The 57671-nt window shown below is 73.1% G+C and carries 48 protein-coding genes and 1 CRISPR repeat array (2 of these 49 running past the window's edge); of the genes, 28 read left to right on the top strand and 20 right to left on the bottom strand.

Features of this window, described 5'->3' with window-relative positions:
- Positions 1 to 723 carry the 3' portion of a flavin monoamine oxidase family protein gene (locus G443_RS06975; protein ID WP_026420515.1) on the top strand. 873 nt of this gene lie to the left of the window's left edge, so only the last 723 of its 1596 coding nucleotides appear in the window; the start codon falls outside the window, past its left edge; the stop codon is at positions 721 to 723.
- 291 nt (positions 724 to 1014) lie between these two features.
- Here the strand turns inward: G443_RS06975 and G443_RS06970 are convergent, their stop codons facing one another.
- The 3 genes from G443_RS06970 to G443_RS06960 form a co-directional block, all read right to left on the bottom strand.
- A complete protein-coding gene (locus G443_RS06970; protein ID WP_026420514.1) occupies positions 1015 to 2046 on the bottom strand; it encodes an Acg family FMN-binding oxidoreductase in 1032 nt (343 codons plus the stop codon).
- Positions 2047 to 2405: 359 nt separating this feature from the next.
- The gene (locus G443_RS06965) at positions 2406 to 3065 is read right to left on the bottom strand and encodes a response regulator (RefSeq protein ID WP_026420513.1); all 660 of its coding nucleotides are present in this window, start codon (positions 3063 to 3065) and stop codon (positions 2406 to 2408) included.
- A 725-nt stretch (positions 3066 to 3790) separates the two neighbouring features.
- The gene (locus G443_RS06960; protein WP_026420512.1) at positions 3791 to 4063 is read right to left on the bottom strand and encodes a DUF1876 domain-containing protein; all 273 of its coding nucleotides are present in this window, start codon (positions 4061 to 4063) and stop codon (positions 3791 to 3793) included.
- 511 nt (positions 4064 to 4574) lie between these two features.
- On the opposite strand from G443_RS06960, the gene G443_RS06955 reads away from it, so the two are divergent.
- Positions 4575 to 5486, top strand: a complete 912-nt coding sequence (locus G443_RS06955) for a universal stress protein (RefSeq protein ID WP_026420511.1) — start codon at positions 4575 to 4577, stop codon at positions 5484 to 5486.
- A gap of 543 nt (positions 5487 to 6029) precedes the next feature.
- Here the strand turns inward: G443_RS06955 and G443_RS06950 are convergent.
- Positions 6030 to 6308 carry an SHOCT domain-containing protein gene (locus G443_RS06950; RefSeq protein ID WP_026420510.1) on the bottom strand — a complete coding sequence of 93 codons (279 nt, stop codon included), beginning with the start codon at positions 6306 to 6308 and terminating at the stop codon, positions 6030 to 6032.
- A 49-nt stretch (positions 6309 to 6357) separates the two neighbouring features.
- A complete protein-coding gene (locus tag G443_RS06945) occupies positions 6358 to 7356 on the bottom strand; it encodes an Acg family FMN-binding oxidoreductase (protein WP_026420509.1) in 999 nt (332 codons plus the stop codon).
- Positions 7357 to 8345: 989 nt separating this feature from the next.
- On the opposite strand from G443_RS06945, the gene G443_RS06940 reads away from it, so the two are divergent.
- The 8 genes from G443_RS06940 to G443_RS06905 all read left to right on the top strand — a co-directional run bounded on the left by G443_RS06940 (position 8346) and on the right by G443_RS06905 (position 22064).
- Positions 8346 to 10754 carry an HAD-IC family P-type ATPase gene (locus G443_RS06940; RefSeq protein WP_051314345.1) on the top strand — a complete coding sequence of 803 codons (2409 nt, stop codon included), beginning with the start codon at positions 8346 to 8348 and terminating at the stop codon, positions 10752 to 10754.
- A 411-nt stretch (positions 10755 to 11165) separates the two neighbouring features.
- A complete protein-coding gene (locus G443_RS06935; protein ID WP_245588958.1) occupies positions 11166 to 12239 on the top strand; it encodes a hypothetical protein in 1074 nt (357 codons plus the stop codon).
- Positions 12240 to 12759: 520 nt separating this feature from the next.
- Complete coding sequence (locus tag G443_RS06930; protein WP_211237619.1) at positions 12760 to 14235, top strand: sugar ABC transporter ATP-binding protein; 1476 nt, start codon at positions 12760 to 12762, stop codon at positions 14233 to 14235.
- Positions 14232 to 15248 (top strand): ABC transporter permease, encoded by a 1017-nt coding sequence (locus tag G443_RS06925; RefSeq protein WP_026420506.1) that lies wholly within the window; start codon positions 14232 to 14234, stop codon positions 15246 to 15248. Before G443_RS06930 ends, G443_RS06925 begins: the two co-directional genes overlap by 4 nt.
- Positions 15245 to 16273 (top strand): ABC transporter permease, encoded by a 1029-nt coding sequence (locus tag G443_RS06920; protein WP_026420505.1) that lies wholly within the window; start codon positions 15245 to 15247, stop codon positions 16271 to 16273. Before G443_RS06925 ends, G443_RS06920 begins: the two co-directional genes overlap by 4 nt.
- The gene (locus G443_RS06915) at positions 16270 to 17457 is read left to right on the top strand and encodes a substrate-binding domain-containing protein (RefSeq protein ID WP_026420504.1); all 1188 of its coding nucleotides are present in this window, start codon (positions 16270 to 16272) and stop codon (positions 17455 to 17457) included. The genes G443_RS06920 and G443_RS06915 overlap by 4 nt, the downstream gene beginning before the upstream one ends.
- A gap of 66 nt (positions 17458 to 17523) precedes the next feature.
- Positions 17524 to 18387, top strand: a complete 864-nt coding sequence (locus G443_RS06910) for a sugar phosphate isomerase/epimerase family protein (RefSeq protein ID WP_026420503.1) — start codon at positions 17524 to 17526, stop codon at positions 18385 to 18387.
- Positions 18388 to 18935: 548 nt separating this feature from the next.
- Positions 18936 to 22064, top strand: a complete 3129-nt coding sequence (locus G443_RS06905; RefSeq protein WP_035293044.1) for a ThuA domain-containing protein — start codon at positions 18936 to 18938, stop codon at positions 22062 to 22064.
- A gap of 351 nt (positions 22065 to 22415) precedes the next feature.
- On the opposite strand, the gene G443_RS06900 is transcribed toward G443_RS06905, so the two are convergent.
- From G443_RS06900 to G443_RS06890, 3 genes are all read right to left on the bottom strand, one after another.
- Positions 22416 to 22760 carry a hypothetical protein gene (locus tag G443_RS06900; RefSeq protein WP_026420502.1) on the bottom strand — a complete coding sequence of 115 codons (345 nt, stop codon included), beginning with the start codon at positions 22758 to 22760 and terminating at the stop codon, positions 22416 to 22418.
- Between the two features lie 452 nt (positions 22761 to 23212).
- Complete coding sequence (locus G443_RS06895; RefSeq protein ID WP_051314344.1) at positions 23213 to 25981, bottom strand: DEAD/DEAH box helicase; 2769 nt, start codon at positions 25979 to 25981, stop codon at positions 23213 to 23215.
- 537 nt (positions 25982 to 26518) lie between these two features.
- Positions 26519 to 27520, bottom strand: a complete 1002-nt coding sequence (locus G443_RS06890; protein WP_081715706.1) for a DMT family transporter — start codon at positions 27518 to 27520, stop codon at positions 26519 to 26521.
- On the opposite strand from G443_RS06890, the gene G443_RS06885 reads away from it, so the two are divergent.
- Positions 27519 to 28928, top strand: coding sequence for an aminotransferase-like domain-containing protein (locus G443_RS06885; protein WP_026420500.1), 1410 nt, complete (start codon positions 27519 to 27521; stop codon positions 28926 to 28928). The genes G443_RS06890 and G443_RS06885 overlap by 2 nt on opposite strands.
- Positions 28929 to 29324: 396 nt before the next feature.
- Positions 29325 to 30347: a hydroxymethylbilane synthase gene (gene hemC, locus G443_RS06880; RefSeq protein ID WP_211237618.1), complete on the top strand. Its 1023-nt coding sequence runs from the start codon at positions 29325 to 29327 to the stop codon at positions 30345 to 30347.
- 65 nt (positions 30348 to 30412) lie between these two features.
- On the opposite strand, the gene G443_RS06875 is transcribed toward hemC, so the two are convergent.
- Positions 30413 to 31294, bottom strand: coding sequence for an alpha/beta fold hydrolase (locus G443_RS06875; protein ID WP_026420498.1), 882 nt, complete (start codon positions 31292 to 31294; stop codon positions 30413 to 30415).
- A 223-nt stretch (positions 31295 to 31517) separates the two neighbouring features.
- Here G443_RS06875 and G443_RS06870 point away from each other — a divergent pair, with 223 nt between their 5' ends.
- Positions 31518 to 32732, top strand: a complete 1215-nt coding sequence (locus tag G443_RS06870) for a site-2 protease family protein (protein ID WP_026420497.1) — start codon at positions 31518 to 31520, stop codon at positions 32730 to 32732.
- Between the two features lie 1004 nt (positions 32733 to 33736).
- On the top strand, positions 33737 to 34270 hold the full coding sequence (locus G443_RS06865; protein WP_051314370.1) for a nitroreductase family protein: 534 nt from the start codon (positions 33737 to 33739) through the stop codon (positions 34268 to 34270).
- Positions 34271 to 34469: 199 nt separating this feature from the next.
- Here the strand turns inward: G443_RS06865 and G443_RS06860 are convergent, their stop codons facing one another.
- Positions 34470 to 35708 (bottom strand): endonuclease/exonuclease/phosphatase family protein, encoded by a 1239-nt coding sequence (locus tag G443_RS06860; protein WP_026420496.1) that lies wholly within the window; start codon positions 35706 to 35708, stop codon positions 34470 to 34472.
- A gap of 146 nt (positions 35709 to 35854) precedes the next feature.
- On the opposite strand from G443_RS06860, the gene G443_RS06855 reads away from it, so the two are divergent.
- The gene (locus tag G443_RS06855) at positions 35855 to 36550 is read left to right on the top strand and encodes a hypothetical protein (RefSeq protein WP_051314368.1); all 696 of its coding nucleotides are present in this window, start codon (positions 35855 to 35857) and stop codon (positions 36548 to 36550) included.
- Between the two features lie 162 nt (positions 36551 to 36712).
- On the opposite strand, the gene G443_RS06850 is transcribed toward G443_RS06855, so the two are convergent.
- The 9 genes from G443_RS06850 to G443_RS06810 all read right to left on the bottom strand — a co-directional run bounded on the left by G443_RS06850 (position 36713) and on the right by G443_RS06810 (position 44716).
- Complete coding sequence (locus tag G443_RS06850) at positions 36713 to 37261, bottom strand: NADPH-dependent FMN reductase (RefSeq protein WP_026420495.1); 549 nt, start codon at positions 37259 to 37261, stop codon at positions 36713 to 36715.
- A 443-nt stretch (positions 37262 to 37704) separates the two neighbouring features.
- Positions 37705 to 38952 carry a dihydroorotase gene (locus tag G443_RS06845; protein WP_253860164.1) on the bottom strand — a complete coding sequence of 416 codons (1248 nt, stop codon included), beginning with the start codon at positions 38950 to 38952 and terminating at the stop codon, positions 37705 to 37707.
- 46 nt (positions 38953 to 38998) lie between these two features.
- Positions 38999 to 39862: an iron-sulfur cluster-binding protein gene (locus G443_RS06840; RefSeq protein ID WP_026420493.1), complete on the bottom strand. Its 864-nt coding sequence runs from the start codon at positions 39860 to 39862 to the stop codon at positions 38999 to 39001.
- The gene (locus tag G443_RS06835; RefSeq protein ID WP_035293042.1) at positions 39859 to 41148 is read right to left on the bottom strand and encodes a Zn-dependent hydrolase; all 1290 of its coding nucleotides are present in this window, start codon (positions 41146 to 41148) and stop codon (positions 39859 to 39861) included. Before G443_RS06835 ends, G443_RS06840 begins: the two co-directional genes overlap by 4 nt.
- Positions 41145 to 41597, bottom strand: a complete 453-nt coding sequence (locus G443_RS06830; protein ID WP_026420491.1) for a hypothetical protein — start codon at positions 41595 to 41597, stop codon at positions 41145 to 41147. Before G443_RS06830 ends, G443_RS06835 begins: the two co-directional genes overlap by 4 nt.
- 47 nt (positions 41598 to 41644) lie before the next feature.
- Positions 41645 to 42130, bottom strand: a complete 486-nt coding sequence (locus tag G443_RS06825) for a hypothetical protein (RefSeq protein WP_026420490.1) — start codon at positions 42128 to 42130, stop codon at positions 41645 to 41647.
- Positions 42130 to 42933 (bottom strand): IclR family transcriptional regulator, encoded by an 804-nt coding sequence (locus G443_RS06820; protein WP_026420489.1) that lies wholly within the window; start codon positions 42931 to 42933, stop codon positions 42130 to 42132. Before G443_RS06820 ends, G443_RS06825 begins: the two co-directional genes overlap by 1 nt.
- Entirely contained in the window at positions 42930 to 43940 is a 1011-nt protein-coding gene (locus G443_RS06815) for a dihydroorotate dehydrogenase (RefSeq protein WP_026420488.1), read from the bottom strand. The genes G443_RS06820 and G443_RS06815 overlap by 4 nt, the downstream gene beginning before the upstream one ends.
- Positions 43937 to 44716, bottom strand: a complete 780-nt coding sequence (locus G443_RS06810; RefSeq protein ID WP_030106581.1) for a phosphorylase family protein — start codon at positions 44714 to 44716, stop codon at positions 43937 to 43939. Before G443_RS06810 ends, G443_RS06815 begins: the two co-directional genes overlap by 4 nt.
- Before the next feature lie 296 nt (positions 44717 to 45012).
- On the opposite strand from G443_RS06810, the gene G443_RS06805 reads away from it, so the two are divergent.
- The 5 genes from G443_RS06805 (at position 45013) to G443_RS06785 (ending at position 49969) form a co-directional block, all read left to right on the top strand.
- Entirely contained in the window at positions 45013 to 45816 is an 804-nt protein-coding gene (locus tag G443_RS06805) for an ABC transporter ATP-binding protein (protein WP_245588957.1), read from the top strand.
- Positions 45813 to 46652 carry an ABC transporter permease gene (locus G443_RS06800; RefSeq protein WP_026420485.1) on the top strand — a complete coding sequence of 280 codons (840 nt, stop codon included), beginning with the start codon at positions 45813 to 45815 and terminating at the stop codon, positions 46650 to 46652. The genes G443_RS06805 and G443_RS06800 overlap by 4 nt, the downstream gene beginning before the upstream one ends.
- Before the next feature lie 41 nt (positions 46653 to 46693).
- Entirely contained in the window at positions 46694 to 47734 is a 1041-nt protein-coding gene (locus tag G443_RS06795; protein ID WP_026420484.1) for an ABC transporter substrate-binding protein, read from the top strand.
- Positions 47718 to 48494, top strand: coding sequence for an ABC transporter permease (locus G443_RS06790; protein WP_026420483.1), 777 nt, complete (start codon positions 47718 to 47720; stop codon positions 48492 to 48494). Before G443_RS06795 ends, G443_RS06790 begins: the two co-directional genes overlap by 17 nt.
- Before the next feature lie 158 nt (positions 48495 to 48652).
- Entirely contained in the window at positions 48653 to 49969 is a 1317-nt protein-coding gene (locus tag G443_RS06785; RefSeq protein ID WP_026420482.1) for a hemolysin family protein, read from the top strand.
- A 23-nt stretch (positions 49970 to 49992) separates the two neighbouring features.
- Here the strand turns inward: G443_RS06785 and G443_RS06780 are convergent, their stop codons facing one another.
- Positions 49993 to 50853 (bottom strand): nucleotidyltransferase domain-containing protein, encoded by an 861-nt coding sequence (locus G443_RS06780; RefSeq protein ID WP_035293040.1) that lies wholly within the window; start codon positions 50851 to 50853, stop codon positions 49993 to 49995.
- A 392-nt stretch (positions 50854 to 51245) separates the two neighbouring features.
- Positions 51246 to 51735: direct repeats of the CRISPR family, unit length 30 nt; unit sequence GTCCTCATCGCTCCTACGAGGAGTTCCAAC.
- An 83-nt stretch (positions 51736 to 51818) separates the two neighbouring features.
- On the opposite strand from G443_RS06780, the gene G443_RS06775 reads away from it, so the two are divergent.
- The 8 genes from G443_RS06775 to G443_RS06740 all read left to right on the top strand — a co-directional run.
- Positions 51819 to 52139, top strand: coding sequence for a hypothetical protein (locus tag G443_RS06775; protein WP_026420481.1), 321 nt, complete (start codon positions 51819 to 51821; stop codon positions 52137 to 52139).
- A 63-nt stretch (positions 52140 to 52202) separates the two neighbouring features.
- Positions 52203 to 52760, top strand: coding sequence for a TetR family transcriptional regulator (locus tag G443_RS06770; RefSeq protein ID WP_162147339.1), 558 nt, complete (start codon positions 52203 to 52205; stop codon positions 52758 to 52760).
- Positions 52757 to 53491 carry an ABC transporter ATP-binding protein gene (locus G443_RS06765; protein WP_026420479.1) on the top strand — a complete coding sequence of 245 codons (735 nt, stop codon included), beginning with the start codon at positions 52757 to 52759 and terminating at the stop codon, positions 53489 to 53491. Before G443_RS06770 ends, G443_RS06765 begins: the two co-directional genes overlap by 4 nt.
- 95 nt (positions 53492 to 53586) lie before the next feature.
- Positions 53587 to 54261 carry an ABC transporter permease gene (locus G443_RS06760; RefSeq protein ID WP_051314343.1) on the top strand — a complete coding sequence of 225 codons (675 nt, stop codon included), beginning with the start codon at positions 53587 to 53589 and terminating at the stop codon, positions 54259 to 54261.
- 169 nt (positions 54262 to 54430) lie between these two features.
- A complete protein-coding gene (locus tag G443_RS06755; RefSeq protein WP_245588956.1) occupies positions 54431 to 54886 on the top strand; it encodes an exonuclease/endonuclease/phosphatase family protein in 456 nt (151 codons plus the stop codon).
- A 125-nt stretch (positions 54887 to 55011) separates the two neighbouring features.
- Positions 55012 to 55509: an NUDIX hydrolase gene (locus tag G443_RS06750; RefSeq protein WP_026420478.1), complete on the top strand. Its 498-nt coding sequence runs from the start codon at positions 55012 to 55014 to the stop codon at positions 55507 to 55509.
- A 375-nt stretch (positions 55510 to 55884) separates the two neighbouring features.
- Positions 55885 to 56721 (top strand): nitroreductase/quinone reductase family protein, encoded by an 837-nt coding sequence (locus tag G443_RS06745; RefSeq protein ID WP_155886267.1) that lies wholly within the window; start codon positions 55885 to 55887, stop codon positions 56719 to 56721.
- A 409-nt stretch (positions 56722 to 57130) separates the two neighbouring features.
- Positions 57131 to 57671, top strand: the 5' portion of a protein-coding gene (locus G443_RS06740; protein ID WP_026420476.1) for a ThuA domain-containing protein. The gene runs 293 nt beyond the window's last position; only the first 541 of its 834 coding nucleotides appear in the window; it begins with the start codon at positions 57131 to 57133; the stop codon falls past the right edge of the window.

Here is a 57671-nt window from a genome sequence, read left to right as displayed (position 1 = left end):
ACCGCCCTCGAACGGGCCGTGGGCGTCCACCGCGTCACCCACCACGCGGAAGTGCGCGCGCTGACCACCGGCGCCGACGGGGTGCGGGTGGTCTACCGGGACGCCCGGGGACGTGACCAGGTCGCGACCGCCGACTACTGCGTGGCCACCCTGCCGCCCCGACTGCTGGCCCGGCTCGACCACAACCTCGGCCCCGAGGTGTCCGCCGCGCTCGCCCAGCCCCGGCCCACCGCCTCGGGCAAGATCGGCCTGGAGTACCAGGGCCGGTGGTGGGAGCAGGAGGAGCGCCTCTACGGCGGCATCACCCAGACCGACCTCGACATCACCCAGATCTGGTATCCGTCGCATGGCCACCACGAGGCTCGGGGGGTGCTCATCGGCTACTACGTGAGCGGGCAGCGCGCCGTCGAGTTCGGGCGGCTCTCCCCGGCAGAACGCCTGTCCCGGGCGGTGCGGGCCGGCTCGCGCATCCACGGCGCCCGCTACCGGCGCGGCCTGACCTCCTCGTTCTCCATCGCATGGGAACGCACCCCCCACATCGAGGAGGGCTGGGCGTCCTGGCCCTCGCGGTCCTCCGGGCACTACGCGCTGCTCACCCGACCCGCCGGCCGTGTCCACTTCGCCGGAGACTGGTTGAGCTACCTCGTCGCCTGGCAGGCCGGGGCGTTCCTCTCCGCACGGGACGCGGTGACGAACCTGCACCAGCAGGTCCGCGCCACGTGAGCCCGGCCGGCCCGGGAGCGCAGGGGACCCGGATGGTGGGTGAGCGCGCCAGGCAGGAGGTGCGGGGTGAGCCGAAGCCGTCCCGTCCTCCACCGGCCCGGGGCTGGCGCGGTGCGTGCGGTCGCCGAACCCCGCGCTCACCCCGCCCACGTGGTCGACCCCTACCCACCCGACACCGCGAGGAAGCCGAACCCGGCACCACGAAGCCGACTAGCGCCGGGCCGGGCCGGGGGCGCAACCCTCGGACACCGGCGGCCGACGCGCACCCCGGGCGCCTACCGACCGACGGCCTCAGCCGGGCTCCGCCACGGGGGGCAGACCGGTCGTGACCTCCCGCGCGGGCCGGCGGGGCGTGGGCAGCGCCGGGTAGCCGTACCCGATCCGCAGCACGGTCTGTGGGTGCCCCTGCGAGCCGACCAACCGGTCCAGCTCCCGTTTGACCGAGGGCACCTCCATCGGCTGGGAGACGAAGGAGGTGCTCAACCCGGCCGCTGTCGCGGCCAACAGCACCCGCTGCATGACGTGGCCCCCCACGAGCTGGGCGTGCTGGTCGTCCTCGTTGGTCAGCACCACACCCAGTAGCGGGACCTGCTCGTAGGGGCGCGGGGGCCGGCGACCGCGACCATAGCGCCGGAGAGTGACCAGACCCTCCTCCAGGGGCGGCGGGCCGCTCGAACGGGCCGGCACTCCGTCCCTGACACTGGCCACCCCCGTCGTCCAGCACCGCAGCTCCGCCATGAACGCGTCATCGTCGCGCTGCGCCGCCTCGGCGCTCCTGATCAACCGGGCGAGGTCGGCGAACCGCGTCGGCTCGTCGAGGAAGTCCAGCAGACCGCTCTCCAACTGGGCTGCCCTGCGCAGCCCGTGCCGCAGCGGCTCAGGTGGCTGCTCCTCGGCGAAGGGCCGTCGGTTGGTATGCCGACGGGGAATCGCCGACGCCAGCGTCCGTTCCTCCCCAGTGGGGCGGTGTGTGCCCGCGAGCCTGACCACTCCGAGCAGGTCCGGGACATTCCGGTCGGGCAGCAGCTCGGTGGCGGCCGCGATGCCCCGTGCTCGCGCCTCCAACCGCAGGTTGAACAGGGCCGCCCCGCAGGCCAGCCGCGCCTCCCTGCCGTCCGGGTCGGCCACCCCGAGCAGCCGGGTGCGGTCCAGGTGCAGCGCGATGCCGTCTCCGCGCGCCTCGAACCGCCATGGTTGCGTGTTGTGGGGTGATGGTGCCCGCGTCGCGGCCGTGACCAGGACCTCGGCGAGAGCCTTCACCTCGTCCGCGTCCCGGATCCGCTCCGACGTGCCGGTGGCCGTCGTCGTTCTCGTCGTGCTCATCAGTCTGTCCTCGCGCCCAGCCCACGCGGTGGTCGGACACCGCCCTTGTGCACATCCTCTGCTGGCCGGCCTCCCCGAGACAGGGACCCGTGGTCCGGTCCCGGCGGGTCCTAGGGCCCGAGACGGACACGAGCCGGGAGAGGGGCGGCTGGCCGTCCGCTCCCCACCGGGGCGCCGGTCGTATCATCGCCGGAAGGCCGGTGCCGAGGTGCGGGCCCCGGACTCCACCGGGGGCTGGTGCCTGCATCGCTCCGTCGGTGCGTGCGCGGGCCCCACCACGTCCCACACCCATGGGGGCGGGCGCACCTCGGCGTCGTCGCGGGTCTTCCCGGTCGGGCCGTCGACGGTGGCGGCGGGTGTCAACGGTGCGGGCGGCGGGTTGTGGCCTGCTTCGTCGCGTAGACGGCGGCCTCGGTCCGGCGGGCGAACCCCAGCTTGTGCAGCAACGACGACACGTAGTTCTTCACCGTCTTCTCCGCCAGGTTCAACCGACGACCGATCTGCCGGTTGGTCAGCCCGGTGGCCACCAGGTCCAGGATCCGTTCCTCCTGCGGGCTCAGATCGGGGTACCGGGGGTCGCGCCGTTCCTCGCCCTGCCGCAACCGGGCCAACACCAGGTTGGTGACCTTGGCGTCGAGAAGGGACTCCCCGGCCGCGACCGCCCGCACCGCGTCGACCAGGCCGCTCCCGCTGATGCGTTTGAGCAGGTACCCGGCCGCGCCCGCCATGATCGCGGCGAACACCGCCTCGTCGTCCGCGTCGTCGGAGGCCAGCATCAGGCAGGCCGGCGGCGGGTCCACCGTCCGGCGGATCTCCCGGCACACCGACACGCCGTCCCCGTCGGGGAGCTGGACGTCCAGGATCGCCACGTCGGGCCGGAGCGCCGGGATCCGCGCGAGGGCGTGCGCGGCGTCGGCCGCCTCGCCCACCACGTCCATGTCGGGCTCGGCGTCCAGGAGCTGGGTGATGCCCCGTCGCACGATCTCGTGGTCGTCGACGATGAACACGGAGACCGCCACCGTGACCTCCCGGCGTGACCACGACGCCCGCCCCTCGGCGGACGACGTCGACTCCGGACCGGTGCCCCGGACTCGTCAGGGCCCCTGTCCCTGCCCCTTCTACGGTAGTCCTTCCGGGGGACCTTCGCCGGTCGCGCACCCGGGCCGTTCGGCGGCGACCCCGAGGGGCCGACGGGACCTCGTGCCCGGGCCGGAGTGGGCGGGGCGTCCGGATCTCGTGGGCGCTTCGCGGTGGCCGTGCGGTGCGGTTGGAGCTGGGGTACGGCGGCCGGGCGACCTGCGGGCTGCCGGCCGCGCGTGGCCGGCAGCCCGGGGCGGGATCCGCCCCGGAAGCGCCCTCGCGTGCCCCTGAGGCCAGGCTCCACTGGCGATCCCGAGGGGAACGACAACCACCGTTCCCCGCGCCGACGAGAACGCCAGTCGTGACACGGCGGACGCGGTGTCGCCAGTGGGGCACCCCAGCCGTTGACCTCCCAGCAGCGGAGACCGCCCTCGAACGCCATCCCCGACCGGGGTCGCGCTCAAGGGTGAACGAAAACAGGAGGTGGTGGCCCGCCGCCGTTCCGTTCGGGGCGGGTCCACCCGCCGATGTTCCTCCTCGGGTCGCTTCTTCTCGTCGGCCGCGACGGCCGCGAGGAGGCGGACGGGCCCTGCCCGCCGGTCGGGCAACGCCCCGGGAATCCCCGGGGTTCACACCCGTGCCTGGCCCGCCCTCGCGGCACTCGTCACACCCGCACGAAGGCGGGCTCACGCGTCATCGACTCGATGTCGGTCGCCGTGATCCGGGCCAACTGGCGGGACAGGTCGGCCAGCGCGCGGGCTACCGCCAGCTCGTCGCCGATCTGGGGCACGTTGTCGTCCGACACGTTGCAGCGCGCCCGTCCCGCACCGATGAGCGGCGGCTGCGCTTCCGTGGTGTACAGGCGTGCCTCGGCGTGCGTCTCCCGCCCCTCCTCGACCACGGAGACTTCGATGTTCCAGCGCTTGACGTACTCCATGACGGCCTCCTCTCCCCGCTGGGATGCCGCCAGCATCCCGCCGCCGGCAGGCGCGGAGCAGGGTCGAAGGTCCCGCCGACCGCCCGCCGGGCAACCGGGTCGCGGAGGGCCCCGCGCCTCGGCACGAGGACAACCCCGGAGGCAGGCGGCGGGAGGCCGGCCGAACGCTCGGCCTCCCGCCGCCCCCAGGGCGCCGCGCGACGCCCCCGACCCGCCGACCGGAGGTGGGCCGGCGGCCCGCGGCGCAGCGGACCCGGCCCGCCTCGGACCGGCCCGTCGAGCCTGGCAGGCCCCGAGGCTGCTCCTTCGGAGGGGAGACGGAGGTCCCCTCCTCACGGGTCGGAAGTCCCGAGCGAGCGGACCGCCCGCCTCGTACCGTCGAACCCGGAGACGGTGGCACGGACGCGGGCGGGGCGATACCGCCGGCACGGGCAGCCCGCCGGTGGGCTCGGCGAGCTCACCCCCGATCCCGCCTCCGACGTGGAACCCGGCGGACCCTGGGGAGGACGCGATGACCACCACAGTCGGCCACCACATCGTGGTCGGGGTTGACGGCTCCGACGCGGCGCTGAACGCGACCCGGTGGGCGGCGGAGGAGGCGCGGGAACGCCGGGTCCCCCTGGTGCTCGCGCACGCCTACCTCCCGCTGTTCGTCACCTACCCCGGAGTGGTCACCACCCCCGAGTCGGTGGACGCGATCATCCAGTCCCAACGCGACGATGTCGCCCAGTACCTGAACCGGGCCACTGAGGTCGCCACCGAGGTCGCCCCGAACGTCGACATCCGGCCGGAGACCCGGATGGAGGGTCCAGTGCCAGCCTTGATCGAGTTGTCCCGACAGGCCCGACTGATCGTCCTCGGCTCTCGAGGCCGGGGCGGCTTCTCCAGCCTGCTGGTGGGCTCGGCCGCCACCGGACTCGCCGCCCACGGGCACAGCCCGGTCGCCGTGATCCGTGGCAGGACCCCCACCGGGCCGCCTCCGGAGACCGGGCCGATCGTCGTCGGGGTCGACGGGTCCCCCACCAGCGAACGCGCCATCGCCTTCGCCTTTGACGAGGCCGCGTTCCGGGACGCCGACCTGCTCGCGGTGCACACCTGGGTCGATGCGGCCTTCGAGAGCGATTTCGAACTCACCAGGAACATGGTCGACTGGCAGGCGGTGGAGGCCACCGAGGAGCGGGTACTGGCCGAACGCCTCGCCGGCTGGCAGGAGCGGTACCCGGACGTTCGGGTGCGACGCATAGTGGTGCGAGACCGCCCCGCGCCGGGCCTGTTGAGCCAGGCCGAACGGGCCAGGATGATCATCGTGGGCAGCCGGGGCCGTGGAGGCTTCACCGGCATGTTGTTGGGGTCCACCAGCCGCACCCTGCTGCACCACGCGTCCTGCCCGGTCATCATCGCGCGGCCGGAGGACCAGTCCTGACCCACCCGCGCCCGCCCAGGAGGAGGCCGACAAGCTGGGGAAGCGCGCGGAGGCATCGTGCGGGTCCGTCGCTCTCGGGGGCGGGCGAACCTCAACGCCACCGGCGCGGCCGCGACGCCACCCAGCTCCCGGGAGGCCCCCGCGTCCTCGGTACACGGGCAGTGAGGCCGGGTGCGGGGACCGCGGCTCACGAACGAGCTCAGGCCCCATGAAGCGCCGCTTCGTGGCCTCCAGCTCTCGCGGACCCCCTGTGCTCTCGCGGACTCCCTGGGGGAGCGGCGGCATTCCTGGGGCAGCGACCGGTGATCATGATCAGCTTCCACCCAACGAGGTCCAGCCAGCGATGCCCCACTTCCCCCGGGGTGCCTGGGACGGCCTTCCCCTGGTGTGTGGGACGGCAGGGGGGCACCACCCCTCGTCGGTGGTGTCGGGCGAACCGGGGTGCCCCCGCCACGGTGTCCGGCCCGGGCACCTCCCCCAACCCGAACCCCGTGGCGTCGCCGGGCACGGCGCGCCTGGTGTCGGTTACGGCGGTGCCGACGGTCAGTCGCCAGGTGAGGCGCCGTCGTCCCTGATGACGTGCCGCCGTCGCCGGTACTCCTCCTCGTTGATCTCGCCCCGGGCGAAGCGCTCGTCGAGGATCCGCCTGGCGCTCTCCAGGCCGGTCTCGCGCATCGTGCCGTCCGCCCGGTGCGCGCCCGAGGTCCCACCGGCGACGCCGCGCCGGACCAGGAACGCAGAGAGGGCGATGGCGACGATCAACAGCAGGAGGACGACGAAGAATATCCAGGGCCCTGGGCCCCAGGTCGGTCCGTAGTACATCGGGACTCCTTCCTCTGCCGCCTCGCGTGTCCACGCGGCCGGCACGGCCCTAGCGCACGGGTGCCGCGCGCTCCACGATCTCCGCGAGGGGGCGGCGCGGGGTCTCGGCCAACGGGGGAGCGTTGAGCAGTGGGCAACCCACCCGGACCACGATGTGCGGGTAGGTCTCCGCGTCCAGCACCCGTTCGCGCAGCGCGTCCCGGGTGATGGGCACTTCCAGGGCCTGGCTCAGCGGACAGCTCACCAGCCCGTGCTCGGCCGCGCACAACAGCACCGCGCTCAGGGCCTCCCCGGCGCGCAGCCACGACATCCGGTCCTCCCGCGCGCTGCCGAGGACCAGCAGGGTGCCGGCGTCCGGATCGTTCAGCTGGCGGGGCGACCTGGGCAGTTCCCCACCGGGGAACCGCCGGGTCGGCACGTCGGGGTCCCCGGCGCCGGGGGCCAGGGTGTTCGCGGCCGGGACGCCCTCCACGTCGTGGGACAGGCGCCCGCTCCACGCGGCCAGTTCCGAGAGGTAGGCCTCGTCGGACTCCTGCCGTTCCGCCGCCTCCCGCATCGCACTGACCAGGCGGTACCGGGTGGCCGGGTCCGTCACCGGGCGCACGGTGACCCCCTGTTCGGCGGCGCGCTCCTCCATCTCCCTGATCAGGGCGGTGGGCACCTGCCACAGGTCGTACCGGCGCCGGTCGCTCCGCCGCTCGGGGATGGTCGAGGCCGTGCGACGCTCCTCCTCGGTGGGCTGGTGCGGGTGGGTGCGCACGGCGGCCAACAGCGACCCGTCGGTGGGATCGGGAAGTCGGCGCACCTCGGTCGCCCACCCGGCCGCCGCGAGGGCCACCCGGAGGTGGTGCAGGGCGGCTCCGCAGCTCATCAGGACGTCCCACCCCCGGGGGTCGGCCACCGGGAGCTGCCGGCCCCAGTCGGCGTACAGCCACACCGCACCCGGCTCCCAACGCCAACGCCACGGCTGGGTGTTGTGCACCGAGGGCGCGCGGGTCGCCTGGTCGACGGCCGACCACAGCACTTCCTCGCCAGGCCCGTCCGACATGCTCACCAGCTCCCGGAGTCGACTCGGTTCCGTCGGTCCGTCATCACGACGTTAGGCCCGTCCCGGGTGGGAGGGCAGGGACCAAAGCCCGCCTCCCCCGGCGACGAAAGCCCCGGCGGCGTCCCCAGCCATGCCCCCGTCTCCTCGGCGGGTGCCGGGCGCACGGCGGGAGCGGGGACGGTCGGACCGGCCGGGCCTCCCCAGGCCGCGCGGGTGGTGCGTCGTCCCAGCCCCGAGTTCGGCGGCGGCACCGCGGGCCGGGGCGGAGGATGCGGGCCGAGCGCTCCTCGGGACCGCGTCGTCCACGAGGGCGAGGTCGAGGCCCGGCCTGGGCGCGTTCGCGCGTGGTGCTCCCGCCGCCCCGGGCGGCCCTGGCCGGCTCCGTCCAACGGCGCCAGCAGCCCCGCCCGACCCCCGACCGCGCTGGTGGCGGGTCGCGGCGTCGGCGGAACACCGGCCATGAAATCCTCCTGGTCTCGGGGACACACGTCGTCGACGGGACCGCTCCAGGTCCGCGATGTCCCCGCCGACCGGTCCGGGAACCACCGATGCGGCACCGACGCCGCGTCGGCGGAGCCAGGACCGAGTGAGCCTGGGGAACCACACCCTCCCCGCATGCCGACCGGTGGTGCCGTCGGCGGTCGCGCGTCGAGGCCCCGACCGGGCCGGAACCGGCCGTTGGCACCAAACCCTGGCTCTTCTCGGGGGCATCCCCGAGGAGATTCAGGGACCTGACTGACCGATGCCCAATGTGTCCACGACCCCCAACTCCTAGAGTCGTGGACACCTCGACCCAAGCGACGGAGGGACGGCCGCAGGAGCGAGCAGCGCGACCAGGACGTGGGACACCGCGCGACGAACCGTCCACCCGGTGGTGGGGGACCGGAGGACGGGAGCGGGGATCCGCGAGGGCCGGGGCACCAGGTGCCCCGGCGATGCCATTCACCCGCGACCACCCCGGGTGAGACCATCGACACGGAGAAGCACATATGTCGCTCGCTGGGGTGACCGGCAACGCGAATGACGGAACACGCGACCTGCTCGACGGCCTCACCGCCGCCGACGTCGCACAGCGGGTCGCCGCGGGACAGACCAACGACGTGCCGGCACGGGCCAGCCGGAGCGTCGCGCAGATCATCAGGGCCAACGTCCTCACCAGGATCAACGCCATCTACGCCGTGCTCTTCGTCCTGGTGATGTCCACCGGCTACTTCCTGGACGGTATCTTCGGCGTCCTGATCGTCGCCAACAGCGCGATCGGCGTGGTGCAGGAGCTCCGCGCGAAGCGGACCCTGGAGAAACTCGCCATCATCGGGCAGAGCCGGCCCCGGGTGCGCCGGGACGGCCAGTCCGCCGAGATCGCCCCGAACGAGGTCGTCCTCGACGACGTGATCGAACTGGGTGCGGGCGACCAGGTGGTGGTGGACGGGACGGTCCTCGCCGCCGAGGCCCTGGAGGTGGACGAGTCGCTGCTCACCGGCGAGTCGGACCCGGTGGTCAAGGCGCCGGGGGACCGGGTGCTCTCCGGGAGCTTCGTGGTCGCCGGTTCGGGTGTCTACACCGCGACGAAGGTCGGCCGCGACGCCTACGCCGCCCGGTTGGCGGAGGAGGCCAGCAAGTTCACGCTGGTGAAGTCGGAGCTCCGCTCGGGGATCGACAGGATCCTCAAGGTCATCACCTACCTGCTGGTGCCAGCCGGGCTGCTCACCATCTACAACCAGCTCGCCGGTGACCAGGCGTGGCCGGAGGCGATCCGGGGCATGGTCGCCGCCCTGGTGCCGATGGTGCCCGAGGGGCTCATCCTGATGACCAGCATCGCCTTCGCCGTCGGCGTGATCCGCCTGGGCCGCTACAAGTGCCTGGTGCAGGAACTGCCGGCCATCGAGGGGCTGGCCAGGGTGGACGTGGTGTGCGCCGACAAGACGGGCACGCTGACCGAGAACGGGATGCGCCTGGCCGAGGTGCGGGTGCGCAACACCGGGGAGTCCTCGGCGAACGCGGCGCGGGCGTTGGCCGCGTTGGCCGCCGCCGATCCCCGCCCGAACGCCAGCCTCCAGGCGATCGCCGAGGCGCACCCGAACGACCCGGGCTGGACGGTCACGGGCACCGCGCCCTTCTCCTCGGCGCGGAAGTGGAGCGGCGCCAGTTTCGGGGAGCACGGCAACTGGTTGTTGGGCGCCCCCGACGTCCTGCTGGCGGAGGGGAGTGTGGAACGCGCCGAGGCCGAGCGGATCGGCGCGCGGGGTCTGCGGGTGCTGTTGCTCGCCAGGTCGGACCGACCGGTGGACGCCGAGGACGCTCCCGGCCGGGTCAGCCCGGTCGCGCTGGTCGTGTTGGAACAGCGCATCCGGCCGGACGCGAAGGACACCATCGACTACTTCCACGACCAGCGGGTCGGGATGAAGGTCATCTCCGGGGACAACGCCACCTCGGTCGGCGCCGTCGCCAGCGGCCTGGGACTTCCCGGGGCCGACCGGCCCGTGGACGCGCGGACCCTGCCCTCGGAGCCGGAACCGCTGGCCGACGCCGTGGAGGCGGGCACGGTCTTCGGCCGGGTCGACCCTGGGCAGAAGCGGGCGATGGTGGGGGCGCTCCAGTCCCGGGGCCACACGGTGGCGATGACCGGCGACGGGGTCAACGACGTGCTGGCGCTCAAGGACGCCGACATCGGGGTCGCCATGGGCTCCGGGAGCCAGGCCAGTCGTGCCGTGGCGCAGATCGTGCTGCTGGACAACAAGTTCGCGACGCTGCCCAAGGTGGTCGCGGAGGGCCGCCGGGTCATCGGCAACATCGAGCGGGTCTCGAACCTGTTCCTCACCAAGACCGTCTACTCGGTGCTGTTGGCCCTGATGATCGGCATGGCCCAGGTGCCCTACCCGTTCCTGCCCCGGCACGTCACGATCACCGCGTGGTTCACCATCGGGGTGCCGGCCTTCATCCTGTCCCTCGCGCCCAACACCGAGCGGGCGCGGTCGGGTTTCGTCGGGCGGGTCATGCGGATGGCCATTCCCGCCGGCATCGTGATCTCGGTGGCGACGTTCGTCTCCTACCTGCTCGTCTACCAGGGGCCGGGGGCCAGCCAGGTGGACCGGATCCAGGCGGGGACGACGGCGTTGATCACGTTGATCGTCATCGCGTTGTGGGTGTTGGCGATCGTGGCCAGGCCCTACTCGTGGTGGAAGGTCGGGTTGATCCTGGGCATGGCCGGCCTGTCCACGGCGATGTTCCTCATGCCCCTGACCCAGAAGTACTTCGAGCTCGACCCCAGCAACCTGGCGGGCACGGCCAAGGCCCTGCTGTGCGGGGGTGTCGGCATCCTCGTGGTGGAGGCGGTGTGGTGGGTCAACCGGTGGTGGTCGCGGCGACAGGCCGCCGTGGGTGAACCGCTGCCCGCCTAGCCGGGGTGGCTCGCCCCGGGAGCGGAGGCGGGCCGACCGTGGTGACGGGTGCGCGTCGTGGGGCGGGAACCAGGAACAGCGGTTCCCGCCCCGCCGCGTCGCGGCGGTCGGTGGTGGCCCGGGCCGGAGGCGCGCGGGGTGAGCGGTCGACGCGGCGAGGTCACCGGGGGCGGCGGTGCCCCGGGATCGTCCTGACTGGGCGGGGCGGCCGAGGCCGGGCCCAGCCGACGGCTTCCCCGTCGGTTCGGCGGGCACCGTCCCTTCAGTGATATGTAAAACCAATTCACTTCGTACGTGTCCAGCCACTCCAGGCCACGGGCCGCGGCCATACCCGCCGACCGTTCCCCGACCGTCGCCGGACCGACCCGCACCCGTCACCCACGGGCCACCGTCCCCACCTACGGTCCGGCCATGCGCCACGGACACCAGCACCCCACTCCCGCCCGGCTCGGCCGCCGCGCCCTTCTCGCGGCCGGCCTCGCCTCCGGCGCCCTCGCCGTCACCGCCGGAGTGGCCCAGGCGGCCCGCCCGGGCCCGGCCCGGGGCCCCCGGGATGAGGCACCCCGGGTGGTGGTCGCCACCAACGAACCGTGGGGGACCTACCACGTGGCGCCCCTGCTCGACGAGGCCCGGGCACGCGGCCTGGACCTGGTGCAGCTGGTGCCCGACCTCGACGGCGTCGCCCCGGACGACCCGGTGCCCGTGGCCACCCCCGACCAGGTCACGACGGCGGACCTGCTCGTCGTCACCGGCGCCGAGCCCTGGCCGGTGGAGTGCGTGGACCGGTTCCGCCGGCTGCCCGTCGCCGCCAGCACCCTCGCGTACCTGCGTCCGGAGGAGGCGGAAGGCGCCAACCGGGTGAGGTCCCGTATCCGGGCCGTCACCGCCTCGTCCCCGGCGGACGCCCGGTCGTTCGCCGCCCACCTGGGCACCTCCCGACGGATCGACGTCGTCGGCTCCCCGCAGACCGACTCGCTGCCCACCCGCGACCCCGAACCCGGCCTCGCGCTCGTCCTCACCAGCGTGACCCACCCCGACGAGACGGGCGGGGCGGCACCCGGCGCGCGACTGCTGCTGGAGGCGGCCAGCCGGCTGCGCGCCGCCGGCTGGCGGATCCTCGTCGGACTCCACCCCCGCGAGGACCCGGCGCTGTGGGGCGAGTACGAGATCAGCCCCGTCAGTTCCCTGGAGAGCTCGGCCCGGGCCGAGGTGGCGATCGGCATCCCCGGCACCGTCTTCCCGCTCATCGCCGCCGTCGGCACGCCCCTCGTCGGCTGCGTCGACCCGGGCCTGTCCGTCCCCGACCACCTGCGCGCGGTCTGCTCCGCGACCATCCAGGACGCCGACCGGGCGGCGTCCGAGGTGGAACGGGCGACCCCGCCCGACCCCGCCGTGCTCGCCGACGCGGTCGGCCCGGTCGGCGGCTCGGCGCGGCGGCTCCTCGACGCGTGGCAGCGGGTCGCCGCCACGTCCCGACCCGGCTGACCCCCGCGACCCGGCCCGCCCCGCACCCCCGGGGCGGGGCGGCACCTCCGGCGCCGCCGCCGGGACCGGGGTGCGGCCGGCGCGGCCGGTTCGGGGCGGCGACCGGGGACGACGCCCACGCCCGCGAACCCCCTGGCGACCGGGCCTGGGACACCTCGCCCCACCGCCGGGCCGACCAGGGGAGCCGGCGGACGACGCGATGTCCCCATCCGGACACGAGCCAATCGCTCGTTCGGCGGTTCCGGTCACCCGAGGTAGCACCGGCCCGCCGGCACCACTGCACCGTCCGCCGCCCACGCCTGCCCTGGAAGGACGAGCCGGTCCGGCATATCGGTGGACGAACGGGACCACCATTCGTTCGTCTCGAATCCGAACGATACGAAAAAGGAAAACCGTTAACCCGACGAGACGCATCCGCACTTCTGTCCTGCGCCGACGAAAGCCTCTACCGTGACGGCGAGGGACGGCCTGCGGAGGTTTGGTGAATCAACGGGGAACACCACTGCTCACCGTGCGCGGAATGTCGAGGAGTTTCGTCGGAATTCGGGTGTTGACCGAGGTCGACCTCGACCTCGCCCCCGGTGAGGTGCACGCCGTCGTCGGGGAGAACGGCGCCGGGAAATCCACGCTCATGAAAGTCATCGCGGGCGTGCACCAACCCGATTCGGGGCGGTTGGAGATCGACGGCGTACCCCACCGTTTTCCCGATCCGGCCTCGGCCCGCCGCGCCGGAATCGGCATCATCCACCAGGAACTCACCCTGTTGCCCGACCGGACCGTCGCCGAGAACGTGTTCCTCGGACGCGAACCCGTCGGACGCGGCCCGCGACGGCTCCTCGTGGACCGCGCGGCGATGGTCGAACGCACCCGGGCCCTGCTCGCCGAGGTGGGAGCGGTCTCCTTCGACCCGGGCACCCTGGTGCGACGTCTCTCCGTCGCCCAACAACAGGTCGTCGAGATCGTCAAGGCCCTCGCCGGGGACGCGCGGATCCTCGTCATGGACGAGCCGACCGCCCCGCTGGCCGAACACGAGGTGGACCTCCTGTACGACCTGGTGCGGCGGCTCACCGCCCGGGGCATCGCCATCCTCTACATCTCGCACCGCATGCGGGAGATCTTCGACCTCTCCGACCGGGTGACCGTCCTCAAGGACGGCCGGGTCACCGGCACCCTGGCCACCCGCGACACCGACCGGGACGAACTCGTCCGGCTCATGGTGGGCCGCGAACTCCGCGACTACCACCCCCCGCTGGCCGCCCCCGGCGACCTCGGCGAGGTGCGGCTCGCCGTCCGGGGCGCCGGCAACGACCGGCTGCGGGACATCACCGTCGAGGTGCGGGCCGGGGAGGTGGTGGGGGTGGCCGGCCTCCAGGGATCGGGCCGCACCTCCTTCGCCCGGGCGCTGTTCGGGGCCGACCCCCTCACCACCGGGGAGATGTGGCTGGACGGGAGACCGGTGCGGCCGAACTCCCCGCGCGCCGCCATCCGCGCCGGCATCGCCCTGGTCACCGAGGACCGCAAGGGGCAGGGACTGGTGCTGCGGCAGCCGGTGCTGGACAACGCGCTGCTGGTGCTGCGGGCGGCCTTCGCCGGCCGCCGCCGGGCCGAGGTCGAGCCGGTGGAGGTCGGCGAGCTGCTCACCAGGCTCGACGTCCGGGCCGGGGCCAGCGACCGGGAGGTGCGGTTCCTCTCGGGCGGGAACCAGCAGAAGGTGGTGCTCGCCAAGTGGTTGGCGGCCCGCCCCCGGCTGCTCGTGCTCGACGAACCCACCCGGGGCGTGGACGTCGGCGCCAAGGCGGCGATCCACGAGTTCGTCCGCGACCTGGCACGGCAGGGCCTGTCGGTGGTGATGGTGTCCTCCGAGCTGCCCGAACTGATCGGCATGAGCGACCGGGTCCTGGTGTTCCGGGACGGCACGATCAGCGGGGAGCTGCCCGCGCGGCCCAGCGAGGAACGGATCATGCGGTTGAGCACGGGCGCGGAGGTGGCGGTGTGACGGCCCCCTCGGTGACACCGACCGGCCGGTCCGGTGCCTTCGTCCGACTTCGACCGCGCGGGCCGGTGGGCGTGGTCTACCTCGCCCTGGTCGGCGTCTACCTGGTGGGGTGGCTGGCGGTCGCCGCGCGGGGCGGGGACTTCGTCACGGTGGGCAACACGGTCACGATCCTGCAGAACTCGGTGGCCCTCGGGTTGGTCGCCGTCGGGCAGACCTACGTGATCCTGGCCGGGTCGCTGGACCTGTCGGTGGCCTACCTGGTCAGCCTGACCAGCCTCGTCACCGCGCAGACCATGCAGACCGCCGGTGTCGTCCCCGGTGTGCTGGCCGCCCTGGCCGTGGCCGCCGTCGTGGGACTGGCCAACGGTCTCGTCGTCACCCGGCTCGGGGTGAACGCCTTCATCGCCACCCTGGGGATGGCGCTGATCCTGCGGGGCTACCTGGAGCACAACTACACCGGCCCGGCCGGGGCGGTGCCCACCTCCTTCCAGCACCTCGGCTACGACCGACTCGGCCCGGTGCCGGTGTCGGTGTTCCTGCTGGCTGCCACGGTCGCGGTCACCTGGTTCGTGTTGCGGCGCACCCGGCTGGGGCACCACATCTACGCGGTCGGCGGCGACGAGGAGGTCGCCCGGCTGTCGGGGGTGCCCACGACCCGGACCCGGGTGACCGCCCACGTCCTGTGCGCCCTGTGCGCGGGCCTGGCCGGGGTGTTCCTGGCGAGCCGGTTGGGCGCGGGGGCGCCGTGGGCGGGCACCGAGGCGCAGTACGACCTGGTGTCCATCGCGGCCGTCGTGCTGGGCGGCACCCTGCTGGCCGGTGGCCGTGGCGGAGTGGCCGGCACGGTCGGCGGGGTCCTGATCCTGGCCACCCTGGACACCGTGTTCGACCAGCTCGCCGTCGATCCGTTCTTCAAGAACGTCGTCCGGGGCGTCGTCATCGTCGTCGCGGTCGCTCTCTACGCGCGGCGCGGCGTCGACGTCCGACGCCGCGGGATGCGGGGTGGGTCATGACGGGGACGGAGCCGGCGAGCGGCGCGGCGCACCTCCGGTGGCGGCCGGCCCCGCTGGCCGGGTTGCGGGCGGTGGCGCCGGTGCTGGTGCTGCTGGTCGCGTTGCTGGTCGCGTTGGCGGTCGTCGACCCCGGGTTCTTCGATCCGGAGCGGCTGCTGGCGTTCCTCCGGCGTTCCGCGCCGTTGGTGATCCTCGCGGCCGGGCAGTACCTGGTGATCGTCTCGGGTGGTTTCGACCTGTCGGTGGGGGCGGTGGTCACCGCCGGGGTGGTCGTGGCGGCCGAGTTGTTCAACCTGGCTCCCGGACTGCCGTGGCTGGTGGTCGTGGCCGTGCTGCTCCTCGGGGGCCTGCTGGTGGGCGTGGTCAACGGCATCGTGTCCACCGTGTTCGCCGTGCCCTCCTTCATCGCGACCCTCGGCATGATGCTGGTCCTCCAAGGGGCGGTGTTCTTCTGGACGCAGGGCGCGCCCCGGGGGTACCTACCGGAGGACTACCGGATGCTGGGGCGCTCGGCGGTCCCCGGCGCCGAGTGGCTGCCGTGGGCGGTGGTGGTGCTGGCCGTCGTCGGCGTCGCGGCCGTGCTGTTCATGCGCTCCGACACCGGCCGAACGCTGGTCGCCACCGGTGACAACGACGTCGCCGCCGGGCTGGCCGGGGTGCGGGTCGCCCGGTTGCGGATCCTGGCGTTCGCGCTGTCCGGAGTGGCCGCCGCGGTGGCCGCGATCCTCGTCGGCGGGTTCACCGGGGTGTCCGCGCAGGCCGGTTCCGGCTACGAGTTCCAGGCGATCACCGCCGTCGTGCTGGGGGGTGTCGCCCTCGGCGGCGGCCGGGGCTCGGTGGTCGCGGCGATGGCCGGCGCCTTCTCCCTCCAGGCCCTGTTCACCCTGCTGACCCTGCTGGGGGTGTCCGGCGCGTTGGAGTCGGCCGTGCAGGGCGTCATCGTCATCACCGCCGTCGCGGTCGGGGGGATCTCCTGGTCGCGGCGGGCCACGAGGACCCATCAACCCGTCAGGGAGTCGGTATGAGAACGAGAACGAGGACGGTCGGGGTGGCGGTCGCGGCGGCCGCGCTGCTCGTCGCCGGCTGCACCAGTGACCTCCCCGACGCCGGGTCGGGTCCCACCGCCGGGGACGAGACCGGGGCGGACGCCACCGCCTCCGAGTTCTTCGACCAGGCGGAGTACGAACGGCAGCTGGCGTTGCGGGAGGCCACCCCGGACGGTCCGGCGGACCGCCCGTGGGAGCAGGCGCTGGAACCGGAGTACGTGCCCACCGAGCAGTACCAGCAGGACGGGCCGTACCACCTGTGCTTCTCCAACGCCGGCCTGTTCAACCCGTGGCGGTCCGTGGGGTGGCGGACGATGCGGGCCGAGGTGGACCTGCACCCAGAGATCGCCGAGTTCACCGTGCTCGACGCCCAGGGTCAGGACGACAAGCAGATCTCCGACATCCAGTCGTTGGCCAGCCAGGACTGCGACCTGCTCATCGTCTCCCCGAACACCACGGCCACGTTGACCCCGGCGGTGGCCGCGGCCTGCGAGCAGCTGCCGGTCATCGTGTTCGACCGGGGCGTGGACACCGACTGCCCGGTCACCTTCATCAGCCCCATCGGCGGGTACGCCTACGGCGCGGCCGGCGCCGAGTTCCTGGCGGAGGAGGTGGAACCGGGCGGCCAGGTGTTGGCGCTGCGCATCTCACCCGGCGTGGACGTGCTGGAGCACCGGTGGGCGGCGGCCGAGCGGGTGTTCGAGGACAGCGACCTGGAGGTCGTCGGCGTCCAGTTCACCGAGGACGACCCGGCGACGGTGAAGAACACCGTCTCGGACTACATCCAGCGGTTCGGCGGCTTGGACGGCGTGTGGATGGACGCGGGCGCGACGGCGGTGGCGGCGGTGGAGGCGTTCGAGGACGCCGGGGTACCGGTTCCCCCGATCACGGGTGAGGACCAGCAGGACTTCCTCCAGGCCTGGGACGAGCGGGGACTGACGGCGGTCGCCCCCGGCTACCCCACCTTCCAGTGGCGGACGCCGGTGCTGGCGGCGCTGCGGGTGCTCGGCGGCCAGGAGGTCCCCGAGCAGTGGGTGCTGCCGCAGCCGGTGATCACCCAGGACACCCTCGACGACTACCTCCAACCGGACATGCCCCCGCAGCACTACGCGCTGTGCGGCTGTGAGGACCTGCCCGACTTCCCCGCCGCCTGGGGCGGGTGAGCACCCCACGCCAGGCAGTCGGGGACCCGGTGTGGTCGAGGACCGGTTCGAGACGAAGGGACGGGCATGTTCGCACTGGGCGCCAACACCTGGATCTGGGGTTCCCCGCTGGACGACGGGGCGGTGGCCACGCTGCTGCCCCGGCTGGCGGCCTGGGGTTTCGACGCGGTGGAACTCCCGGTGGAACAGCCGGGTGACTTCGACCCGGGGCGGGCCGCCGAGGTGCTCGCCGAGCGCGACCTGGACTGCGCCGCGGTGATCGCGGTGATGTCCGAGGGACGTGACCTGGTCGGTGCGGGAGCCGACGTCGAGGCGACCCAGGAGTACCTCCGGCACTGCGTGGACGTGGCCGTGCGGCTCGGGTCCGGCGTGGTGGGCGGCCCGACCTACGCCCCGGTGGGTGCGGCCTGGCGGATGGACCAGGCCGAACGCGCCGACGTCTACGCGCGGCTGCGGGCCGGCCTGCGGCCCGTGCTCGACCACGCCGCGGAACGGGGCGTGGTGCTGGCCGTGGAACCGCTCAACCGGTACGAGACGAGCGTGGTCAACACCGTCGACCAGGCGCTGACCGCCCTGCGTGGTCTGCCGGAGGAGGCGGTGGGCCTGATGGTGGACACCTACCACCTCAACATCGAGGAGCGGAGCCTGGCCGGGGCGGTCCACGCCGCCGGGCACCGGATCGCCCACGTCCAGGTCTGCGCCAACGACCGGGGCACCCCGGGAGCCGACCACCTGGACTGGGCCGGGTTCCTGGGCGCGTTGCGGGACGTGGGCTACCGGGGCGCGTTGTGCGTGGAGTCGTTCACCGCGCACACCGAGTCTATCGCCAGGGCGGCCTCGGTGTGGCGGCCGTTGGCCGAGTCGCAGGACGCGCTGGCCGTGGAGGGCCTGGCGTTCCTGCGGGGCGCCCTGACCCGGCTGGGCACCTAGGCGGGGCGGCGTCCCGGCCTCGCCGCCCGCGAGGTCGCTCACCGCCGGGCACCCGGGCCGGGGAAGGGAAGAGGAAGGGAAGGGGAGGGGAACGGAGCAGGACAGCATTCGTCGGCCGGCGAATTCCCGGACGCCGCACCTCGCCGGCGTGTGATCGCGCACCGCGTTTCTCCCCCTTTTCGTCAGAACAGTCGAGGTGGTCCCGACCGGCGATTCCCATGCCGGTCGGAATCGAGGCGTGCCCACGATGTTCCCGCTGGTGGGAAGGCCGGAAAATGGGGACGGAAAACGGGAAAACCGTTTTGTGTCATGGACATCACGATGTCGGATTCCTATGCTCGTGTTACCACCGCATGTCACGGTTGAGTCGCTGGCTGACCATTCGCCGGCGGTTCGCTCGGCACCAGAGAGGGAAGTCGTCTCCCCGTCGCGGTCGATGTCGGCTCGCGGCGGCGGTTCGTGACGCCTCCCGCCGGGTCCGGGAACCGGGAACGACCGCCTGACGGCGGTCCGCGGTGGACCATCCCGGGAGGCAGAGGAGGAGATCGGTGCGCCGCCGTTTCAGCGTCACCCTCGTGCTGGCCGCACTCGTGCCAGCGTTGTTCCTGGTCGCCCCGCCCAGACAGGCGGAAGCGTCCCCCCAGTTCACCGCCCTGCTGTTCACCAAGGCCGTCGGCTGGGTCCACGACTCCATCCCCGCCGGGATCGACATGGTGCACCGGCAGGCCGAGGAGCACGACTTCGACCTCGTGCACACCGACGACTCCGCCATCTTCAACGACGACGACCTCGCCCAGTTCGACGTCATCATCATGTTGCAGAACTCCGGGATGGTGTGGGAGACCGACGAGGAACGCGCCGCGGTGCAGGACTACCTGCGGGGCGGTGGGGGCATCGTCGCCATCCACAACACCCTGGACATGGGCATCGAGGACGAGTTCCCCTGGTGGGACGAGGTGATCAACGGCGGCCCGTCCATGCCCAGCCACTCACCGGGGACCCTGGACGGCACCGCCCGGGTCCTGGACCGCGTCCACCCCTCCACCCGGCACCTGCCGGACCGCTGGCACCGGGCCGAGGAGTGGTACAACTTCGATTACAGCGCCCGGGGCAACGTGCACGTCCTCGTCGACGCCGACGAGCGGACCTTCAACCCCGGCGGCGACGCGATGGGGCCCGACCACCCCATCTCCTGGTGCCACACCCCCGAGGGCGGTCGGGTGTGGGCCACCGCGATGGGCCACGAGATCGCCTCCTTCACCGACGACCCCGAGTTCTACCAGCACGTCGTGGGCGGCACCCTGTGGGCCGCCGGGGTCGAGGCCGGCGACTGCGGCGGAACGGTGTGGGAGTACTTCGAGAAGACCCCGCTGGACACCGCCATCAGCGACCCGATGCAGCTGGGTGTGGCCGAGGACGGCCGGGTGTTCTTCGCCGAACGCGGCGGTGCCGTGAAGGTCTTCGACCCCGCCACCAACGCGACCACCACCGCGCACCGGCTCGACGTCTACACCGGCGGCGAGGACGGCCTGGTCGGCCTGGCCCTCGACCCGGACTTCGCCGAGAACGACTGGATCTACCTGTACTACTCGCCGATCGACAGCGAGGAGGACGTCAACCGGCTGTCCCGGTTCACTGTGGCCGGCAACGCCCTCGAACCGGCCACCGAGGAGGTGCTGTTGGAGGTGCCCGGCTACCGCAGCCGCACCTACCCGGAGCCGGGGCACACCGGCGGCGCGTTGGCCTTCGGCCCGGACGGCACCCTCTACCTGGGCGTCGGAGACGACGTCGCCCCCAACCTGTCCCCGGACTGGCAGGGCTACGCCCCCATCGACTGGCGTGAGGGCCAGGAGATGCTGGACGCGGCCCGCACCTCCGGCAACACCAACGACCTGCGCGGCAAGATCCTACGGATCCAACCGTTGGACGAGGGTGGCTACGCTATCCCCGAGGGCAACCTGTTCCCCCCGGGCACGGCCGACACCCTGCCCGAGATCTACGCGATGGGTTTCCGCAACCCGTTCCGGTTCAGCGTGGACCAGGAGACCGGCTACCTGCACGTCTCCGACTACGGGCCCGACCGGGGCGGCCCCACCACCGACCGGGGCCCCGAGGGCCTGGTCGAGTACAACCTGCTGAAGGAACCGGGCAACTACGGCTGGCCGTTCTGCCACGGCGACAACCAGCCCTACGCCCCCTACGACCCCGACACCGGTGAGGTCGGCGAGAAGTTCGACTGCGACAACCCGGTGAACGAGTCGCCGAACAACACCGGCCTGGTCGAGCTGCCCCCGGCCCAGGCCCCGCTGGTCTGGTACGGCTACGACGAGTCGCCGCACTTCCCCGAGCTGGGCTCGGGCGGCAGCGGGCCGATGAGCGGCCCGGTGTACCGGTACGACCCGGACAACCCGTCGGAGACGAAGTTCCCCGAGTACTACGACGGCGCCCACTTCCTCTACGAGTGGACCCGGGACTACGTCAAGGAGATCCGCCTCGACGAGGACCACGAGCTGCTCAAGATCAACGACTTCCTCGACGACGAGGAGTTCCGCAAGCCGATGGACATGGGCTTCGGTCCCGACGGCGCCCTGTACGTGCTGGAGTGGGGCAGCCAGTTCGGCGGCGGGAACTCCGACGCCGGGCTGTACCGCATCGAGTACAACCAGGGCCAGCCCAAACCGGTCGCCGTGGCCAGCGCATCCCGCACCAACGGGGGACTGCCGCTGGACGTGGCGTTCTCCAGCGAGGGCAGCTACGACCGGGGCGGCGGTGACCTGGAGTTCGCCTGGGACCTGACCGGGGACGGGGTGGTCGACTCCACCGAACCCAACCCCGAGCACCGCTACTCCCGGCGGGGCGTGTACCGGGCGCAACTGGTGGTGACCAACCCCGACGGGGCCAGCGCCCACGCCAACCTGGAGATCACCGTCGGCAACACCGCCCCCGAGGTGTCGGTGGACTGGCCGCCGAAGGGCGGGTTCATCGAGTTCGGTGACGACGTGTCCTACGAGGTCTCGGTCACCGACGTCGAGGACCGGCACACCGACTGCGACCGGGTGCTGGTGAACCCGGCGCTGGGCCACGACGACCACGAGCACCCCACCGAGGACCTGCCCGGCTGCGGGAACACCGTGAACACGGCTGACCTCGGCGGGCACCCGGAGGGCGCCAACCTCTACTACGTGCTCAACGCCCGCTACACCGACGACGGCTGGTTCGACCAGGCGCCGCCGTTGACCGGCTACGACAAGGTGATCCTCCAGCCCAAGCACAAGCAGGCCGAGTACTTCACCGACTCCAGCGGGGTGCGGGTGGTCCGCGACGAGGGCGCCGAGTCGGGCGCACGGGTGGGTGACGTCAGCGACGGCGACTGGATCGCCTTCGACCCGATGAACCTGGTCGGCATCGACGCGGTGAGCTACCGGGTGTCCTCGGTCGCCTCGGGTGGGTCGATCGAGCTGCGGTTGGACTCCCCCGACGGCGAGCTGGTGGCCACCACCGAGGTCCCCAACACCGGTGGCTGGTCCAGCTACGAGTCGACGGAGGTCACCGCGCTGCCGGAACTGGACACCACCCACACCGTGTACCTGGTGTTCCGGACCGGGACGAACAACAGCTTCGACCTGGACTCCCTGCTGTTCGAGGGAGCCGGAGTGGGGGTGCCCCCGGCGAGTTGAGCGCCGGAGGTCGCGGCGGACCCCGGTGACCGGCGGAGGGCCGGCTGACCGAGGGCCGCCGTGCCCACGGGATCGGTGCGGACACGCGGTGGCGGGTGGGCGGGGTGCCCACCCGCCACCGCCGCACCGCGTCCGGTGCGGGAGCCGCGACGACCGGGACGGGGCCAGTGGTGGGCCGGGCGGGTGACCCGGCGGCCCCACCACACGCGGGGTGCTCCGCCGGGACGAACCGCCGACGCTGGTCCCCGGTTCCGGACCGGCGAGCCGACCCTCCCGGCGGCGGGGCGCTTCGCCGGTCCGCCCTCCTCGTCCCCAGCTCGTCCCCAGCTCGTCCCCAGCTCGTCCCCGGGCTCAGCCGCAGACGAGCTGCCGGATCTGGCGCACCAGGTCCTCGGCCTCCGAACCGCCGATCGCCCGCAGCGTGTCGTCCCCCCGGTCGCTGGGGTTGAGGACGGCCTTGACGATGTCGGCGACCCGGCTGCCCAACAGGTAGAGCCGGACCACGTCCTCCTGGTTGGGCGGGAGCTCCCGGGGCAGGTGCCCGAGACCGTGCGATTCGAGCTTCCGACTGATGTCGCTGCGCACGTGCACCCCGAGCCGTCCCGCCCCCTGGATCTTCTTCAGCGTGTCCATCGTCGTCTTGTGCAGCCCGTCGTTGTTGGTGACGGCGGTGCGAAGCTCCTCGTAGGTGTTCACCGTTCCCCCAGGATCACGTGGTCAGCTCTACTGATCATCAATGTGGAAGATGACACCCGGCGGAACAAGGGCCACCTGGCTGAAACCTTTCCGCGAACCTCGGTGGCCCAGTTCCCGCGCACTTAGGGAAATGCCGGCCTGGTTCCGTCAACCGTTCTCGCCCGACGACTTCCGGGGATCCGGGCGACGGTGTCGGGGCAGGAAGCTCTCCCCCTCCAGGCGCCGACGGGAACCGGTCACCGGCGGTGCCACGCGAGCAACCCGCGGCTCCGCTGCCACCGGGGATCTGACCCACTCGTCAACCGACCCGGTCGTCGCCGAGGCCCATCGCTGGACGGAGCCCCACGGGCAGCGCGACCCACCGGGTCGACCGCCCCCGCCAGGACTCGGCTGACCGGCCGCAGCCGCCCGAGTGCGCTGCCCACCACTGCCCACGGCCGCCGCGAACCAGGTCAGTCGGCGTCCGCTTCGGGCGCGAACCCGTCGTAGTCCGCCAACCACCCCAACGCCCGGTAGTCACCGCGCCAGGTGAACACCGCGGCCCCCCGATGCCGCACCGGGCCCTCCGGGTAGTGCGACTCGGCCTCCCCCCGGTGCAGGGGTGTCAGGTGGAACGCCCGACCGGCCCAGGTCGCCAACACGCACCCGGTGGGCCCGGTCGCCCGCACCAGGTCCCCCAGCTCCTCCACCTGCACCCGGGTCGCCCGGTCCCGCAGCAGCGCGGCGTAGTCGGCCTCGTCGAGCCGGCAGTTCCTCGGCATCCCCGACGAGGTCCAGTCGGGACTGGTCAGGCCCCGCGCGGTCGCCGCCCGGAACAGGGGAGGCACCCCGTCGGCCGCGTGCACCGGAGTCGCCATCTGCTCGACCATCCACAACAGCCGGCCGGCCCCCCGGGACGGTTGGCAGCGCCGCCAGCGCACCCGCCGGCCCAGGTCCGCCGCCACGATCGCCACCCACGGGTGAACGGTGCCCAACTGGCCCTGGGTGCCCAACCAGTGCAGGTAGCGCGGCGCCTCCTCCAGCACGGCGTACATCGTCGGGTAGGGGATGCCGCCGATCACCCGGGCCCGGGGGTGGAACGACCGGGGGCTGTTGGCGACGGTGAGCAGCACGGCGCGGGCCAGGTCGCCCTGTGCGTAGGCGGTGTGGCTGACCAGCGGCCCCCGCCCCGCCCCGGCCCGGGGCTCCGGATCGGGGGTGACGTCCAGCCGGCCACCGGTGGCCAGCAGTCGGGCCACGGTGGGTTTGATGTCCTCGCTGACCGGGGCGTTCAGCAGGCGGGGGACCACGCCGGCGAGGGTGTCCACCAGCACGCGTTCCGCGGCGTCGGCGTCACCGGGCACGGCCGCCCTGGCCAACGCGGTCCGCAACTGTTGGCCCACGGTCGTGGACACCATGAGCCGCGCGGTCAGCACCCCGAGCTCGGTCGGGGTGAACCGTTCGACGCCGTCGGAACCGGTGGTCGCGGTCAGGAAGTCACCGTCCACCAGGAACGACAGCGCCTGCCGCAGGGGCGCGAGGCTCCGACTGCCCTGGTGGTGGGCCAGGGTCCCCACCCACCACGCCTCGGCCTCCTCCACCGTGGAGAGGCGCTGTTGCACGGCCTCGGCGAGCACGTGGTCGGGCAGGCTGGACTGGATCTGGGAGGACACGGTGTTCCCGGCGACCAACCGCCCCTGCCACCGGGGCCGTTCGGTCTCGTCCACCACCAGGAACGCCCAGCCCTGGTCCTCACCCGCCCCCACCCGGCCGGCCCGGCCGAACATCTGCTGGACGGTGGCCACGTCGATCTCGTCGAAGCCGACCTGGGTGTCGCGGACGACCACCGCCCGGGCCGGCAGGTTCACGCCGGCCGCGACGGTGGAGGTCGCGACCAGCACCGACAGCTCCCGGGACCGGAATCCACGTTCGGCCTCGCGCCGGTGGTCCCAGCCCTTGTAGTGCAGGCCCACGCCCGCCCCCAGGCACACCTCGTGCAGCCGTTCGAGGTCGTCCGGGTGCACCCCGTCGGTGCGGGCACCCCGGCTGGCGGCGATGATCAGGGCGGTGCGGCGCACCGACCGTTTGCTGCCGCAGAACACCAGGACGCTGCCGCCGTCGGCGGTGACCCGGTCGGTGATGCTCGCCGCCAACCGGGTGCGGGTCGCGTCGGTAGCAGCCCAGTCGCCGCTGATCGGGATCATGGGCAACTGCCAGGTGAGGCGGCTCGGCCGCCAGCCGATGCGCACCAGCCGCGCCCCCAACCAGGTCGCCACCTGGTCGGCGTTGGACACCGTGGCCGACAGGCCCACCAGGCGCAGCGCCGTGGCATCGCCCCGCATCCGGGCGAGCAGCGCCTCCAGCACCGGGCCCCGGGTCTGGTCGCCGAGCAGGTGGATCTCGTCGACGATGACGCAGCCGACCTCGTCCAGCGCCTCCCGCAGCGACGAGGTCCGGCAGATGGCCTCGAACTTCTCCGTGGTGGCCACCCACAGGTCGGCGTCGCGGACCCGGCCGACGTCCACGCTGTACTCGCCGGAGAGCCGTTCCACCCGCAGGCCGTGCCCGCGCCACCCCTGGAGTTCCTGGTCGAGCTCGTCGGTCAGGGACCGTTGCGGCACCAGCCAGGCCGCCTTGCGGCCCTGCCCCAGGATGGCCCGCAGGGCGGCGGCCATGCCGATGACCGTCTTGCCCGACCCCGTGGGTGCCACCACCATCAGGTGGCCGTCGTGGTCGACGACGTGCGGGACCGCCTCGGCCTGGGCCGGGTTGAACGTCGGGAAGGGCAGGAACCGCGCCCACTCCGGGGGCGTGAGTTCGGCGACCGGGACGGTGGTCCCGGCGGCGGGACCGGTGTCGGCGTGGGCGTGCCAGAGCAGGTCGAAGGCCTCCCGCGCCGCCTCGGCGGACCGCCCGTCGGTGCGGACGAGCCGGGCCGGGCCGACGCGACCCAGGTCGCACTCGGCGCTGATGACGGTGAGCCGGTCGCGGCCCCGCGCGTCCTGGTACTCGGCGATCGTCTCCTGTTCCAGGAGGTAGGGCACCTGGCGCACCGGGATGGAACTGGCCGCCAACTTCTCCCGCAGCACGGTGAAGCGGTCGTCGGCGGGCAGCAGCACCCGGAACTCGGTGTCGCCGGGCACCTCGGCCGGCAGGGCGTCCGGGTCGGTGATCTTCATCCACTGGCGTCGCGGGATGGTCCCGCCCACCGGCCGCCACAGTTCGTCGGCCGGGAGTGACACAGTGGACCTCTCTCCTCGGCGACGGGTGCAGCGCAGTATAGCCAGCCGGGAAACCGCTGGTAGACAAGGGTTTCCGCGTCGGCGGCCGTGGGCGCGCGGGGGCGTGGTCGCGGGTGTCGGGGGCGGTTCGGCGACCCCCGTCCTCGAACTCGACATCAGCCGGTGCACCGGGCCGGCGGTGGCGTGGACGTCGCCGAGACCACCCGGTCGGCTCGGCCCGGCGTGGCCGGTCGGGGAACTTCCGCCGCCGGGACTCCCTGCCCGTCGGCGTCCCCCCGCGCCTCTTCCGGAAGCCCAGGACGACGGGGGGAACCGGGGGCCCCGCCGTCACGGGAACGTCCACACCGGTCGGCGGGCGGCCCCGGGGACGCCGAGGACCTCGTGCCGCCCGTCGGCCACGGCGGCACCGGTGCGCCGGCGGCCCTCGGCGCAGGACGCACCGAGAACCCGGGCCGACCCGGCCCATGAACTCCGAAACCCGACCGGCCCCACCACGGCCCGGTCCGGGCGTCGCTGCCCCGCGCCAGGTGGCCACGGTCATCCGCGTCGACGCGACCGGCTCGCCGGTTCCGGCACACCCCGCTCGGCGACCACCGCCGGACCCGTGGGTTCCGGCCCGGGCCGCGACCGGACGCGGACGGCGAGCCCCGCGCAGGCGATGACGGCCGCACCGGCCAGGGCGGTCCGCCAGCCCAGGACCTCACCCAGCAGCACCGCCGCCCACGCCACGCTGAGCACCGGTTGGACGAGCTGGACCTGGCTGACGCTGGACATCGGACCGATCGCGAGCCCCCGGTACCAGGCGAAGAAGCCGAGGAACATGCTCACCAGGGAGAGGTAGGCGAACGCCGCCCACCCGGCCGCATCGCCGGTCAACGGTTGCCGGGCGATCGACAGGCCGGTGAACGCGACCATCAGCGGCGCTGCCACCACCAGCGCCCACGAGATCGTCTGCCAGGCGCCGAGTTCCCGGGCGAGCAGCCCGCCCTCGGCATAGCCGATGCCGCCCGCGACGACCGCGCCGAGCAGCAGCAGGTCAGCCCAGTTCGGACCGTCGAGCCCGCCGCCCCGGGTGGCGGTGAACAGGACCGTGACCGCCGCGCCGGCCACCGCGACCACCCAGAACGCCCTGGGCGGGCGTTCACCGCCCCGCAGGACCGCCAGCACCGCCGTCGCGGCGGGCAGCAGCGCGATCACGACCGCGCCCTGGCTGGCGGGAACCGAGGTGAGCGCGAAGGACGTGAGCACCGGGAAGCCGACGACGACGCCCCCGGCGACGACGGCGAGGCGGAACCACTGGCGGCCCCGGGGGAGCCGCTGCCGGGTGAGGCCCAACGCGGCCGCCGCGAGCACCGCCGCGACGACCGCCCTGCCGCTGCCGACGAACAGCGGCGACATCCCCGCGCCCTCCACCGCGATCCGCGTGAGCGGAACGGTGAAGGAGAACGCGGTGACACCGAGCAGACCCCAGCCCAGACCGGCCCACGACGGCGATAGCGGAGCCCGCGGAGCGGGAGTAGCGCTACTCTGATCCCTCATGTCCCACGATAGCGGAACGCGGATCGCGGCGGACCTGCGCGCGTGGATCGCGGCGGCCGCCCCCGGCGCGCGACTGCCCTCCACCCGGACCCTGGTGGCCCGGTACGGGGCCAGCCCGATCACGGTGCAGCGGGCGCTGCGGGTCCTGGTGGACCAGGGCGTGGTGGAGACCCGACCGGGGGTGGGGAGCTTCGTCCGGGCACCCCGGATCGCCCGGCCACGGGACTACGGATGGCAGACGGCGGCGCTGGGGGCGCCGGCCACCCGCCCCCCGGTCTCGACGGCACTGCGCAGCACCCCCAACGACGTGACCGCGTTGAACTCCGCCTACCCCGACCGGGAACTGCTGCCCGAGCGCCTGGTCCGGGCGGCGTTCAGCCGCGCGGCCCGGGGCGACGTCGCGCTCACCCGCCCCCCACCCGCCGGCCTGCCCGAACTCCAGGCGTGGTTCGCCGCCGAACTCGCCGCCGCCACCCCCGGCGGTGTCTCGCCACCCACCCCCGGGGACGCCATCGTCCTGCCCGGCAGTCAGAGCGGCCTCGGATCCACCTTCCGCGCGCTGGTCGGAGCCGGACAACCCCTCCTGGTGGAGTCGCCCACCTACTGGGGGGCGATCTCGGCGGCGGCGCGCACCGGCGTCCGGATGGTGCCCGTCGCCAGCGGGGCGCACGGCCCCGACCCCGACGAGGTCGCCGACGCGTTCGCCCGGACCGGGGCCCGCGTGTTCTACGCCCAACCGCACTTCGCCAACCCCACCGGGGCCCGCTGGTCGCCCGACCTCGCCGAGCGGATCCTCGACGTCGTGCGCCGCCACCGCGCGTTCCTGGTCGAGGACGACTGGGCCCACGACCTCGGCATCACCGCCGAGTCGGCTCCCCTCGCCGCCCGGGATGACGCCGGCCACGTCGTGTACCTGCGGACGTTGACCAAGAGCGTCTCCCCCTCGGTCCGCGTCGCCGCCGTCCTCGCCCGGGGCCCGGTGCGGGAACGGCTGCTCGCCGACGTGCAGGCGGAGTCGTTGTACGTCAGCGGCCTGCTCCAGGCCGTCGCCCTCGACGTCGTCACCCAACCCGCCTGGCGAACCCACCTCCGGTCGCTGCGCCGGGCGCTCGCCGCCCGCCGTGACCTGCTGGCCGACGCGCTCCACGAGCACGTCCCCACCGCCAGGGTGGAGGCGGTGCCCGAGGGCGGGCTGGGGCTCTGGGTGCGCCTGCCCGACGCCGTGGACGTGCACCGGCTCGCCCGGGACTGCGAGGCGGAGGGGGTGGTGGTCGTCCCGGGGGACGGCTGGTTCCCCGCCGAGCCGACCGGTTCCTACCTGCGGCTCACCTACTCGGGGCCGGACCCGGGCGCCTTCCCCGACGCCGCGCGCCGACTCGGGGATGCGGTGGCCCGACAGCTGCCCTGAGCGGGGACGCGCCGGACGTCACCCCCGGATCGGCGGGGCGGGCTCGCGCAGCGCCCGGGAGACGCGCGTGCGCGCACCGGTGGTTCCGCGACCGTCCTGGACCACCCGCCGACCACGCGGTGGTGCCACTCGTCACGTCGGACGGGCCGTGGTGGTCGGCTGGGGGCCGCGACCCGGTCGTGCGGTGGGGGTTGGCCCGGGACGGCCGGAAAGAGAGCAACGGACCGGTGTGCGCGGGCGAACACGCGGGTGACATCCTGGGTGGCACCCGACCCGAACCCGCAACCTGGTCGGGCCGCCCGTTCAGCCCGGCGCCTCGGGCCGCACCGGAGCCCAGGCTCCAGCGCGGGCGGTCGCCACCAGGGGGTTCCCGCCGCCGTCGACCAGGGATCGCCCGTGTCCGTGACACCCACCGCCCCGTCCGCCGCGCCCATCGAGGAGCTCAAGGACGAGGTCGCCGCCCGGTTCGCCGACGTCCCGCTCCGGATCGGCACCAGGACCTCCCCGCTGGCCCGAGCCCAGACCGACCAGGTCATCGCCGCGGTGCGGTCGGTCCTGCCCGACCTGCCGGTCGAGACGGTGGGCATCGAGACCAGCGCCGACCGCTGGCACGGCAACCTGGCCGAGCTGGGTGGCAAGGGCGCGTTCACCAAGGAGATAGACGGGGCGTTGGTGGCCGGTGAGGTCGACCTCGCCGTGCACTCGATGAAGGACGTCCCCGGCGACGTTCCGCTGCCCGCCGGCACCGAACTCGGGGCGTTCCTGCCCCGGGGGGACACCCACGACGTGCTGATCTCCCGCACCGGGGTCGGGCTGGGTGAGCTGCCCGAGGGGGCGCGGGTCGGGACCTCGGCGGTCCGCCGCCGCTCCCAGCTCGGGCTGTACCGGTCGGACCTGCGCATCGACCGGATCCGGGGCTCGGTCAACGCCCGGTTGGCCAAGCTCGACGCCGGGGAGTTCGACGCCATCGTCCTGGCCAGGGTCGGGTTGGAACGCATCGGCCTGACCGACCGGATCACCGAGGTGCTGTCCACGGTCTGGTCGGCCGGTTCCCGGCCCTCGATGGTCCCCGCCTGCGGGGCCGCGGTGATCGGCGTGCAGGCCCGGGTCGAGGACCAGGCCGTGATGCGGCTGCTGGCACACCTGGGCGACGAGGAGACCACCCGGTGGGTGTCGGCGGAGCGGACCGCCCTCCACCTGCTCTCCGGCCACTGCAACAGCCCCATCGCCCTGCACTGCACCACCACCGACGAGGGCCGGCTCGCCCTCTCCGGCCTGGTGTTCTCCGAGGACGGGTCAGGGTGGGTGCGGTCGCACGCCACCGGCGTGGCCGACGACCCGGTGGGCCTGGGCGCCCGGGTCGCCGACGACCTGATCAGCCAGGGCGCCCGGGAACTCATCGGCGACACCCGGCACTGACGGCCCCGCGAAGGGGAACCGCCGCCCGGTTGCCCGGTTGCCCGACACCCGCCGCCGCTGGTCGCTCAGGCGAGGGTGTGGGCCAGCACCGCGTCCGCGATCGGGTCGAGCGCCCGCCGGACCGGGGCGTGGCCCAACCCGGGGATCGTGACCAGCCTCGTCGCGCCGACGACCTGGTCCAGGTGCCGGGCGTGGACCGGGGGGACGACCGGGTCGGCCGGAGCCTCGATGACCAGGGTGGGCACCGTGTTCGCCGCGAGCTGGTCGGTGCGGAGCAGACCGGACTGGTCGGCCAGCGCGTGCGCCCACGAGTCGTCCCACCGCCCGCTGTGGGCGATGATCCGCTCCTCCCTGGTACGGAAGTCCGCGGCGTCCAGGGGGAGCGGCCCCGGGTTCATGCGCCGCCACTTCTCGACCCGTTGGTCGAGCTCCGCCTCCAGGTCGGGCCGAGGGGTGAGCCCGCTCAGCCAGCCGATCAGCTCCTCGTCCGGTCCCGGGAGCTCCTCGACCGGGGTGGTGGCTCCGTCGTCGTGCCGCAGCGGGGTGGTGCTCATCGCGAAGGTGCTCCACAGGCTGGCGGTGCGCAGCCGGTCGGGGTGGTCGGCGAGCAGGAGCTGGGTGAGGATGCCGCCCATCGACAGGCCGAGGACGTGGGCGCGGTCCACGTCGAGCGCGTCGAGCACTCGGACCGCGTCCTCGGCCAGCTCGGCGAGCGGGTAGGGGGCCTCGTCGAACACGCGGGTGGAGGCCCCGGTGTCCCGGTGGTCGTACCGGATCACCTGGTGGTGGGCGGCGAGCCGGTCCACCAACGGGTCCGGCCAGCTCAGGCCTGGTTCGCTGGCGCCCATCACGAGGAGCAGTGCCGGGGCGCGCGGGTCGCCGCGCCGTTCGGTCCACAGCCGCACACCGGGTGCGACGGTCACCGTGGTCTCGACAGGGGTCGTCATCCCCACCTCCGAACACGGGACGTCTCGTCGTGTCCTGCTCATCGTGGCCGACCGCGACATCCCCTGCCGAAGCGGTACGTCCCGTCTCGTGTCCTGGTGGTCCGCGCCTCCCCGCCGATCCGGCGAGTTCACCCGCCACCGGGGCCATGCCGGCCGGTCGGGGTACCCGGGAGGAGGACGGCACCACCACTGGACCCGCTGTCCGACGAACGGAGGTGCGCGGATGAGGACGACCCTTCGCCTCGGCAGGATCGCCGGCATCCCGGTGGGCCTGCACTGGAGCGTGGTGGGCATCGTGCTCCTCGTGGCCATCGGCCTGGCCGCCCGCCAACTGCCCCTGCTCTTCCCCGGCTACCCGGTCGCCGCCTACGTGGTGGCCGGCATCGGCGCCGCCCTGCTCCTGGTGCTCTCCCTGCTGGTGCACGAACTCGCCCACGCCGTGGTCGCCCGCCGCAACGGCGTGGAGGTCGCCGGCATCACCCTGTGGCTGCTCGGCGGGGTCGCCCAACTCAGAGGAGAGGCACGCGACGCGGGCGCCGAGGCCCGCATCGCCGCGGTGGGACCCGCCGCCAGCGCGCTGCTCGCCCTCCTGTTCGCCGCGCTCGCCTCCGCGACCGCCCAGTTCGGCGCCGCCGCGCTGGTCGCGATCGTCTTCGTCTACCTCGCGCTGCTCAACGCGGCTCTCGCCGTCTTCAACCTCCTCCCCGCCGCGCCCCTGGACGGCGGGCGGGTGCTGCGGGCCGCGCTGTGGCGGTGGCGGGGCGACCGGTGGCGGGCGGCCATCTGGTCGGCCTACGCCGGGCGGGTGCTCGGTCTGCTCCTCATCGGCCTCGGCATCGCGCAACTGCTGTTCCGGGGAACGAACGGGCTGTGGTGGGTGCTGCTGGGCTGGTTCATCACCGCCGTCGCCGGAGCCGAGGCGCAACAGGCGAGGGTCGGCGCCGCCCTGGCCGACGTCCCCGTCCGGGACGTGATGCGCCACCCCGTGCCCAGCGCCGGCCCCGACACCACCCTGCACGGGTTCCTCCGGGACGGCCTGCCCACCGACCCGCCCCCACCAGCCGTGGTCCTGCTGGACCCCGACGGCCACGTCACCGGGCTCCTCACCCCGAACCGGATCCGGTCGGTGCCCGAGGACGCCCGAGGCACCGCCCGACTCGGCGAACTGGCGGTGCCAGCCGACCAGCTGATCAGGGTGCGGGTCGAGGAATCACTGGCCACCGTGGTCCCACGGCTGGGCGACCAGCGGCACGCCTGGATCCTGGTGGAGGACGCGGCAGGCCCGGTCGGGGTGCTGACGACCTCGGACGTCGCCGAGGCGGTCGCCGACCGGCGGTTGGGCGCGGCCACCTTCCCGGTCCGGGTGGAGGGCACCGGACGCCGGCCCTCGACCCCACCCAGCGGGTGGTGGTTCCCCGGCCAACGACCCCCCGACTGACGGCTTGCCGAGTCCCGCGTCCCCGCCCTGCACGCCCCGGTCGGGCCTCGACGGCACCACCGCCACGAGTGGGGCCACTCGACCCCCGCCACCAGGGCCCAAGGACTCCTGACGCGACGGGTGCCGGGGAGGCATCCTGAACGTGCTGGGCAACCAGTGACCCGCCCGAGGACAGGGTGAAGACCAGGAGCAGACCCCGTGTCAGCGTTCGACTGGTCACTCATCGTCGAAAGACGACGAGTTCCCCACCTCGGACGGGCCTTCCTCTGTGTGGGCTCTCTCGCCGCCGCTCGATTCATCCAGAGCCCCAGGACCCCGCGTCGGCCCGGGCTGTCGAGCGCGTTGTCCGTGTCGCGGCCGCGTCGCGGCTCACCTGTCGTCGGCTCCAGCTGGTGCCGTGAACACGGCCGGGAGCTCCAGCGAGCCCAGTCGCCCAGGTACCGCGCCGCGCGTGGTGGCACCCGAGCATCGGCGGCCGGGCGGGGGCGAGCTCATCGTCCGCCGCACCCGGGCCATGACCACTCGCCCCGTGGTGGCCGTTCCGTCCGGGATCCGGTCCTCACGGGTGGCGGGTGCGGGCTCCGCGGCGATCCGCACCCCGGTTCCCGGCCATGCTGATCAGCAACCAGCGGAGGAGTACGACCACCCAGGCGCCCCGGGGTGGACGAGCCGACGTGCCTGGCGACGTCGGGCCCAACGGCCCTGTGGGCGACACCGCACCACCAGGCACAGTGGTGGTGCTGGGTAACCAGTGACCCGTTCGAGGACCTGGACGGACAGCCGGGACCATCAGGATCCCGACGTCCCGCGCCGCAAGTGGTCAGGCGGACCTCCCTCGAACGGGCCGTTCCATGTTCGGGGATGGATGAACTCCGATGTGGCCCCGAGCGCACAGGCAGCCGAATGGGAGGCAGGACAGCGTCACCGCCCCAGCTTCCGGCCCCATCGGCAGCGGCATGGCACCACCATCCTCGCTGGATGACCGTCTCCGGCAGACTGGGGTGGTGTCGCGCGCCGAGGAACTGTTGGACTGGTTGCGGACGCCCAGGGCCACCCGGTGGTTCACCGAGGAACCGGTGGCCGAACGGGACATCCAGGCGGTCTGCGAGGTCGCGCGGTGGACCGGGTCAGCCCGTAACCGGCAGCCGTGGCGGCTGCGGGTGGTCACCGAACAGGACGTCCGGCGACGCCTGAGCACCCTCGGGGACTACGCGCTCCACCTCGCCAACGCCCCCACCGTGCTCGCCATCGCCGTCGACCCGGAACTCGGCGGCCGGGACACCGGCTTCGACGAGGGCAGGTTGTGCCAGTCCATCCTGCTGGCCGCCCACGCGTTGGGCCTCGGGAGTTGCCCGGTGACGCTCCACCCCGAGCGGAACGTCGCCGCCGCCGGCCGGCTGCTGGGTCTGGAGGTCCGATGGCAGGTTCGCCACGTCGTCGCCCTCGGTCATCCCGCCCCGCCTCCCGCCGGGGTGTCCGCCATCCCCACCGGGCGGTTGGCCACCGGCGCCCTGCTCGGCGAGGACGACGCGGGCTGACCCGCCCGGCCCGACGCCGGTCGTACTCCGGCGACCCGGCCCCGGCCCGAGCCCGGGCCGCAGCCCACCTGCGACGGAAGCCAGGCGGACGGGGCCAGGAGAACCGGGCCAGGCGAACCCGGGCCAGGAGAACGGGCCAGGTGGGCGCGCCCCTGCGAGCGGAAGCGGAGGTACGCGCCCCGCCCGTCGCACCAGCCGATCACCACCGCAGGTCGACCCACACCAGCCGGTGGTCCGAGGCCAGGGCGAGCCGCTCCAGAGCGGACCAGGACGGCGGCCAGCAGACGCCGCTCGCCCCCGGGTTCGTACCGGCCGAGGGCAGCGCGTAGTCGACCCGAAGACAGCCCGGTCCGTCGACCCCGAAGTCCGCGGTGGCCGTCCACCCGGTTCCCGACCACCCCCGTCGCAGGGCCGCCTCCACCGCGCCGAGGCTGCCCGGCCGGGTGTCGACGAGCCGGGGTGCGGCCAGCAGGCGGCGGATCGCACCCGGTTCCCGGTCGCCGGCCGAGGGGTCGGCGTTCAGATCACCCAGCACGACGAACTCGGCGCCCGGCGGCAGGCCACCGGCGGTACCCGCGTCGTCGTGCAGGTGGTCGGCACCGCCCGGCGACAGGTAGTCGACCCAGAACCGGACCTCGTCGTGGTTGCGCCGGACGTTTCGCCGTTCCGGGCCGTCGAAGGCGGGTGGGGTCGGGTGGGACGCCAGCACGTGCAGCGCGCGGGACCCCACCTGGACCGGCACATCCCAGTGCGACTTCGACGAGAGCGGGAACCGGTCGAGCACCTCGGGCGGGTAGTGGGGGCTGCCGTCCGGGGCGGACGGGAGCAGCGCGCCAGGCAGGTCCCGCCAGCGGAAACGCCGGAAGGTCCGCACCCGTTCGACGTTGATCGGGTGGCGGGACAGCAGGAGCATCCCGTACTGGCCGGGGAAATGCCCGTATCCCCAGGCGTCGTCGGGGCCGTCGAAGGCGCCGTCCCGGTCGAGGTCGAAACCCGAAGGCACTCCGGTGTTCACCGGCCCGAGGAAGCGGTGGTCGTAGCGCAGGGGTTCCGCGCCGAGCTGGGGGACCGCCAGGTAGTCGCGGACGAAGGTGGTGGCTGCCGCACCGTCGGCGTCGTGGTCGAACTCGGCGAGCAGCACGATGTCGGGGCGAACGCGTTGCAGCACCTCGGCCACCAGCCGTGCCTGCTCGCTGCCCGCGGGGTCGGACAGTTCGGCGGCCATCCCGCCCTCGACGGGGCGGGACAGCGCGGTGTTGAAGGTGGCCACCCGGACCGTGCCGGGGGTCGGTGGTGCGGGCACGCCGAGGCTGCCCGGTCGGATCCGGGCCGTGTCCCGACCGGTGGCGCGGGCGGTCCGGCGGGGCGGAGGCGTCGAGGGGGCGGTGGAGTCGCGGGGCGCGCGACGGGAGGGCGGGTCGGCGGTGGAGGACCACATGCCTCCAGCATCGTCCCCGCACGGCACCGTCGCCGATCAACGCCTCCCGCCTGGTGACGCCGACCGTCGCGCGGCCGGCGGGCTCCTCGGGGAGCGCGGCGCCCGTCTCTCTTGATCCCCGGGATGTGCTGCTCTTGACTGACGAGATGGCTGAATCCGCCCCGCCGTTGTGCCCGAAGATCATCCTTGAGGGCACGCGGCTGACGAGGAAGACCGAACTGGCGTTCGCGCTCAACGAGCACCCCAGGGTGGTCGGGCCGCGGCGCTACCGGTACCACTCCCCGGTGATCTCCGGGGAGTGGGGCGGCCTGACCAACCAGGCGTGGGGCCCCAGTCCCATCTCCTTCGGACCGGAGGAGGAACCTGCGGCGGTCGAGGTGTTCCGGACCTGGACCCGGCTGTTCGAGCTGCACCGGTACTACTCGTGGATCGTGGACCGCTTCCACCTCTCGGCCCGCGCCGACCAGCAGCGTCGGGGCCGGGACTTCGACGACGCGGGGTTGGAGGAGCGGCTGCTGCCCCTGGGGTTCGCGATCGTGCTGTGCACCCGGGCCGAGGAGACCTTCGCCTCGGCGCGGGAGGAACGCCTGCTCGTCTCGGCCAAACCGGACCAGTACGACGACCTCGGGGTCTTCCTTGCCGAGCAGCGGGCGCTGCGTCGGCTGGCGGCGGCGAGCAGGTTGCCGGTCCTCGAACTGGAGGTGGCGGGCCGGACGGTCGGCGACCTCGCCGAGGAGGTCGCCGACTGGCTGGACCACCGGGACCTGCTGCGCGCCCCCACCGGTGCGGTTCCGGGCAGGCCCGCCGGGGCGGCCGGCGCGGCCCCTGACCAGGTCCGCTGAGCGCGGCGGCGGCGACCGGCGGGGCCCCTGCCCGTCGCTCCGGTCCCCCGCGTGGTGGAACCGCGCACGGCGATCCACCGTGGACTGGTCGGCGCGTCTCGGCCGACGGGTGGCCAGCCCGTCCGGACGCGGGCCAGCCCCAGTCGGCGGAGCCGGGTCGCCTCAGACGTAGGCGCGGGCGGCCCGGCCGTCCCGGAGGGTCTCGGCCCACCAGCCGAGCTGGTTCAGCAGGGCGCTCGCCGCACGGTTCACCCGGTCCGCGTCGAGGGGGTTCCCCTTGGCGTCGAAGCACGCGTCGGCGCCGTGGAAGCTGACGGTCTCCCGGATCGTGACCGCGTGCAGTTCCGCGAAGACCGCGCGCAGTTGCTCCACCGCGCGAAGGCCACCCGAGATCCCGCCGTAGCTGACGAAGCCGACGGGCTTGGTCTGCCACTCGGCGAACAGTGAGTCGATGGCGCTCTTCAGCGCACCGGGGTAGCCGTGGTTGTACTCGGGGGTGACGACCACGATCGCGTCGGCGGCCTCGATGCGCTTGGCGAACTCCTCGTCCTCCAGGTTCAGTTCGGCGGGGTCGATGACGTCGACGGTGGCGATGTCGGAGCGGTTGACGGCCTGGCCGACGAACCACCGGGTGACGGTGGGGCAGAACCTGCCCTCGCGGACGCTGCCCATGAGCACGGCGAGACGGTAGGGGGCGGGGGAGTGCGACATCGGTTCCTCCTCGACGGTGTGGCATGACCGGGTGGCCGTGCGTGAGGAACGCTAGGACCTGAACCTTTGTTCAGGTCAAGGACGTCCTGGGTGGACGGTGCAGTGGGCTGGGGCGACGCGCGGATTCCCTGACCGCTCACCGCGCGGGCGGAACGGGCGAGAACCGCTGGTCGAGCGCGCGCGACCGTCTCCACGGGCGCACCTGCGGGACGGGGTGCGGCGTCCCGCGCCGGCCCGGAATTCACTCCACTGGGGAGCGCCCGGTGGGGTTGCCGGGCGTCCCCACGTCGCCGTCCGGCGGGCGTCGGGGGTCGGCGGTGAGCGGGTGCGCACCGCGAGGGAGCGCCCCCTGGCGACGTCCACCCCGGTGCCGCGTCGGGCGCGCGGGCACGTGGCCGGGGCGGGGGAGCGGGGCCGGCCCCGCCCCTACTCCCCGGCCGGTGTCAGCGGCGCTCCGCCGTCGTCGCCTCGTGCCGCCACACCGCGCGGCCCGCCACCACCGTGAGCACGACGCGGTGCCCGAACTCCCGGCCGTCGAACGGGGTGTTCCCCGACAGGCTGCGGGTGTCCGCCCGGCTCACCGTCCACGGGGTGTCCTCGGTGACGACGCAGAAGGTGGCTGGTTCGCCCACCGCGAGTGGCCGACCGGCCACCCCGTCGATGCCGGCGAGGGCGGCCGGCCGGTGGGACAACACCTCGGCCACCCGACGCCAGTCCACACCGGACGTCCCGTCGAACACCTCGGCGGTGACCGCCAGCGCCGTCTCCAACCCGGTCATCCCGAAGGCCGCCTCCCGCCACGGCCCGCGTTTGCGGTGCGCCGGGTGCGGGGCGTGGTCGGTGGCGACGACGTCGATCACCCCGTCGCGCAGGGCGTCCCGCAGCGCCGGCGCCACCTCCGGGGCGCGCAGCGGCGGGTTGACCTTGTAGGTGGGGTCCCCCGTCCCGCTCCGGGTCGTGTCGAGCGACAGGTGGTGTGGGGTGACCTCCGCGCTGACCCGGGCCCCCCGTTCCCGGGCCCACCGGATGATCTCCACCGACCGGGGGGAGGACACGTGGCAGACGTGCAGGGGCGCGTCCCGCTCCAGGGCCAGCAGCGCGTCGCGGGCCACCACCACGTCCTCGGCGACCATCGGCCACGGCGGCAGCCCCAGCCGGGCGGCGACCGTGGCGTCGACCTGGCCGCCGCCGGCCAGGGCCGCGCTCTGCGCGTGCTGGGCGAACACCCCACCGGCCGGGCCGAGGTGGCGCAGGGCCCGGTCGACCAGGGCCGGGTCGTCCACGCAGTGCCCGTCGTCGGAGAAGACCCGGACCCCGGCGGCGACCAGGGCGTCCAGGTCGGTCAGCTCGGCGCCGGCCAGGTCCCGGGTCACGGCGGCCACCGGGTGGACGCGGACCACGGCCTCCGCCGCCGCCAGCTCCGCCAACCACCGCACCCGGTCGACGGAGTCGGTCACCGGCCGGGTGTTGGCCATGGCGAAGACGTCGGTGAACCCGCCGGCGGCGGCCGACGCCGTCCCCGTCCGCACCGTCTCCGCGTCCTCACCGCCGGGTTCCCGCAGGTGGGTGTGCAGGTCCACGAACCCGGGCAGCAGCACCCCGCCCCGCCCGTCCAGCTCGCCCGCGCGGGGCGGGGAGCCCTCGGCGGGTTCCACGGCGGCGATGCGCCCGTCCCGCACGGTGAGGTCCACCGGGGCCCCTCCCCGTAGGGGCGGACGGCACGCAACCGCAGCTCGCTCACCGGTCGCCACCGCCGGTCGGCAGGGCGAAGACGGGGCCGTCGGCGCAGATCAGCGGGCTCTCGCTGCCGGTGGTGGTGGCCGCCGTCGCGCAGCCGTGGCAGTAGCCCAACCCGCAGGCCATGTGCGCCTCCAACGACACCTGAACCCGCGCGCCCCACTCCTGGCCCAACGACCGGCACAGCTCGGCGAGCCGGTCGGAGCCGCAGACGAACACCTGGGCCGGTGGTCCGTCCGCCAGTTCCCCGGCCAGCCGGGACCGCAGCGCGGGCACCGCGCTGTCGCCGGCCTCGTCGGTGACGGCCAACACCCGTTCGACCCCGAGTTCGGCGAGGTCACCGGGCCCCACCAACGCCTCGGTGGTGCGGGCGCTGGTCACCGCGACGACCTCCACCCCGGTGGCCACCGCGTCCTCCACGGCGCCCATCACCGAGCAGACCCCGATGCCCCGGCCGACCACCAGCACGCGGCGGGTCCCGGGGTCGAGGGTGAAACCACGGCCGAGGGGACCGGTGACCAGCAGGTCCTCGCCCACCGCCACCTCGGTCAGCGCCCGGGTGCCGGCCCCGCCGGCCCCGTAGACGATCTCCACGACACCCTCGGCGGGGCGTCGGCGGTGCACCGCCATCGGACGTGGCAACACCGACCGGGACGGGGTGCTCTCCGGGATGGTGATCATGACGAACTGCCCGGCCAACGCCCGGTCGGCGATGCTGGGAGCCCGCAGGGTCAGCCGGTGGTAGCGGTCCCCGACGGGTTCGTGCGCCACCACCCGGCACTCGTCCCAGGTGGGTTCCGGTCGAGCGGCCGGCGGCAACGGCACCACCCGTTCGGCCAGGCTCCGCGACAGGGGGGCGGTCACCGCGCCCGCTCCTCACCCGTGGACGCGGCGGCGTCCAGGCGCAGCAGCGTCGCCGCCAGCACCCGGGTGCCCTCGGCGATCTCCGGCACGCTCGTCCACTCCGCCGGGGTGTGGCTCAGGCCGTCCCGGCTGGGAACGAAGACCATGCCCACCGGCACCACCCTGGTCAGCATCTGGCTGTCGTGGCTGGCGCCGCTGGGCATCACCCGGTAGGCGGAGCCGCAGTCGCGGGCCGCCCGGGTGATCTCGTCCTGGATCCAGGAGGGCAGCACCACCGGGGAGGTGTCGGCCAACAACCGGTCCCGCAGCCCGACGCCCCTGCGGGCCGCCACGGCGTGCGCCCGCGCGGTGAACTCGGCGGCCGTCTCCCGCTGCCGGGCGCTGTCGACGTCGCGCACGTCCAACCCGAACACCACCGCACCGGGGATGGTGGTCAGCGAGTTCGGGCTGACGTCGAGCCGCCCGACGGTGAGCCGGGTGCCGTGGTGGCGGGAGTCGGTGGCGATCTCCTCGGCCAGCAGCACCAGTTCGGCCGCGGCGGCCAACGCGTCCGCCCGCAGGTGCATCGGCGTGCCCCCGGTGTGGGAGGCCAGGCCGGTGACGGTGAACTCCAGGCGCGTGCTGCCGGAGATCACGTCGACGACCCCGATGGGCAGGTCGAGGGACTCCAGGACCTTGCCCTGCTCGATGTGCAGTTCGATGAACGCCGCCCACTCCTCGGCCGCCCACCGGGCCTCGGAGGCCCGCTCGGGCGCCAGCCCCACCGAACGCATCGCCTCGGCCATGCTCGTCCCCGCGGCGTCCCGCAGCCGGTCCAGGTCGGCGGCGTCGGTGAGCCCGGCCACCACGCGGCTGCCGGTGCAGGCCTGGCCGAAGCGCGCGCCCTCCTCGGCGGCGAAGGCCACGACCCGCAGCCGGTGCCTCGGCCGCACGCCGGAGTCGGCCAGCGCGCGGGCCACCTCCATGCCGGCGGCGACCCCGACGATGCCGTCGAACCGGCCGCCGGAGGGCACGCTGTCCAGGTGGGACCCGGTGCCGATGGCCGGCGCGCCCGGATCGGTCCCCTCGAGTTCGGCGATGGTGTTCCCGACCGTGTCGGTCCACACCCGGTACCCCAACGGCCGCAACGTCGCCGCGAAGTACTCGTGCGCCTGGCGTTCCAACTCGGTGAACGCCAGGCGGGACACGCCGGGGCCGGGTTCGGTGAGCGAGGCGAGGTGGTCGAGGTCGGCGGCGATCCGGTCCTGGTCCACCGCGAGGACGAGCGGGTTCTCGGTGGTGGTCATCCCCGTGCCCTCCTGGTGGCCTCGTCCAGCTCCGCCGGCCGCACGGCCACGGCGGTGGCGACGATCTCGCCGTCGTGGGAGGACACCAGCCGGCGCAGCGGGTCGAGCACCCGCGGGGCTGGTTCGGTCAGCGCCGCCAACCCGGCCCGCAGACCGCGCAGCCGATCCACGTCCCCCAGCAGCCGGCCCAGGTCCTCCCGGACCGCCACCCTGGGCGCCCCCAACTCCCGGGCGGTGATGTGGCCGAGGACAGCGGCCCCACCGTCGTCCTCCCAGGTCAGGACGGCGTCGACCCCGGTGGCGCGCAACTCCTCGGCGACGAGGGCGCCGAGCCGTTCGGCGGCGGCCGGGGAACGGGCCGGGTCGAGGACGGGCGGCCCGCCGGGCGCGGGGACGAGCAACTCGACGGCGGCGTCGACGGCGACGTCGCGCGGGGGTGGGGTAGCCATGTCGGCCTCCAGGGGGTGGGTGACGGGGACGGGCGGGGGCCGGCGGGTCAGTCCGCCGTGGCGAGGACCTCGCTGAGCAGCGCGGTGCGCGGCACCCGCACGCCGTGGGAGCGCATCGCCTCCCCGGCGTGGTGGTCGGCCGGGGAGGGCGCGGCCGCGACCAGCACGACCGTCTCGTGCCGGTGCACCTCGCCCACCAGCAGCGACGGCCCGGCATCCCCGGCCGGGGCCGGGTCGCCGGTGGTGTCGTCGAGCACCGCGAAGGGCAGGCCGGTGTGCAGCGCGGTCGCCACGACCAGCGGCTGCTCCGCCGGCCCCACCCCGACGATGCGGTCCACCCCGGCGGGCAGGACGGGGGCCAGCAACGCGGCGGCCCGCCGCAGCAACGCCGGCCGCGCGACCCACCGGCCCCCGCGCAACGCGGCGGGCAGGGAGGTGGGCTGGGCGGGCGTGCCGCCGCCGGCGGCCAGGACGTCGGCGGCGAACTCGGTCGGGTCCACCCGAGGGCGCGTGGGGGAGGACTGCTGGCTCATCAGGTTCCTCTCTGCGTGGAATGGGCGACGTCCTCGCCGGACCACCCCAGGTCGAAGGACATCTCCCTGGCCGCGCGCAGCACGATCTCCGTCGCGCGGGCCCGGGTGAGCGGGTCGCTCATCCGGGAACCGGCCGCGGCCAGGGTGACGCTGGAGGTGACGGACCCGTCGGCGGCGAGCAGCGGAGCGGACACCGCCCACACGTCCCGGTCGAGTTCGTCGTCGCACACGTCGTAGCCCCGGTCCCGGACCACCGCCAGGTGGTCGAGGACCTCGGCCACGGTGCGCGGGGTGTCGGCGGTGAACCCGGTCATCGAGGTGCCCGCGAGCAGGGTGCGCACCACGTCCTCGGGCTGGTGGGCCAGGATGGAGCGGCTGGCGGCGGCCGCGTGCAACGGCATCTCCTGCCCGATCCGCACGAACAGCCGGAGCGGGTGCCGGGCCTCCACCAGGGCCACGCAGACGGGCAGCTCCCCGATCATCTCGGTGAGGAACACCGTCTCCCCGCTCTCCTCACCGGCCTGGGCCAGCGCCGCCGGGGGCACCACGAGCGGGCTGCCACCGTGGGAGCGCTGCGCGGACAGCGCGCGGGCCGCCGGGCCGATGAAGTACCGCTTGTTCACCCGGGACCGGCTGACGAAGCCCTGCTGGGTCAGGGTGGACAGGACGCGGTGCATGCTGCCGAGCGGGATGTCGAGCTCCTCGTGCAGGTCCTGGAGGGTCCTGCCGCCCCGGGCGTTGCTCAACGCGGTGAGCACGTCCAGGGCGCGCACCACCACCTGCATCGGCTTGTCGACGCTCATGTCTCCCCCAGGGTCCGGACGTAGTCGGTCAGTCGGGTGGCATCCGCCGCCGCGCACCGCGCCGCGAGCCCGCGGGCGATCTCGGCCATGACGAACGGCCGGGCGAAGTGCGCCGTGCCGACCTGGACGGCGGTGGCGCCGACGGCCAGGAAGTCGAGCGCATCGTCCACGGTGGAGATACCACCACAACCGATCACCGGAACACCCACCGCTTCGGCGGTGGCCCAGGTGAGCCGGAGGGCGAGGGGTTTGACGGCGGGCCCGGACACCCCGCCGACCCGGTTGCCCAGGACGGGCCGGCGGGTCCGGGGGTCCAGGGTCATGCCGGGGAAGGAGTTGGCCACGGTCAACGCGGTCGCGCCGGCCTCCTCGGCGGCGCGGGCCACCTCGGCGATGGAGGACACCATCGGGGTGAGCTTGACCAGCACGGGAACGTCGGTGCGGGCGACGACCCCGGAGACGACGCGGGCGACCGCGTCCGGATCGGTGCCGATGTCCAGGCCGCCGTGTTCGAGGTTCGGGCACGACACGTTCACCTCGACCCCGTCGAACCGCGCCCCCGCCAGTTCGTCCATGACGGTGAGGTACTCGCCCACGGCCAGACCGCCGACGCTGACGATCACCGGGGCGGCCATCGCCCGGTAGCGGGGCAGCATCTCGCGGACGAACCCGTCGGTGCCCAGGCTCGGGATGCCCACGCTGTTGATCATGCCCATCGGGGTCTCGGTCAACCGGTGGGTCGGGTTGCCGCCACGCCGCCGGGCGAACACGGTCTTGGTGACGGTGGCGCCGATCTCGGACGTGGGCACCAGCGGGGCCAGCTCCGGCCCGAAGCACCCGGAGGCGGGCATCACCGGGTTGCGCAGGGTCAGCGAGCCCAGCCGGACCCGCAGGTCGGGGGCCGCGCCGCCCTCGGGGGCCGGGGCGGCGGCGAAGAACCGGGCGCGGGCGTCCTCCCCGGCCGGCGGGTCACCGACCGGACGCGGACCCGTCGTGACGGCGGTCACCGCTGGCCCTCCGAGCTCAGCCGCGCCGCCGCGTCCGCCGCCACCCGCAGCATCCGCAACTGCGCCGGCTCGTAGTCCTCCAACCAGCTGTCGGTGGCCCGGGAGGCGTGGGCGACCAGCAGGCCCCCGACCCGCAGCCCCACGGCCGCGCCCACGGCGAGCACCGTCTCGCACTCCATGTCCATCGCGTCCACCCCGAGCGCCTCGACCTGGGCGAAGCGGCGCGCGGCCCTGTCCTCCAGCCCGGGCACCGGGCGGCCCTCCCCGACGTAGTAGGAGTCGCAGGAGAGCACGGTGATGCCGTGCGCCCGTTCCCCCGCCCGGTCGGCGGTCGCTGCCAGGGCGGTGCGCACCTCGGGGCTGGACAGCGCCCGCACCTCGGGGTCGGCGTACCAGGAGGCGGCCCCGCCCTCGCGGACCGCCTCGGTGACCACGCACAGGTCACCGGGCGCGATCCGCGCCGACAGCGCCCCCATGCCCCCGGTCCGCAGCACCGTCCGCACGCCCAGCCGGGCCAGCTCCACCAGCGCGATCTCGGTGGAGGGGCCACCGATGCCGGTGGAGCACACCCCCACCTCGACCTCGCCCCGCCGGCCGACGCCCACGCGGAACTCGCGGTTCTGGCCCAGCACGCGGAAGTCGTCGAGCACGGCCGCCGCCCGGTCCACCCTGGCCGGGTCCCCGGGCAGCAGGCACACCTCGGGCAGGTCACCGGGCCCGCACGGCAGGTGCGGGGGCCGTCCGTCGAGCCACGGGTCGGCAGCGCTGCGAGGCACCAGGACTCCTTCTGTCAGGCGGAAGTCGATTTCCAGAATCGTCAGTGTGCGGTGCGCCATCACGGGGAGTCAACAGTCACGTTCCGTCCCCGACAGTGCGTGCAGAGTCAAATATGGGCCTCGAACAGCGCAAACGATCAACGCCGCCTCGTAGGGTCGTCCAAGTGGGCACTCTCCGTCGCGAACAACAATTCCGGATGACCACTTCCGCAACACGGAAGAAATGCTTAGTGTGCATCCTCGACTCGACCATCCGAGCCGGACCAGACCGGCTGACTCCCGCTGGAGCCGCCACCGTGACCCATCACACCCACGAGGACACCGCGCCGCCCGAGGCGGCCGCGACCGACCACAGGCGGCTGCTGGAGATCCGCGGTGTGAGCAAGGAGTACGTCAGCGTCAAGGGCGCCTCCGTGCGCGCCCTCGACGACGTCAACCTCGACATCGGCGACGGCGAGATCATCGCCATCATCGGCCCCTCCGGCTGCGGCAAGTCCACCCTGCTGCGGATGGTCGCCGGCCTCGACACCGACTACGAGGGCACCATCGAGTGGACCCGCGCTCCCCGCCCGGGCCGCGACATCGGCTTCGTCTTCCAGGAACCGGCCCTGCTGCCGTGGCGCACCGTCGCCCGCAACGTCTCCCTCGGCATCGAGGTCCAGAAGGACCGCTCCGACCTGCCCACCGACCGGGTCGACCAACTCCTCGAACTCGTCGGACTGCGCGACTTCGCCAAGTCCTACCCCAAGGAACTCTCCGGCGGCATGCGCCAACGGGTCGCGATCGTCCGCGCCCTCGCCTACGACCCCCGGATCCTGCTCATGGACGAGCCCTTCGGCGCCCTCGACGCCATCACCAGGGACAAGCTCCACGACGACATCCTGCGCATCTGGGCCGCCACCAGGAAGACCATCGTCTTCGTCACCCACAGCGTCGAGGAGGCCGCCTACCTCGCCGACCGCGTCGTGGTCATGTCACCCCGCCCTGGCCGGCTCCGCTCCGTCCACCAGGTCCCCCTCGACCGGAACCGCGACGCCGCCACCCGGCAACTCCCGGTCTTCGCCGAGTTCGCCGGCATGCTGCGCGGGGAGCTGGCGTGAGCACCGCCGAGATCACCACCGGAGCCGCCACCCCGCCACCCGCGCCCGGCGGCAACCGACCCGGCGGCGGCCCCTTCGGCAAGGGAACCCCGCTGCGCCGGATCACCGTCGCCGCCGCCTACCTGGCCGTGGTCCTACTCGCCTGGCAGCTCTACGTCACCCTCGCCGACGTCCCCTCCTACCTGCTGCCCGACCCGCTCAGCGTCGGCGACGCCCTGTGGCGGCTGGCCAGCAGCGGCGAACTGTGGCCCCACCTCGGCTACACCGTCCGCAACATCGCCGTCGGACTCGGCGCCGGCATCGTCATCGGCTCCCTCCTCGGCTGGGTCATCGCCTCCTTCCGGACGGTCCGCCTGATCCTGGCGCCCTACGTCGTCATCCTCCAGGCCGCACCCAAGATCGCCCTCGCCCCACTGCTCGTCCTCTGGTTCGGCCTCGGCCTCGGCTCCCAGCTCGCGCTCATCGTGATGCTCGCCTTCTTCCCCATGATGATCGCGATGATGCTCGGCCTCGGCGAGGTCACCGACGACCAACGGGCACTGGGCCGCGTCCTCAACCTCGGACCCGCCCGGTTCTTCCGGCTCGTCCAACTGCCCACCGCGCTGCCCGCCCTGTTCGCCGGCGCCAGGATCGCGGTCATCGACGCGATGACCGGCGCGTTCCTCGCCGAGTACATCTCCGCCCAACAAGGCCTGGGATTCCTCATGGTCCAGGGCCGGAGCACCTACGACACGCCGCAGCTCATCGCCGCGGTCGTCCTCACCGTGGTCGTCGGACTGACCGGCTTCGCCCTGGTCAGCCTCGTCGAACGCCGGGCACTGCCCTGGCGCCGCTGACCCGCGACGGCCGGACCCGCCCCGTCCCGAAAGGACCCACCATGTCCCCTTCCCCCCGCTCCCTGCGCGGCGTCGCCGCCCTCGGCCTGGCCGCCGCCCTCGGCGGTGTCGCCGCATGCAGCCCCGCCGACAACGCCGGCACCACCACCGGCGGTGACGAGGGCACCACCTCGGTCACCGTGCAGATCGACGGCGCCGCCGTCCCCTACTACGCCCCCCTCTACGAGGCCGTGGAACAGGGCTACTTCGCCGACCAAGGCCTCGACGTCGAGTTCACCTACGCCAACGGCGCCGACATCGTCCAGAACGTCGCCGCCGGCAACGTCGACTTCGGCTTCCCCAACGGCGACTCCGTCATCACCGCCTACGGCAGCGGCGTCCGCACCAACGTCGTCCACACCACCTACCAGAAGGGCATCGGCGCCCTGCTGTTCGCCAACGACAGCGGCATCGAGACCCCCGCCGACCTGGAAGGCCGCAGCGTCGCCGTCACCGACCTCGGCAGCCCCAACTACGCCCAGCTCCAGGCCATGCTCGACAGCGCCGACCTGACCGTCGACGACATCGACCTGCGCACCATCGGCACCGGCGCCATCGTCCAGGCCCTCCAGAGCGGCGAGGTCGACGCCATCGTCTTCTCCCGACTGCGCTACTTCGCCCTCCAGAACGCCGGGATGGACGTCGGCCAGATCCTCAGCGACGAGTACCTGCCCTCCTTCGGCAACATCCTCGTCACCAGCCCCGACACCGTCGAGAACACCCCGGAGGTCGTCGCCTCCTTCACCGCCGCCCTCGACGAGGCGCTCCAGTACACGATCGACCACATCGACGAGTCCACGGCGATGTCCATCGAGAAGTACGCCCCCACCTTCGAGGGCCAGGAGGACGAGATCTCCGAGGTCCTCCGCGACGTCTACGCCGCCGAACTGTGGCAGTCCGCCGACACCGAGGAGAACGGCTTCGGCCACGGCAACCTCGACCGCTGGCAGGAGGCCATCGACTCCCAGGCCGAGTTCGAACTGATCGACGAGGCGTTCGACGCCGCCGACCTGGTCAGGGACCACCGTGAGCTCGACAACTGAGCGCCGCGACCGCGCCCTGCCCCTGCTGGTCGGCGCGGCCTCCCTCGCCGGCGGCGTCGGCCTGTGGTGGGCACTGGCCGCCTTCTCCGGCCTGCCCTCCTACGTGCTGCCCAGCCCCGGGCAGCTCGTCACCCGAGCCGTGTCCCTGTGGCAGGCCGGCGGGCTGAGCATCCACCTCCAGCAGACCCTCGCCGAGGTGCTCCAGGGAGTCGCCCTCGGCTCGGTCATCGGCATCGCCCTCGCGGTGCTCTTCGTCCGAGTCGGCTGGATCGAACGACTGCTCATGCCGATCATCGTCGTCATCCAGGTGACGCCGAAGATCTCCATCGCCCCGCTCATCGTCCTCTGGCTGGGCCTGGGCATCGGATCCAAGATCACCCTGATCACCCTGGTGACCTTCTACCCGGTGCTCATCAACATGGTCGGCAAGCTCCGAGGCATGCCCTCCACCATGCACGACCTCGCCGACGTCCTGAACATCCGACGCGGCCGACGCGCCCTGCTCATCGACCTGCCCTACAGCCTGCCCGCCCTCGCGGCGGGCCTGCGGGTCGGCGTGCTCCAGGCCGTCACCGCCGCCGTCATCGGCGAGTTCATCGGAGCCCAGGCCGGCCTGGGCTACCTGGAGAAGCAGGCACAGGACAACGACGACATCCAGGTCGTCATGATCTGCCTCATCCTGCTCTCCGCGATCGGCTGGGCCCTCTACACCCTGGTGGGGCTCATCGAACGCAAACTCACCGAGCGATTCGGCGGCTGACCCCACCCCGCCCCGGGAGGGACGCACGTCGAACCACCGGGCACGGCGGCCCGCCCCACCCCGGGGCGGGCCGCCCGCATCTCGGCCCCGGTTGGCACGCCCACCGGAAACGTCGCGCTGATCTGCCAGAACACCCCAACCCTGTGAGAATTCCAGGGATGGACAGTGTCGCGACGAATCTCGCGCTGGTTCTGCTCTTCGTCTTCGCCGGCGGCTACTTCGCCGCCTCCGAGATCGCGCTGGTGTCGCTGCGCGACAGCCAGGTCGACAGACTCGCCGCCACCCGGGGCAACCGGGGGAAGCGACTGGCCAGGCTCCGCTCCGACCCCAACCGCTTCCTCTCCGCCGTGCAGATCGGCGTCACCTTCACCGGGTTCTTCGCCTCCGGCTACGGCGGCGCCACCATCGCCGTCCGCCTCGAGCCCTACCTCGCCGACTGGGGACTGCCCGCCGGCCTCGCCGCCACCCTCGCGCTGGTCCTGGTCACCCTCTTCGTCTCCTACCTGTCCCTGGTCCTCGGCGAACTCGCCCCCAAGCGCCTCGCCCTCCAGAAGTCCGAAGGGGTGGCGCTGTTCACCGCCGGCGTCCTCGACCGCCTCGCCACCGTCTTCCGCCCCCTGATCTGGCTGCTCTCCCGCTCCACCAACGCCGTGGTCCGCCTCATGGGCATCGACCCGCAGGCCGCCGAGGAGAAGGTGGGGGAGGAGGAACTGCGGGACATGGTCCGCACCAACGAACAGCTGACCGTGGAGGAACGCCGCCTGCTCGACGACGCCTTCGCCGTCGGCGACCGCGTCCTCAGCGAGGTCATGATCCCCCGCACCGAGGTCGAGTTCCTCGACGCCGACCTCCCCCTGCCCGACGCGGTCCGCCTCATGCGCGGCAAACCCCACTCCCGCTACCCGGTGATCCGCGAGTCCCCCGACGACGTCGTCGGCTTCGTCCACGTCCGCGACCTGCTCGCCGTCGTCGACGGCGAGGACCCCCAAGGCCGGACCCTCGCCGACATCGCCCGCCCCGTCGCGGCCTTCCCCGGCAGCAAACCGGTGCTGGCCGCGCTCTCCCAGATGCGCCGCAAGGGCGGGCACCTCGCCATGGTCATCGACGAGTACGGCGGCACCGACGGCATCGTCACCGTCGAGGACCTCGTCGAGGAGGTCGTCGGCGAGATCTACGACGAGTACGACCCCGGCGCCGTCCCCTCCCGGCGATCCCCCGAAGGCTCCGTCGAGGTCGACGGACTGCTGCACCGCACCGAGGTGGAGGAACAGACCGGCCTCACCCTGCCCGACGGCCCCTTCGACACCCTCGCCGGCTACGTCGTCGCCCTGTTCAACCGCCTACCCCGGGAGGGCGACAGCGTCGAAGCCCTCCACCACCGCTTCACCGTGCGCGCCCTCGACGGCCGCCGCGTCTCCCGCATCCTCGTCACCCCCCTGCGGCGGTCACGACCCGCCGAGGAGGACGAGGACTGAGGTCGTCCTCGCGGGGCGGACCGCTAGCCGACGGCCGGCCCGGGCCACCCGGCGCCGGCCTCCAGGTCCGCCAACAACGCCGCGATCCGCCCGTGCAACTCGGTGGGCACGCTGATCGACCACCGCGCCTCCGCCTCGGCCGCCAACTCCCGGGTCCACCGCCACGACCGCACCGCCGCCGCCAACACCGAAGCCGGCTCGGCGGCGGACGTGGTGGCCCGGTAACGCTCGACGTCGGCCGCCGGCAGGTCCTGCTCCACAGCCCGGCTCGGCGTCAACCAGTGCCGGGTCGAGTCCCGGAGCAACCGGCACAACTTCAACTGCGCCGGCGCCACCATGAACTGCGCCCAGGCATGCGCCCGCGCCGTCTCACCCCGCGCCAACAGGTGAGCCTCCATCAACGTCCAGTTCGTCAGCTCACCCACCAGGTGCGACGCCGTCCCTACCGGCTCCGGCGGCTGGAACTCGGCGAGCGTGCGCGCCGCCGACGTGAGCCGCCCGTCCCGGTCCAACACCACGGCACGCTCGGTGTCGGGCAGGTGGATCATCCCCCGCCAGCCGCGCACCTGCTCCACGCCCGCACCCGAGGCCGTCACGTGGAACTCGCCACGCATCAGATCGTCGAAAACGACGGTGAGGACCCCGAACTGGTTCTCGTAGGAGTAGGCCAACGGGCCGAGGCGGGCGGCGAACTCCACCCCGTCGAAGTCCGCGACGTCCGCGTCACGGACGAACAGGTAGGCCTCCACGTCGGAGTAGGCGTCAGCCTCCCCCAGGGTCCAGGACCCGTACAGCAGCACGCCGTCGAGCCGGGGCTCCGCGTGCGCCACCTCGCGCAGTCGGTCGATGCGGCGGGCGAGGGCGGTCGGTTCGGTGTGGGGCATGGTGGGACTCCTCCCTGAAGTGGACGAACGGGCTCCCACGTCCGGCCGGAGACGGCCCACGGACGCGAGTGGTGGTGACGGTGCGGAACCGTGTCCTCAGGAAGTGCTCATGCGCGGATGGTATCGAACGAGCGATGGGGGAGAGGTGGGCGACCACTACGCTTGAGGCGGTCGAGCACCGGGGCCGGTGGGCACCTTCCCGGCGGCCTTCGCCGGTTCGGCATGCTGATCTGGTGGTGTTTCGGGCCGCCGGAAGGCTGGGGAGGAGTCACCATCGAGTGAGGCGAGATTTCAGCGAACCCCCCGGGTCTGATGTCAAACCTCGGGTTCGCTGCAGAACCGTGTCCGATAGGGTGGTCCAGGCGCCCGCTGACCTGCGACTTTACTCTCGGGTCCTCATCGCTCCTACGAGGAGTTCCAACATCGGCCCGCACGCCGCACACCGCATCCGGGCGGGTCCTCATCGCTCCTACGAGGAGTTCCAACCGGGTCGATCAGGCACGTGATCCACACGTGATCCATGTCCTCATCGCTCCTACGAGGAGTTCCAACACCCAGTCGCTGGGCTGGGGTGCATCACCCGAGCGGTCCTCATCGCTCCTACGAGGAGTTCCAACAGATTGCCTACTGGTCGTTGGGTTGCATTTCGAAGCGTCCTCATCGCTCCTACGAGGAGTTCCAACCGGATGATGTCGTCCGCCGCCAGTTCGCCGGACGCTTGTCCTCATCGCTCCTACGAGGAGTTCCAACGCGAAGTCGAAGCGGACGCCGGCGCGGTGGCACTGGGTCCTCATCGCTCCTACGAGGAGTTCCAACAAGTCGACGCGCCGGACGAGGGCGTGGTGTGCCCGGGTCCTCATCGCTCCTACGAGGAACCACAACCATCCCGCCGTGCAGCCAGGGTTGCCGAAGCCCTGGCGTGACCACGAGGGCGACCGGGGATCTGCGTTCGCCCGGTCGCGGGCGTGGACACCCTGCCGGAGCGGCAGGGGATCGAGGGGAACGACCAGGAGAAGGGCTGGCTCGAGGGGCTTACCGACTACCTGGTCGCGCTCGCCGGCACTGCCCGGTGGCTCGGTTGCGGCCTGGAGGAGGTCCGCCGGTTGCTGGCATCTGCCGCAACGGCGGTCGCGCGGCTAGTGGGTGTGGTGGGGGCGACGTGCCCGAGAGCCCCCGGTTGCGAGCCGGCGCTTAGGAGTGGCGGGATGGTGCACGCGGCGACCCACACCGTCGCGGTGATCCGCAGCTTCGTTCCGGCTGCTACCGCGCTCGCCGCACCCCGTTGAGCTCCTCCGCTTCGTGGGCGGGGCCGCTAGCCACTCAAAAATGTTAGTCGATAACATTTGTCCGTGGCTACGGTGTCGAAGCGTGAGCGCACGCTGGCTCTGCTGACCGAGCGCGCGCTCGCGCTCTTCGAGGAACAGGGATTCGACCAGACGAGCGTGTCGCAGATCGCCGCCTCCGCAGGGGTCTCGGAGATGACGTTCTTCCGGCACTTCGGCTCCAAGGAACAGGCGGTCCTCGTCGACCCCTTCGACCCGGTGATCGCTCGTGCCATCAGCCAGCGCCCGCTGAGCGAGGCTGCGCTGCTTCGGGCGGTTCGAGGCGTGCGTGGCGCGTTGAGCGGACTCGACGACGCGGAGCTGGGCATGGTTCGCCGTCGAGTGCGCATCATCGCGTCGACTCTGACCCTGCGCGTGGCGTTGGCGAAGCAGAACGAGGAGACGGCGGCGGCCATCCAGCAGCAGCTGATCAGCGACGGTACCGATCCCCGCGCTGCCCGGGCCGCCGCCGCCGCGCTGCTGGGCGCACTCTCCGCCGGACTCTTCGAGTGGGCGGAGAACGAGGGCACCACCTTGGTCGAAGCGATCGAGACGGCGCTCAGCGTGTTGGAGGTCGGGGCGTGACCGCCTTGCTTGAGGTCACCGGTGCCGTGCGCTCCTACTCCCCGGGCGTGGGCGTGCGGGGAGTGACGCTCACGGTGGAAGAGGGAGAGGTGCACGCCCTGGTGGGCCTCAACGGTGCGGGAAAGACGACGCTGATGCGCCTGATCCTCGGCATGGCGCGGTTGCGATCCGGAGACATCCGCATCGCTGGTACGCCGGTGGCGCGAATGACCGGGAGCAGGTGGCGATGCGTGGGCCACATGCTCGATCGGCCGTTCGCCTACCCGGAACTCACCGCACAGCGGAACATGCTGGTCGCGGCCAGATTGCGCGGACTGCCCGCCAGTACGGCGGCCGAGGCCGCGCGGAAGGCCCTGGACGACGCCGGGCTCGGTGACTACGCGGCCGTGCGCGCGAGACGGCTGTCCCAGGGGAACCGGCAGCGGCTCGGTCTCGCCGTGGCGATGCTGGACGAGCCACGGCTCCTCGTGCTCGACGAACCCACCAACGCCCTCGATCCGGCCGGGGTGATCGACCTGCGTGAGCGGCTCCGCCGTCGTGCGGCACGCGGTGCGGGCGTTCTGGTCTCCAGCCACCACCTCGACGAGGTGGCCCGGATCGCTCATCGGATCACGGTCATGAACCGTGGAGAGATCGCCGGAACCCTCGACCCCGGCGGAACCGATCTGGAACGAGCCCTGTTCGATCTCGTGCTCTCCGACGACGAGCGACGAAACCGGGAGCGGGTATGAACAATTTCCGAGGAGCGTGCTGGGTCGAGATCCACAAGGCCTCAGCAGCTCGGCCCTTGTAAATCACCGTCGGTGTCTTCGTCGTCGGTCTCGCGTTGCTCGGCTGCGGTCTGGTCCTCGCCGTCTCCACGGGGAACGACCAGGTGGTGGACCGGCTCGGCAGCGCCGCCGATCTCGACGGCTGGCCGCTGCTGTTCACGATCGTCACCCAGATCGCCGCCGCTGGTGGCCTGCTCGCGTTCGGCATCGCGTTGAGCTGGAGTTTCGGACGGGAGTTCACCGACGGCACCGTCCTCGGGCTACTGGCCTCCCCGACAACACGGTCGGTGGTGGTGTTGGCCAAGCTGCTGACCCATCTGCTCTGGGTGTGCGCGGTCGCGGTGGTGTCGGTTGGCGCGCTGTTCCTGGTGGGCATCCTGTTGGGATCGGGTCCTGTCAACGGCGACGTGCTGGCCGACTTCACCCGGCTGGTGCTGTTGCTCGTCCTGACCGGTGCTGTGGTGGTCCCCACGTCCTTGGTGGCCACCCTCGGCCGAGGGGCACTTCCCGGGATAGGGGCGGCCATCGCCCTCATCGTGGTGTCCCAGGTGGCGACGATCGTGCAGCCCGCAACGGCCGCGTGGCTGCCCTTCGCGGCTCCGGCGATCTGGGCGCTGTTTCCCGAGGTGGTTGGTATGGCCCAACTGGGGCTCGTCATCGCCACCAGCGCGGTGTTCTGCGGTCTCACGGTCCACGTGTGGAACCGCTTGGAGCTGGACCGAGGAGTGTGAGCGGGAGTACGGTGCCGCCGGATCCGTCTAGGTCAAGAAAAGGTAACGGGCTCCCGTCGGCGCAGGTCGCGAAGGGAAAGCCCCGCGCAAGCGGGGGTGAGCCGCTTTCGAGTGGCCAGCTCAGCAGCAGGCCGCGGAAAGCCCCGCGCAAGCGGGGGTGAGCCGGGGTTTGTCGAGCTGGCCGCGCGGCCGTTGTCGAAAGCCCCACGCAAGCGGGGGTGAGCCCTGGATCCAGAGCTTCGGCCGCGCCCTGGACGCCACCGCCGGCGCGGCACCGCTGCTGCTGCTCGGCGACCTCAACGTGCTCGAACCCAGCCACACGCCGGCTCACGGGGGCCAGTTCGCACCGTTCGAGTACGCCTTCTACAGCGGCCTGACCGACCGGCACGGCCTGGTCGACCTGTTCCGGCACCTGCACGCCGACCGGGTCGAGCACAGCTGGGCACGCCGTCCGGACCTGGGCTTCCGCTACGACCACGCCCACGGCTCGGCCGCCTTAGCCGAGCAGCTCACCGGCTGCGAGTACGTCCACGAGACCAGGGAACTCGCCGGGGACGGCTCCCGGCTCACCGACCATTCCGGGCTCGCCGTGCGTCTTGCGCTGACGCCACCGGCGCGCTGCTAACGTCGGACCCCGCCACGGCGGCCACGCCTGCCGAGCCGGAGCCCACCCTGTTCTGACCGGCCGGTTCGCGTCTCGGCTGCCCGAGCGCACGCCCCGTCAGCCGAGACGCGAGGACCAGCCGCAGGATGACCGCCTCGACCAGCACCGTCACGCCCCGCATCGGCGCCCGTGTCCTCCTCCTGGATCCCGCCGACCGCGTACTGCTCATCCACGCCCTCGACCCCGCCGAGCCCGATCACCACTGGTGGGAACTGCCCGGCGGCGGCCTGGACGACGGCGAAGACCTCCGCGATGCAGCCCGCCGCGAAGCCGCCGAGGAGACCGGGATCATGCTCCCCACCCTCGGCCGTGAACTGTGGGTGCGTGAATCCCGGTTCCGGTACAAGGGCCGCGACCACCACCGCATCGAGCACGTCTTTCTCGGGCGCACCCAGGGGAACACCCCGCAGGTCGCGCCCCGGCCCACCGAGAACGAGAAGGCCGGGCAGATCGGACGCCGCTGGTGGCCAGCGGACGAGCTGCGGCAGTGCCGCGACAAGCTCCTGCCCGCCGAACTGCCTACCCTGCTTGACGACCTGCTCTCCGGCCGGTTCAGCACCGCGCCCCTCACGCTCATCGACTGAGCGTCTCGCGGATCGCCGGGAGGCTCGTACCGGTGCGATGCTGTGACCTGAAGCGAAAGCCCCGCGCGAGCGGGGTGAGCCGTCGGTGGTGCGCGAGCGCGCCGCTTCCCCTTCGAAAGCCTCGCGCGAGTGGGGTTGAGCCAGTGCCGTTCACGGTGTTGTACCGGAACTGGTCGAAATACCGCCGTGAGCGAGGTGAGCGCTCGACGAGCGCCCAGATCCCCACTGGTAGCGGCTTCTCGCGAGCGCGCGGCGGTGCGCACTCAGCTCTGAACGACCAGCTCGGCACCGCCCGCTGTTGACCTCCAGTGCGCTTCAGGTCCTAGGGTCCGCCGGACGGACGCCGAGGGGCGTCCCGGCGGGAGGAACGTGGCGGTGGAACGCAGGCGGGTGCGCAGGTGGACGATCGAGGACGCGCGGAGCAACCAGGACTGGTCCCCGCCCGACGGCGCGGGGTACCAGCTCTTCGGCAGTGATCTCGTCAGCCGGGCGACCGACCCGGAGGCGGCGATGGTGGTGGGGTTCGCGGCCATGCCGTCGGGCGAGCGGCTGCGGGCCGCCTTCCCCTACGACGAGATGGTGATCGTCCTGGGCGGTGTTCTGCGGGTGCGGACCGAGGACGACGGCGAACTGGTCGTCCACCCCGGTGAGGTCGTCCACCTGCCGGCGAACTCGACGAACGAGTTCGTGGCGGAGGAGGAGGTGACGGCCTGCTACGTGGCCGGTCCCCCCGACGTCTACGCCCGCCACGCGGACGACCCGGCGTCGCACCGGTGGGAACCCCAGCCGGCGTCGACCGGGACGGGGACACCGGATGAGGCCGCCGTGCGCCGGGCGCTCCACTCGGATGTGCTGGTGGACATCACCACGGTCGGACGCCGGTCCGGGCTGCCCCGGCGCCTCGAGATCTGGCTCTACCGGTCCGGGGGCCGGTTCTTCCTGACGGGCTACCCGGAGGACCGTCCCCGCGACTGGTACCGCAACCTGCTGGCCGACCCCCGCCTCACCCTGCACCTCAAGGAGTCGGTGGTCGTCGACCTTCCGGCCACGGCCGTGGAGGTGACCGACGTCGTGGATCGCCGCCGGGTCCTGGACGACGTCCTCGACCAGCTCAGCCGGCCGGACAACCCGCAGGGGCTGTCCGAGGAGCTCGACCGGGCGGGATGGCATGCGCGGAGCCCGCTCCTGGAGATCATCGGCCTCACGGGGTGAGCCGTCCCTGAGCTCTTGCGCCCGGCATCCGCCCGAGGCGGGTGCCGGGCCGAAGCCGGAGGAGGGGGCAGCGGTGGGCGGCGGCGAGGCGAGGAGTGGCAGGACGCGCACAGGGGACCCGCCCGGGGAGTCATTCGACACGGGTGACGGGTGACCAGGTCGAACGGTGTTCGACACGGAGCGCGGTCGAATGCGCCACGCGCATATCGCCCGACCGGCTGATTGTTCCCGCCGTCGGGGGTCGGTTGGATCGGCGGTGCAGGACAAGATCGACACGGGGACCGTGCCCCGGCGCGGACACCGGTCGACCTGGTCCGTCGGAGCGGTGCGCTCACCCTGGCGGGGGTGTCGCGACGCACGACAGACGACGTCCTCCGACCGTGACCGTTCGTGCGATGGAGGACCGCCGGTGAGTGCCGTGCCCGACCACCGTCCCGCCGCCGACACCCCCGGGGACGCACCCGGACCACCCCGGATCACCGTGTGGAACGAGAACGTCCACGAACGGACCCAACCGGAGGTCGCCGAACGCTACCCGCGGGGAATCCACGGCGCGGTAGCGGCGGCGATCGCCGACCACCTCGGCCCGGCCGCCTCCATCCGCACCGCCACCCTGGACGAACCCGGGCAGGGCCTGCCGCCGGAGGTCCTCGACACCACCGACGTCCTCGTCTGGTGGGGCCACCTCGCCCACGATCGCGTCGACGACGCCCTGGTGGAACGGGTCCGGGAGCGGGTGCTCGGCGGCATGGGGCTCGTCGTGCTCCACTCCGGGCACTTCTCCAAGGTCTTCACGCGGCTGTTGGGCACCACCTGCGCGTTGCGGTGGCGCAACGGCGACGACCGGGAACTGGTGTGGACGGTCGACCCCCGGCACCCGATCGCCGAGGGCGTGCCGAGTCCGCTGGTGATCGACCGGCAGGAGATGTACGGGGAGTTCTTCGACATCC

This window comes from Actinoalloteichus caeruleus DSM 43889, from assembly GCF_000429185.2.
In the GTDB taxonomy this organism is placed as follows: domain Bacteria; phylum Actinomycetota; class Actinomycetes; order Mycobacteriales; family Pseudonocardiaceae; genus Actinoalloteichus_B; species Actinoalloteichus_B caeruleus.
This window is presented reverse-complemented; position numbering and strand designations above follow the sequence as displayed.

Coding starts and splice junctions, on each gene's coding strand:
- G443_RS06930 (WP_211237619.1), top strand. CDS start 12,760: ATGTCGAGGAGTTTCGTCGGAATTCGGGTGTTGACCGAGGTCGACCTC.
- G443_RS06920 (WP_026420505.1), top strand. CDS start 15,245: ATGACGGGGACGGAGCCGGCGAGCGGCGCGGCGCACCTCCGGTGGCGG.
- G443_RS06820 (WP_026420489.1), bottom strand. CDS start 42,933: ATGAGCGTCGACAAGCCGATGCAGGTGGTGGTGCGCGCCCTGGACGTG.
- G443_RS06950 (WP_026420510.1), bottom strand. CDS start 6,308: ATGTACTACGGACCGACCTGGGGCCCAGGGCCCTGGATATTCTTCGTC.
- G443_RS06825 (WP_026420490.1), bottom strand. CDS start 42,130: ATGAGCCAGCAGTCCTCCCCCACGCGCCCTCGGGTGGACCCGACCGAG.
- G443_RS06875 (WP_026420498.1), bottom strand. CDS start 31,294: ATGACGACCCCTGTCGAGACCACGGTGACCGTCGCACCCGGTGTGCGG.
- G443_RS06955 (WP_026420511.1), top strand. CDS start 4,575: ATGACCACCACAGTCGGCCACCACATCGTGGTCGGGGTTGACGGCTCC.
- G443_RS06915 (WP_026420504.1), top strand. CDS start 16,270: ATGAGAACGAGAACGAGGACGGTCGGGGTGGCGGTCGCGGCGGCCGCG.
- G443_RS06870 (WP_026420497.1), top strand. CDS start 31,518: ATGAGGACGACCCTTCGCCTCGGCAGGATCGCCGGCATCCCGGTGGGC.
- G443_RS06850 (WP_026420495.1), bottom strand. CDS start 37,261: ATGTCGCACTCCCCCGCCCCCTACCGTCTCGCCGTGCTCATGGGCAGC.
- G443_RS06855 (WP_051314368.1), top strand. CDS start 35,855: ATGGCTGAATCCGCCCCGCCGTTGTGCCCGAAGATCATCCTTGAGGGC.
- G443_RS06780 (WP_035293040.1), bottom strand. CDS start 50,853: ATGCCCCACACCGAACCGACCGCCCTCGCCCGCCGCATCGACCGACTG.
- G443_RS06960 (WP_026420512.1), bottom strand. CDS start 4,063: ATGGAGTACGTCAAGCGCTGGAACATCGAAGTCTCCGTGGTCGAGGAG.
- G443_RS06860 (WP_026420496.1), bottom strand. CDS start 35,708: ATGTGGTCCTCCACCGCCGACCCGCCCTCCCGTCGCGCGCCCCGCGAC.
- G443_RS06970 (WP_026420514.1), bottom strand. CDS start 2,046: ATGAGCACGACGAGAACGACGACGGCCACCGGCACGTCGGAGCGGATC.
- G443_RS06750 (WP_026420478.1), top strand. CDS start 55,012: ATGACCGCCTCGACCAGCACCGTCACGCCCCGCATCGGCGCCCGTGTC.
- G443_RS06830 (WP_026420491.1), bottom strand. CDS start 41,597: ATGGCTACCCCACCCCCGCGCGACGTCGCCGTCGACGCCGCCGTCGAG.
- G443_RS06945 (WP_026420509.1), bottom strand. CDS start 7,356: ATGTCGGACGGGCCTGGCGAGGAAGTGCTGTGGTCGGCCGTCGACCAG.
- G443_RS06885 (WP_026420500.1), top strand. CDS start 27,519: ATGTCCCACGATAGCGGAACGCGGATCGCGGCGGACCTGCGCGCGTGG.
- G443_RS06785 (WP_026420482.1), top strand. CDS start 48,653: ATGGACAGTGTCGCGACGAATCTCGCGCTGGTTCTGCTCTTCGTCTTC.
- G443_RS06795 (WP_026420484.1), top strand. CDS start 46,694: ATGTCCCCTTCCCCCCGCTCCCTGCGCGGCGTCGCCGCCCTCGGCCTG.
- G443_RS06910 (WP_026420503.1), top strand. CDS start 17,524: ATGTTCGCACTGGGCGCCAACACCTGGATCTGGGGTTCCCCGCTGGAC.
- G443_RS06890 (WP_081715706.1), bottom strand. CDS start 27,520: ATGAGGGATCAGAGTAGCGCTACTCCCGCTCCGCGGGCTCCGCTATCG.
- G443_RS06940 (WP_051314345.1), top strand. CDS start 8,346: ATGTCGCTCGCTGGGGTGACCGGCAACGCGAATGACGGAACACGCGAC.
- G443_RS06835 (WP_035293042.1), bottom strand. CDS start 41,148: ATGACCACCACCGAGAACCCGCTCGTCCTCGCGGTGGACCAGGACCGG.
- G443_RS06935 (WP_245588958.1), top strand. CDS start 11,166: ATGCGCCACGGACACCAGCACCCCACTCCCGCCCGGCTCGGCCGCCGC.